This is a genomic window from Fodinicola feengrottensis (assembly GCF_039530045.1).
GTDB lineage: Bacteria > Actinomycetota > Actinomycetes > Mycobacteriales > HKI-0501 > Fodinicola > Fodinicola feengrottensis.
Window position 1 is genome coordinate 1 of record NZ_BAAANY010000021.1, and the last position, 54404, is coordinate 54404.

At 67.7% G+C, this 54404-nt stretch carries 62 protein-coding genes and 1 pseudogene (1 of these 63 running past the window's edge); 21 read left to right on the top strand and 42 right to left on the bottom strand.

Features of this window, described 5'->3' with window-relative positions; genetic code table 11:
* Both ABD301_RS27095 and ABD301_RS27100 read left to right on the top strand, forming a co-directional pair.
* A partial coding sequence (locus tag ABD301_RS27095) for an aromatic-ring hydroxylase C-terminal domain-containing protein (protein WP_486320496.1) occupies window positions 1-531 on the top strand: 531 nt, incomplete at its 5' end.
* A gap of 186 nt (window positions 532-717) precedes the next feature.
* Window positions 718-1470: a MerR family transcriptional regulator gene (locus ABD301_RS27100; protein ID WP_344313253.1), complete on the top strand. Its 753-nt coding sequence runs from the start codon at window positions 718-720 to the stop codon at window positions 1468-1470.
* A gap of 47 nt (window positions 1471-1517) precedes the next feature.
* On the opposite strand, the gene ABD301_RS27105 is transcribed toward ABD301_RS27100, so the two are convergent.
* Together ABD301_RS27105 and ABD301_RS27110 are read right to left on the bottom strand one after the other, a co-directional pair.
* Window positions 1518-2180 (bottom strand): alpha/beta fold hydrolase, encoded by a 663-nt coding sequence (locus ABD301_RS27105; RefSeq protein ID WP_279583001.1) that lies wholly within the window; start codon window positions 2178-2180, stop codon window positions 1518-1520.
* A 22-nt stretch (window positions 2181-2202) separates the two neighbouring features.
* A pseudogene (locus ABD301_RS27110) lies at window positions 2203-2319 on the bottom strand (alpha/beta fold hydrolase); the annotation flags it as partial.
* On the opposite strand from ABD301_RS27110, the gene ABD301_RS27115 reads away from it, so the two are divergent.
* The gene (locus ABD301_RS27115; RefSeq protein WP_279583002.1) at window positions 2308-2439 is read left to right on the top strand and encodes a hypothetical protein; all 132 of its coding nucleotides are present in this window, start codon (window positions 2308-2310) and stop codon (window positions 2437-2439) included. The pseudogene ABD301_RS27110 and the gene ABD301_RS27115 sit on opposite strands and share 12 nt — an antisense overlap.
* 452 nt (window positions 2440-2891) lie before the next feature.
* Here the strand turns inward: ABD301_RS27115 and ABD301_RS27120 are convergent, their stop codons facing one another.
* Together ABD301_RS27120 and ABD301_RS27125 are read right to left on the bottom strand one after the other, a co-directional pair.
* The gene (locus ABD301_RS27120) at window positions 2892-3140 is read right to left on the bottom strand and encodes a glutaredoxin family protein (protein ID WP_163573231.1); all 249 of its coding nucleotides are present in this window, start codon (window positions 3138-3140) and stop codon (window positions 2892-2894) included.
* A gap of 6 nt (window positions 3141-3146) precedes the next feature.
* On the bottom strand, window positions 3147-4700 hold the full coding sequence (locus tag ABD301_RS27125) for an AMP-binding protein (protein ID WP_344313254.1): 1554 nt from the start codon (window positions 4698-4700) through the stop codon (window positions 3147-3149).
* Between the two features lie 146 nt (window positions 4701-4846).
* Here ABD301_RS27125 and ABD301_RS27130 point away from each other — a divergent pair, with 146 nt between their 5' ends.
* The 3 genes from ABD301_RS27130 to ABD301_RS27140 all read left to right on the top strand — a co-directional run bounded on the left by ABD301_RS27130 (window position 4847) and on the right by ABD301_RS27140 (window position 7659).
* The gene (locus tag ABD301_RS27130; RefSeq protein WP_344313255.1) at window positions 4847-5473 is read left to right on the top strand and encodes a sigma-70 family RNA polymerase sigma factor; all 627 of its coding nucleotides are present in this window, start codon (window positions 4847-4849) and stop codon (window positions 5471-5473) included.
* 410 nt (window positions 5474-5883) lie between these two features.
* Window positions 5884-6684 carry a hypothetical protein gene (locus ABD301_RS27135; protein ID WP_344313256.1) on the top strand — a complete coding sequence of 267 codons (801 nt, stop codon included), beginning with the start codon at window positions 5884-5886 and terminating at the stop codon, window positions 6682-6684.
* Between the two features lie 21 nt (window positions 6685-6705).
* Window positions 6706-7659, top strand: coding sequence for an HAD family hydrolase (locus tag ABD301_RS27140; protein WP_344313257.1), 954 nt, complete (start codon window positions 6706-6708; stop codon window positions 7657-7659).
* Window positions 7660-7846: 187 nt separating this feature from the next.
* On the opposite strand, the gene ABD301_RS27145 is transcribed toward ABD301_RS27140, so the two are convergent.
* The 4 genes from ABD301_RS27145 to ABD301_RS27160 form a co-directional block, all read right to left on the bottom strand.
* Window positions 7847-9067, bottom strand: a complete 1221-nt coding sequence (locus ABD301_RS27145) for a lysophospholipid acyltransferase family protein (protein WP_344313258.1) — start codon at window positions 9065-9067, stop codon at window positions 7847-7849.
* The gene (locus ABD301_RS27150; RefSeq protein WP_344313259.1) at window positions 9060-10118 is read right to left on the bottom strand and encodes an NAD-dependent epimerase/dehydratase family protein; all 1059 of its coding nucleotides are present in this window, start codon (window positions 10116-10118) and stop codon (window positions 9060-9062) included. Before ABD301_RS27150 ends, ABD301_RS27145 begins: the two co-directional genes overlap by 8 nt.
* A 166-nt stretch (window positions 10119-10284) precedes the next feature.
* Window positions 10285-10383, bottom strand: a complete 99-nt coding sequence (locus tag ABD301_RS27155; RefSeq protein ID WP_012854759.1) for a 30S ribosomal protein bS22 — start codon at window positions 10381-10383, stop codon at window positions 10285-10287.
* Between the two features lie 156 nt (window positions 10384-10539).
* Entirely contained in the window at window positions 10540-10746 is a 207-nt protein-coding gene (locus ABD301_RS27160) for a helix-turn-helix domain-containing protein (protein ID WP_163573235.1), read from the bottom strand.
* 269 nt (window positions 10747-11015) lie between these two features.
* Between ABD301_RS27160 and ABD301_RS27165 the strand changes: the two genes are divergently transcribed.
* Window positions 11016-11336, top strand: coding sequence for a DUF6958 family protein (locus ABD301_RS27165; protein ID WP_344313260.1), 321 nt, complete (start codon window positions 11016-11018; stop codon window positions 11334-11336).
* A gap of 351 nt (window positions 11337-11687) precedes the next feature.
* Here ABD301_RS27165 and proC read toward each other — a convergent pair whose 3' ends face one another.
* Both proC and ABD301_RS27175 read right to left on the bottom strand, forming a co-directional pair.
* Complete coding sequence (gene proC, locus ABD301_RS27170; RefSeq protein ID WP_163573237.1) at window positions 11688-12497, bottom strand: pyrroline-5-carboxylate reductase; 810 nt, start codon at window positions 12495-12497, stop codon at window positions 11688-11690.
* Window positions 12494-13414 (bottom strand): proline dehydrogenase family protein, encoded by a 921-nt coding sequence (locus ABD301_RS27175; protein ID WP_344313262.1) that lies wholly within the window; start codon window positions 13412-13414, stop codon window positions 12494-12496. Before ABD301_RS27175 ends, proC begins: the two co-directional genes overlap by 4 nt.
* A 123-nt stretch (window positions 13415-13537) precedes the next feature.
* Between ABD301_RS27175 and ABD301_RS27180 the strand changes: the two genes are divergently transcribed.
* Entirely contained in the window at window positions 13538-14230 is a 693-nt protein-coding gene (locus tag ABD301_RS27180) for a helix-turn-helix transcriptional regulator (protein WP_163573238.1), read from the top strand.
* Window positions 14231-14315: 85 nt separating this feature from the next.
* On the opposite strand, the gene ABD301_RS27185 is transcribed toward ABD301_RS27180, so the two are convergent.
* Complete coding sequence (locus ABD301_RS27185; protein ID WP_163573239.1) at window positions 14316-15074, bottom strand: class I SAM-dependent methyltransferase; 759 nt, start codon at window positions 15072-15074, stop codon at window positions 14316-14318.
* Between the two features lie 74 nt (window positions 15075-15148).
* On the opposite strand from ABD301_RS27185, the gene ABD301_RS27190 reads away from it, so the two are divergent.
* Window positions 15149-15676, top strand: a complete 528-nt coding sequence (locus ABD301_RS27190) for a CGNR zinc finger domain-containing protein (RefSeq protein ID WP_344313263.1) — start codon at window positions 15149-15151, stop codon at window positions 15674-15676.
* Window positions 15677-15995: 319 nt separating this feature from the next.
* Here the strand turns inward: ABD301_RS27190 and ABD301_RS27195 are convergent, their stop codons facing one another.
* The 3 genes from ABD301_RS27195 to ABD301_RS27205 form a co-directional block, all read right to left on the bottom strand.
* A complete protein-coding gene (locus tag ABD301_RS27195) occupies window positions 15996-16823 on the bottom strand; it encodes a sugar phosphate isomerase/epimerase family protein (protein ID WP_344313339.1) in 828 nt (275 codons plus the stop codon).
* A gap of 178 nt (window positions 16824-17001) precedes the next feature.
* The gene (locus tag ABD301_RS27200) at window positions 17002-17934 is read right to left on the bottom strand and encodes a Ppx/GppA family phosphatase (RefSeq protein ID WP_344313264.1); all 933 of its coding nucleotides are present in this window, start codon (window positions 17932-17934) and stop codon (window positions 17002-17004) included.
* An 11-nt stretch (window positions 17935-17945) separates the two neighbouring features.
* Window positions 17946-20057: a M28 family peptidase gene (locus ABD301_RS27205; protein ID WP_344313265.1), complete on the bottom strand. Its 2112-nt coding sequence runs from the start codon at window positions 20055-20057 to the stop codon at window positions 17946-17948.
* Between the two features lie 139 nt (window positions 20058-20196).
* Between ABD301_RS27205 and ABD301_RS27210 the strand changes: the two genes are divergently transcribed.
* Both ABD301_RS27210 and ABD301_RS27215 read left to right on the top strand, forming a co-directional pair.
* The gene (locus tag ABD301_RS27210) at window positions 20197-21036 is read left to right on the top strand and encodes a DUF3109 family protein (protein ID WP_163573242.1); all 840 of its coding nucleotides are present in this window, start codon (window positions 20197-20199) and stop codon (window positions 21034-21036) included.
* Between the two features lie 15 nt (window positions 21037-21051).
* Entirely contained in the window at window positions 21052-21543 is a 492-nt protein-coding gene (locus ABD301_RS27215; RefSeq protein ID WP_344313266.1) for an HAD domain-containing protein, read from the top strand.
* A gap of 345 nt (window positions 21544-21888) precedes the next feature.
* Here ABD301_RS27215 and ABD301_RS27220 read toward each other — a convergent pair whose 3' ends face one another.
* Window positions 21889-22560, bottom strand: a complete 672-nt coding sequence (locus ABD301_RS27220; protein ID WP_486320497.1) for a response regulator — start codon at window positions 22558-22560, stop codon at window positions 21889-21891.
* Window positions 22561-22565: 5 nt separating this feature from the next.
* Window positions 22566-23843 carry a sensor histidine kinase gene (locus ABD301_RS27225; protein WP_279582998.1) on the bottom strand — a complete coding sequence of 426 codons (1278 nt, stop codon included), beginning with the start codon at window positions 23841-23843 and terminating at the stop codon, window positions 22566-22568.
* Window positions 23844-24038: 195 nt separating this feature from the next.
* On the opposite strand from ABD301_RS27225, the gene phoU reads away from it, so the two are divergent.
* From phoU to ABD301_RS27245, 4 genes are all read left to right on the top strand, one after another.
* On the top strand, window positions 24039-24695 hold the full coding sequence (gene phoU / locus ABD301_RS27230; RefSeq protein ID WP_344313268.1) for a phosphate signaling complex protein PhoU: 657 nt from the start codon (window positions 24039-24041) through the stop codon (window positions 24693-24695).
* Window positions 24696-24917: 222 nt separating this feature from the next.
* Window positions 24918-25112: a hypothetical protein gene (locus ABD301_RS27235; protein ID WP_344313269.1), complete on the top strand. Its 195-nt coding sequence runs from the start codon at window positions 24918-24920 to the stop codon at window positions 25110-25112.
* Window positions 25113-25309: 197 nt separating this feature from the next.
* Window positions 25310-25642 carry a hypothetical protein gene (locus tag ABD301_RS27240; RefSeq protein WP_344313270.1) on the top strand — a complete coding sequence of 111 codons (333 nt, stop codon included), beginning with the start codon at window positions 25310-25312 and terminating at the stop codon, window positions 25640-25642.
* Window positions 25643-25690: 48 nt separating this feature from the next.
* A complete protein-coding gene (locus tag ABD301_RS27245) occupies window positions 25691-25957 on the top strand; it encodes a hypothetical protein (protein ID WP_344313271.1) in 267 nt (88 codons plus the stop codon).
* A 1-nt stretch (window position 25958) separates the two neighbouring features.
* On the opposite strand, the gene ABD301_RS27250 is transcribed toward ABD301_RS27245, so the two are convergent.
* Entirely contained in the window at window positions 25959-26723 is a 765-nt protein-coding gene (locus ABD301_RS27250; RefSeq protein ID WP_344313340.1) for a phosphoglyceromutase, read from the bottom strand.
* Window positions 26724-27243: 520 nt separating this feature from the next.
* Between ABD301_RS27250 and ABD301_RS27255 the strand changes: the two genes are divergently transcribed.
* Window positions 27244-27921 carry a class F sortase gene (locus tag ABD301_RS27255; protein WP_344313272.1) on the top strand — a complete coding sequence of 226 codons (678 nt, stop codon included), beginning with the start codon at window positions 27244-27246 and terminating at the stop codon, window positions 27919-27921.
* Between the two features lie 33 nt (window positions 27922-27954).
* On the opposite strand, the gene ABD301_RS27260 is transcribed toward ABD301_RS27255, so the two are convergent.
* From ABD301_RS27260 to ABD301_RS27270, 3 genes are all read right to left on the bottom strand, one after another.
* On the bottom strand, window positions 27955-28455 hold the full coding sequence (locus ABD301_RS27260; protein ID WP_344313273.1) for a type III secretion system chaperone family protein: 501 nt from the start codon (window positions 28453-28455) through the stop codon (window positions 27955-27957).
* 24 nt (window positions 28456-28479) lie between these two features.
* Window positions 28480-29790, bottom strand: a complete 1311-nt coding sequence (mshA, locus tag ABD301_RS27265; protein ID WP_344313274.1) for a D-inositol-3-phosphate glycosyltransferase — start codon at window positions 29788-29790, stop codon at window positions 28480-28482.
* Window positions 29791-29905: 115 nt separating this feature from the next.
* Window positions 29906-30196, bottom strand: a complete 291-nt coding sequence (locus tag ABD301_RS27270; RefSeq protein WP_344313275.1) for a hypothetical protein — start codon at window positions 30194-30196, stop codon at window positions 29906-29908.
* A 601-nt stretch (window positions 30197-30797) separates the two neighbouring features.
* On the opposite strand from ABD301_RS27270, the gene ABD301_RS27275 reads away from it, so the two are divergent.
* Window positions 30798-31559 carry an SDR family oxidoreductase gene (locus ABD301_RS27275; RefSeq protein ID WP_163571502.1) on the top strand — a complete coding sequence of 254 codons (762 nt, stop codon included), beginning with the start codon at window positions 30798-30800 and terminating at the stop codon, window positions 31557-31559.
* A 2-nt stretch (window positions 31560-31561) separates the two neighbouring features.
* Window positions 31562-32371 carry a class I SAM-dependent methyltransferase gene (locus ABD301_RS27280; protein ID WP_344313276.1) on the top strand — a complete coding sequence of 270 codons (810 nt, stop codon included), beginning with the start codon at window positions 31562-31564 and terminating at the stop codon, window positions 32369-32371.
* Between the two features lie 144 nt (window positions 32372-32515).
* On the opposite strand, the gene ABD301_RS27285 is transcribed toward ABD301_RS27280, so the two are convergent.
* Window positions 32516-33559 (bottom strand): S66 family peptidase, encoded by a 1044-nt coding sequence (locus tag ABD301_RS27285; protein WP_163571518.1) that lies wholly within the window; start codon window positions 33557-33559, stop codon window positions 32516-32518.
* 20 nt (window positions 33560-33579) lie between these two features.
* Window positions 33580-34629, bottom strand: coding sequence for a UDP-N-acetylmuramate dehydrogenase (locus tag ABD301_RS27290; RefSeq protein ID WP_344313277.1), 1050 nt, complete (start codon window positions 34627-34629; stop codon window positions 33580-33582).
* 73 nt (window positions 34630-34702) lie between these two features.
* On the opposite strand from ABD301_RS27290, the gene ABD301_RS27295 reads away from it, so the two are divergent.
* On the top strand, window positions 34703-35455 hold the full coding sequence (locus ABD301_RS27295; protein ID WP_163571500.1) for a maleylpyruvate isomerase family mycothiol-dependent enzyme: 753 nt from the start codon (window positions 34703-34705) through the stop codon (window positions 35453-35455).
* 562 nt (window positions 35456-36017) lie between these two features.
* On the opposite strand, the gene ABD301_RS27300 is transcribed toward ABD301_RS27295, so the two are convergent.
* From ABD301_RS27300 to ABD301_RS27340, 9 genes are all read right to left on the bottom strand, one after another.
* Window positions 36018-36788, bottom strand: coding sequence for a hypothetical protein (locus tag ABD301_RS27300; protein ID WP_344313278.1), 771 nt, complete (start codon window positions 36786-36788; stop codon window positions 36018-36020).
* Between the two features lie 466 nt (window positions 36789-37254).
* On the bottom strand, window positions 37255-37869 hold the full coding sequence (locus ABD301_RS27305) for a superoxide dismutase (protein ID WP_344313279.1): 615 nt from the start codon (window positions 37867-37869) through the stop codon (window positions 37255-37257).
* Window positions 37870-38006: 137 nt separating this feature from the next.
* Complete coding sequence (locus ABD301_RS27310) at window positions 38007-38330, bottom strand: DUF2516 family protein (RefSeq protein ID WP_344313280.1); 324 nt, start codon at window positions 38328-38330, stop codon at window positions 38007-38009.
* 124 nt (window positions 38331-38454) lie between these two features.
* Window positions 38455-38961, bottom strand: coding sequence for a hypothetical protein (locus ABD301_RS27315; RefSeq protein ID WP_163571496.1), 507 nt, complete (start codon window positions 38959-38961; stop codon window positions 38455-38457).
* Window positions 38962-38987: 26 nt separating this feature from the next.
* The gene (locus tag ABD301_RS27320; RefSeq protein WP_163571494.1) at window positions 38988-39443 is read right to left on the bottom strand and encodes a helix-turn-helix domain-containing protein; all 456 of its coding nucleotides are present in this window, start codon (window positions 39441-39443) and stop codon (window positions 38988-38990) included.
* Window positions 39444-39546: 103 nt separating this feature from the next.
* Window positions 39547-40515, bottom strand: coding sequence for an asparaginase (locus tag ABD301_RS27325; RefSeq protein WP_344313282.1), 969 nt, complete (start codon window positions 40513-40515; stop codon window positions 39547-39549).
* A 37-nt stretch (window positions 40516-40552) separates the two neighbouring features.
* On the bottom strand, window positions 40553-41275 hold the full coding sequence (locus ABD301_RS27330; protein ID WP_344313283.1) for an alanyl-tRNA editing protein: 723 nt from the start codon (window positions 41273-41275) through the stop codon (window positions 40553-40555).
* 68 nt (window positions 41276-41343) lie between these two features.
* Window positions 41344-42411 carry a CAF17-like 4Fe-4S cluster assembly/insertion protein YgfZ gene (gene ygfZ / locus ABD301_RS27335; RefSeq protein ID WP_344313284.1) on the bottom strand — a complete coding sequence of 356 codons (1068 nt, stop codon included), beginning with the start codon at window positions 42409-42411 and terminating at the stop codon, window positions 41344-41346.
* A 20-nt stretch (window positions 42412-42431) separates the two neighbouring features.
* Entirely contained in the window at window positions 42432-42860 is a 429-nt protein-coding gene (locus ABD301_RS27340) for a Fur family transcriptional regulator (RefSeq protein WP_163571492.1), read from the bottom strand.
* A gap of 135 nt (window positions 42861-42995) precedes the next feature.
* Between ABD301_RS27340 and ABD301_RS27345 the strand changes: the two genes are divergently transcribed.
* Complete coding sequence (locus tag ABD301_RS27345; RefSeq protein WP_344313286.1) at window positions 42996-43868, top strand: aminotransferase class IV; 873 nt, start codon at window positions 42996-42998, stop codon at window positions 43866-43868.
* 312 nt (window positions 43869-44180) lie between these two features.
* Here ABD301_RS27345 and ABD301_RS27350 read toward each other — a convergent pair whose 3' ends face one another.
* The 3 genes from ABD301_RS27350 to ABD301_RS27360 all read right to left on the bottom strand — a co-directional run bounded on the left by ABD301_RS27350 (window position 44181) and on the right by ABD301_RS27360 (window position 46468).
* The gene (locus tag ABD301_RS27350) at window positions 44181-44867 is read right to left on the bottom strand and encodes an enoyl-CoA hydratase-related protein (protein WP_163571488.1); all 687 of its coding nucleotides are present in this window, start codon (window positions 44865-44867) and stop codon (window positions 44181-44183) included.
* Between the two features lie 63 nt (window positions 44868-44930).
* Window positions 44931-45470, bottom strand: a complete 540-nt coding sequence (locus ABD301_RS27355; RefSeq protein WP_344313341.1) for a heme-binding beta-barrel domain-containing protein — start codon at window positions 45468-45470, stop codon at window positions 44931-44933.
* Between the two features lie 149 nt (window positions 45471-45619).
* The gene (locus ABD301_RS27360; protein ID WP_344313288.1) at window positions 45620-46468 is read right to left on the bottom strand and encodes a LysR family transcriptional regulator; all 849 of its coding nucleotides are present in this window, start codon (window positions 46466-46468) and stop codon (window positions 45620-45622) included.
* A gap of 70 nt (window positions 46469-46538) precedes the next feature.
* Here ABD301_RS27360 and ABD301_RS27365 point away from each other — a divergent pair, with 70 nt between their 5' ends.
* Window positions 46539-47231, top strand: a complete 693-nt coding sequence (locus ABD301_RS27365; RefSeq protein ID WP_163571486.1) for an SDR family NAD(P)-dependent oxidoreductase — start codon at window positions 46539-46541, stop codon at window positions 47229-47231.
* Window positions 47232-47332: 101 nt separating this feature from the next.
* Here ABD301_RS27365 and ABD301_RS27370 read toward each other — a convergent pair whose 3' ends face one another.
* The 8 genes from ABD301_RS27370 to ABD301_RS27405 all read right to left on the bottom strand — a co-directional run.
* Window positions 47333-47653: a DUF1416 domain-containing protein gene (locus tag ABD301_RS27370; RefSeq protein ID WP_163571485.1), complete on the bottom strand. Its 321-nt coding sequence runs from the start codon at window positions 47651-47653 to the stop codon at window positions 47333-47335.
* Window positions 47650-48495 carry a sulfurtransferase gene (locus ABD301_RS27375; RefSeq protein WP_163571484.1) on the bottom strand — a complete coding sequence of 282 codons (846 nt, stop codon included), beginning with the start codon at window positions 48493-48495 and terminating at the stop codon, window positions 47650-47652. The genes ABD301_RS27370 and ABD301_RS27375 overlap by 4 nt, the downstream gene beginning before the upstream one ends.
* Window positions 48492-48962, bottom strand: a complete 471-nt coding sequence (locus ABD301_RS27380; RefSeq protein WP_163571483.1) for a DUF4395 domain-containing protein — start codon at window positions 48960-48962, stop codon at window positions 48492-48494. Before ABD301_RS27380 ends, ABD301_RS27375 begins: the two co-directional genes overlap by 4 nt.
* Before the next feature lie 288 nt (window positions 48963-49250).
* The gene (locus ABD301_RS27385) at window positions 49251-49718 is read right to left on the bottom strand and encodes a thioredoxin family protein (protein WP_344313290.1); all 468 of its coding nucleotides are present in this window, start codon (window positions 49716-49718) and stop codon (window positions 49251-49253) included.
* A gap of 68 nt (window positions 49719-49786) precedes the next feature.
* Entirely contained in the window at window positions 49787-51634 is a 1848-nt protein-coding gene (locus tag ABD301_RS27390; protein WP_344313291.1) for a hypothetical protein, read from the bottom strand.
* On the bottom strand, window positions 51631-52236 hold the full coding sequence (locus ABD301_RS27395; RefSeq protein ID WP_344313292.1) for a hypothetical protein: 606 nt from the start codon (window positions 52234-52236) through the stop codon (window positions 51631-51633). Before ABD301_RS27395 ends, ABD301_RS27390 begins: the two co-directional genes overlap by 4 nt.
* A gap of 82 nt (window positions 52237-52318) precedes the next feature.
* Complete coding sequence (locus ABD301_RS27400) at window positions 52319-53083, bottom strand: LmeA family phospholipid-binding protein (RefSeq protein ID WP_344313293.1); 765 nt, start codon at window positions 53081-53083, stop codon at window positions 52319-52321.
* Between the two features lie 11 nt (window positions 53084-53094).
* A protein-coding gene (locus tag ABD301_RS27405; protein ID WP_344313294.1) for a hypothetical protein crosses the window boundary here: on the bottom strand, window positions 53095-54404 show its 3' portion. It continues 160 nt past the right edge of the window; 1310 of the gene's 1470 nt are visible here — the last part of the coding sequence; its start codon lies off the right edge, out of view — the gene reads right to left on this strand; it ends in the stop codon at window positions 53095-53097.

Sequence of the window (54404 nt, forward strand, 5' to 3'; positions counted from 1 at the left end):
GACGAAGAGATGGATGGTCTCTCACCCCCATCCGATACAGCAGCGCCTCGTGGCGCACTCGCACTTATGGCACCCGGCGACCACACGTCGGCGTTACGAGACCTCTTCATCGACCTTATGGACCTCGGTGACGTGAACCAATATTTGCTGGAGCTGATTGGCGGGATCGGCATCCGGTACGAGGTGGGGCAGAGCGACGACGCCCTGCGGGCAGGGCGCTTCTTCTTCGACCTGGCGCTGACCGTCGACGGCGAGCGAGTGCAGTTCGCCGACCTGTGCCAGCGCGGCGAGGCCGTCCTCCTGGACCTGGCGGACTCCCCCGACGTACGCGCCGCTGCCGCCGACTGGGCGGACACCGTTAGCGTCGTACGCGCGCGTACCGATGAGCTGCCGGACCTCGCTGCTGTGCTCGTACGCCCCGACGGCTATGTCGCCTGGTCGCTGCCTGCTGGCGCCGCCTTCGACGCCGAGACCCTGACCGTGTCCCTCACCCGCTGGTTCGGCACCGCCCCGGTCCGGCAACCCGCCTGATCCGGCTCGGCCCGTACGGTCGCGATGCCTCATCGCGTGCGCCCGGCGCACGCGATGAGGTATCGCGGCCGTCGCTGTGTGTGACCTGGAGCATCGCGAATAAGACTTGCAGTTGACGTAACGTCAACCTCTAACGTTCTCGGTGGGCCGGAAAGGCCGGCCCTGGAGGACGGAATCGAGCGCGCGATGAGCTGGTCGATCGCCGAGGTGGCGCGGATGTCGAAGGTGACTTCCCGAACGCTGCGGCACTACCACGACATCGGGCTGCTGGCGCCCGCGCGAACGGGCGCCAACGGCTACCGCTACTACGAGCAGCCGCAACTGCTCCGGCTGCAGGAGATCCTGCTGCTGCGCGAGCTGGGCCTGGACCTTGACTCGATCGGCCAGATCGTGGCCGGTGAGCAGGACCAGCTCAGCGCGTTGCGTCGGCACTATGGCTGGTTGCAGAGCGAGCGTGAGCGGCTGGCCGAGGTGGCGCGCACGGTCGAGGACACCATCAGAAAACTGGAAGGAGGTGAAGAAATGACAGCCGAACAGCTCTGGAACGGGTTCGACCCGAACTCCGAGAAAGCCCGTGCGCTGGCGGCGGAGGCCGAGGAACGCTGGGGCCCCCAGGTGGCCACCGTGAACCGAAAGGTCGCCAAATGGTCAAAGGAGAAGTGGGCTCAGATCCAGCAGCAATATGGCGACGCCAGCCAGCGGATCGCCGAGCTGATGGACGCCGGCTTACCGGCCGACGATCCGCAGGTCATCGAGGCGGTCGACGGACATTTCCAGTGGTTGCTGAACTTCTGGACGCCGAACCGTCAGTCCTACGCGGGACTTGGCGACCTTTACGCCGACGATCCGCGGTTCGCGGAGCAACTGAACGCCGTACGACCCGGGTTCGCCGAATTCATGCGGCACGCCATGACGGCCTACGCGCTCGTACGACTGTAGGACTGAGGTCGCGGGGAGCTGCAGATCCCCCGACCTGACTTACCGAGTTAACCGTCCTTTTCCAGCAATCGACAGAGATCGGCGCACAGCGCGACCGGCTGTTGCTCGGCGATGAAGTGGCCGCACTGGTACGTGACGGTGCTCAGATTCGTCGCCCAGCTCGCCCAGATTTTGGCCGGGCCAAAGGGGAGCACCTGCTCTCCAGGGTCCTGCCAGCCGGCCAGCACCGGCATCCGCAGCCGGCGACCAGCACCTGCGTCTGCCTGGTCGTGCCCCGGATCGATGAACGCACCGGCCCGATAGTCGGCACAGATCGCCGCGATGGTCTCCGGTTTGCGGCAGGCGGCCAGATAGGCGGCCCGTACGTCGGCCGTCAGCTGACCCGGTGGGCTCTGCCAACTGTCCAGGAAATGCCCGAAAAACAGGTCCGGGTCGGCCGCGATCATCCGCTCCGGCAGGTCCGGCGGCTGCGCGAGGAACGGCAGGTGGGCGGCGAACACCGTGCCCACCCCGGACAGCGCCGGCCACAGGTCACCCTGCGGAATCACGTCCAGCACAGCGATCTGGCTGATCGCCGCCGGGAAGTCGAGCCCCAGCCGGAATGCGACCAAGGCACCCCGATCGTGGCCAACGACGGCGAACCTCTGATAGCCGAGCTCGTCCATCAGCCGTACGAACAAGGCCGCTGTCGATCGCCGTATCCGGCCCACTCGTCGAATCGCCGTAGCCGGGAAGGTCAGCGCAAACGACGGTGTGGCCGGTCGCCAGCGACGGTGCGACCCGCTGCCAGATCAGGTGCGTCTGCGGAAATCCGTGCAACAACAACACCGGTGGCCCATGGCCGCTCATCGCGACCTGAAAGTCGACACCGTCGACCTTCACGCGCCGATATTCGAACTCGCTGATCCGCATGACCTGACCATCGCAGCGAGGTACGGCAATTCCGCGGCCCTGCCCAGTGCGCTGTGACAATCGGATTCCGATTGTGCAGGTCTACCTAGGGTGCGGCGCGAAACTGTCGTACCGTCGTGAAATTTTGAGCCCCCGCCCTTCAGAAGGGTGGGGGGTGGGTGGCGGGTTTTCATTACGTAAGTTGACGCGCGCGCGAGATAAGCGCGCGTTCAACCCGGCCAGAACGCACTGGCAGCGAGCCGGGACGCTCTGGCGGCCAGCCTCCAACGGCTCGAACAGCTGGTCGCCGGCGCCGATGACGCGGAAATGCCCGATTGTGACTTTGTTGCCCATCTGCCGCCCCGGAGTGGGCAACAAAGTCACAATCGGACACCTCCATTGAATGTCCGATTGTCACAGCCAGAATCACTTTCGCAGCTCAAGGACCTGCCGTTGTTACAATCGGAATCCGATTGTCACGACGGCGCTAACCGACCGGCCGCGTAAGGGCCGGTCGATGCAGCAGCCAGTCAGGATTCGAGGTCGCGGATCAGCCGGGCTTCCTCGACTCGCCAGAAGCCGTGTTCGGCGCCGTCGAGCAGCACCACCGGCAGCCGGTCGCCGTACTCGATCCGCAGTTCGTCGTCGCCGTCGGCATCCACCGCCCGCCACCGTACCCCGGTCTTCTGATGCACCCGGACCATCGCCTCGTGCGCGTCCTCGCACAGGTGGCAACCGACCCGGGTGAGCAGCGTGACTTCGTGATCCTCAGCAGCCATAAGGACTCAATTATCCGCCGGCTCGCGGAGCCGCGCTTTGGCCACCTTCCCGGTCGCCGAATGCGGCAACGTGGAGACGAAGTCGACCGCGGTCGGGCATTTGAACCGGGCCAGCGACCGGGCACAGAACTGCTCGACCTCGTCGGCGGTCAGCGTCGCGCCCTCGGCCAGCACCACGTACGCCTTGACCGCCTGGCCCGTGTACGGATGGTCGACGCCGAGCACCGCGGCCTCCTCGATGGACGGGTGGCCAAGCAGCACGTCCTCGATCTCACGCGGATAGACGTTGAACCCGGAGACCAGGATCAGCTCCTTGATCCGGTCAACCAGGAAGAGGTCGCCGTCGTCGTCTCGGTAAGCCACGTCACCGGTCGACCACCAACCCTGCGAGTCCGGGCCGCCGGCGCCGTCCGGCCAGTATCCGGAGAACAGGTGCTGGCCGCGTACGACGATCTCCCCGGGCTCGTCGCCACCAGGCACCAGATCCTCGTCGTCGTCATCTTCGTCGTCTCCGACGTCGCGTCCGGCCGGATCGACCAACCGTAACTCGACTCCGGGCAGCTCACGGCCGATCGAGCCGGGCTTGGGCACCTCGCACATCAGCGTCGACGACAGCACCGGAGCGGTCTCGGTCAGCCCGTACCCCTCGAAGACGTGCTGCCCGGTCGCGTCCAACAAGCGGCGCTGAGCGGCCTGGTCGAGCGGCGCCGCACCGCTGACCGCGAGGCGTACGCCGGAAAAGCACTCGGCGAGCTCGGGAAGCAGCGACCACGCGAGGAACATCGGCGGCGCACCGATCACGTTGGTGATCCCCCGCTCCTGGATGGCCTTCAACGACCCCACCGGGTCGAACCGCTCCATAAGAACCGCTGAGCAGCCCGTACGAGCAACCATTCCCAGGCCCGGGTTCAGCCCGAAGATGTGGAACATCGGCACCACCAGCAACACCACGTCGTCGGTCTGCAGGACCGCCGGCTGGATGCTGGCGCACTGGTCCAGGTTTGCCAGCAGGGCCCGGTGCGAGAGCATCGCGCCCTTCGGCCGGCCGGACGTGCCGGAGGTATACATAAGGACCGCCAGATCCTCACCGCCACCAGCGGCCGGCACTGGCTTGCCGCGGCCGCTGTTGATCAGCTCGGCGAGCCCCTGACCAGCAGTGATCCGGTGCCGTAAGGCCGGTGGCGGCTCGTCGAGACCGGTCACCGTGTCGATCACCGAACCGGTCCCGATCAGCGCGCTCGCCGCCGAGTCGGTGAGGATCCAGGACAGCTCGCGGCCGGTGTACGACGGATTGACTGGCAACGCGGTCAATCCGGCTCGCAGGGCGCCGAAATACGCCACCGGGAAGTCCAGGCCATTGGGCAGCGCGATCGCCACTCGGTCCCCGGCCCGCAGGTCGAGCTCACCGGTGAAGGCCGCGGCCGCGGCGTCGACCGCCGCGTCCAGCTGGGCCCACGTGAGGCTCTGCTCGCCGAACGTCAGGGCGGCCTGGTCCGGGCTGCGATGCGCCACCTCCCGTACCAGGTCCGCGAGGTTCGACCCGGGCTCGTCGTCGTTCACGGAGCACCCTCCGACCAGCTGTGGATAACGGCGCACGGCTGTGACACCCAACACGTATTATCAGCCCTGAGTTTGCCGTCCGGCTGCCGGCTCGCGTCGATCAGCCAGCACCGGTCGTTTCCACCTCGCAGAGGAGGGTGCGCGGGATGACGTCTTTCCTCGGCACCCTCACCTCCGGTGCCGGTGGCACGCTCCCCGCGAAAAGCCCCGAAAGGGACGCCTGGGCACTTGTCGACCGCGTGCAGGCCGGCGACGCGGAGGCATTCGGCCTCATCTACGACCGGTATGTCGACGAGATCTACCGCTTCGTCGCGTACCGAGTGGCTGGCCGCGCGCTGGCCGAGGACCTGACCAGCGAGACGTTCGTACGAGCGCTGCGCCGCATCTCCAGCCTGCAGTGGCGCGGCCGCGATCCGGGCGCCTGGCTGATCACGATCGCCCGCAACCTGGTCGCCGACCACTACAAGTCCAGCCGGCACCGGCTGGAGATCAGCACCGGCGACGTGGCCAGTTGCCTGACCGCCGGTGCCGAGTCCACCCGCGCCGAGGACGGCCCGGAGCGAGCCGTGCTGGCCGCGCTGACCGCCGCCGAGCTCCAGGCCGCGATCGCCCGACTGTCCGCCGAGCAGCGCGAATGCGTCACCCTCCGGTTTCTGCACTGCCTGTCTGTCGACGAGACGGCGGCCGCGATGGGCAAGAACACCGGCGCCGTGAAGGCCCTGCAATACCGGGCCGTACGAGCCCTCGCCCGCCTGCTGCCCACCCCTGGCTAACGGCTGCACAATCGGATTCCGATTGTACGAGTGCAGCACGTACGCCCTCGGGCAGATTTGGCCCACCCAAACGGGCGCAGTCCTCGACGTTTCGCTGTTAGGACCACGACAACAGCGTCAAGTTCGCGGCGCTCGGTGTCGAGTGCGGCACAATGTCCCGCAGTCGACGTCGAGTGCGGGACATTGTGCTGCGGTCGATGAGCCGATACCTGTCCAGTGGCACGAAAAGTGTGGCACTCGGGGGAAAGAAAAACAGACACGTATGACAATTTCGCGCCCCACCCTACTTCCGCTGCTGTGACAGCCAGTCACAGAAAATATCTGAAAAGGAGACTGACCGTCACTATTCGGCGGGGTTCGCCGTTGATCACTGCGAGGGTGGGACGACGGACGGGGAAGGAACGACGGTGGTGTGGCGCTGGCGTCACGGGCCGGCCCGGGAGCGGCAGGTGGTGGAGGCTTTCGCGGTCTTTGCCGAGGATCCGTCGGGCGGCGGGTACGAGGAGCGGCTGCTTGGCGCGCTGCGACGCGCGACCGTGCCGGCGGGCGGTCCGGATCCGGAGTTTCGGCGGCAGCTGCGGAGCCAGCTGACGGCGTTGGCGGCGGCGCCGGTCCGCAGAAGGTATCCGCGGATCGCGATGATGGCCGTCGCGGTCGCGGTGGCGATGCTCGGGACGGCCGCCGTGACGATCGACCGCGACGGAGCTTCGGCGTTCGCCCTGCAACGGCAGGCGGAGGCCGCTGAGCTGGCCCTCGCGCCCCTCACCCCGCGCGCGGCTGCCCAACTGCACCTGAGCCTGGCCAGCAGCGGCCTGCGGGCGCTCCGGGCCAGTACGGCCCAAGGAGCAGTCGATGGCCAGGCGATCGCGGACGAGCTGGCCGGCGTCGACGACTCGACCCGTGCAGCCGCTCGCATCCTCGCGGCGGCCGCGCTGGCCCGCGGCGATCGGGCTCCGCTGGACATCATCGACGCGTTCACCGCCGGGCAGCTGGCCGCGCTCGCCGGCCTCGACCTCGCGCTGCCGGCCGGGCAGGCCGGCGCCGTCAGGCGATCTGAGTCACTGCTGCGCCGGATCGCCGCGCGGTCCCACCAGTTGCGGCACTCGGTGGCCTGCGCGTACGGGTACGCCGGCCCTTCCGGAAGTGACGATCTCGGTGCCCAGCCACCCAGCTGTGCCGCTGGCGGCCCGGTGGTCGCTGCCGACCGGTGACACCCTCGCTAGGGTGAGGTGGTGACGCCGATTCTGCGCCGACGGCGCCCGAACGCCGGGCAGTTCTCGCCGGCCGTCGCGGCGCCGGCCGCCGGCGACCGGAACGTCGACGAAGACGTACGCACCATGGTCGCCGGTGCGGCCAGTGCCGCGGCCGCCTCCCAGGCCGCCGCCACCAGTGCGGTGGTGCCGTCCGACCCCACCGCGGCCGCTTTCTTCGACTGCGACAACACCATGATGGTGGGCGCGTCGATCTTCCACTTCGCTCGCGGTCTCGCCGCCCGGAAGTTCTTCACCAGCCGCGACCTGGCCAAGATGGCCTGGTTCCAGCTGCACTTTCGAGTCCGCGGCCGAGAGAACCGGGACCAGATGCATGTGGCCCGCGAGCGCGCGCTCGCGTTCGTGGAGGGTCGCCGGGTCGCCGACATTGTGCGGTACGGCGAGGAGATCTACGACGAGCTGATGGCCGAGCGGATCTGGTCCGGCACCCGTGCCCTCGCCCAGCTGCACCTGGATGCCGGCCAACGGGTCTGGCTGGTGACCGCCACCCCGGTCGAGCTGGCCCAGATCATCGCCCGCCGGCTCGGCCTGACCGGCGCGCTGGGCACCGTCTCCGAGGTCGAGGACGGCGTCTACACCGGCCGGCTGCTCGGCGAGATGCTGCATGGCCCTGCCAAAGCCGAGGCGATCCGCGCGCTGGCCGAGCGAGAGGGCTTGGACCTCTCCCGCTGCACCGCGTACAGCGACTCCTTCAACGACATGCCGATGCTCACCGCGGTCGGCCGGGCGGTGGCCGTCAACCCCGATCACGACCTGCGCGACGAGGCCCGGTCGCGGGGCTGGAAGGTGCACGACTTCCGCACCGGCCGCAAGGCCGTCAAGGTCGGTGCTCCCGCGGTAGCCGGCGCCGGGCTGGTCACGGGTGCGGCGATCGCCGCGGTTGCCCTGCGACGGCGCCGCCACCGCTCCCGCTGACCATCCCTGCAGCCACCATCGGCAAGGTCACCTACTTGCCGCCTCACCTCCGCGGCGCGCGGTGCCCTCTCGCGTCCGACTGATTTTTTTTCTCGCGCGCGCGTCCTCAAACCCACCCCCCACCCGACACTGGGTGGGGGCTAGAAAACAGTGTGGGTACGACAGTTTCGCGCCGCACCCGTTCCTCTCAACCGAAGACGGTGCGGCGGGTGAGCAGTAGCCGGTAGAGGGTCTGCTGGATGGTTTCGCGGACCTGGTCGCCGAGGTTGAGCACCAGCATCGGGTCGTCGACCGGGTCCGGGAGGTCGCTGGTCGGGATCGGGGTGCCGAACTCGATGATCCACTTGCTCGGCAGCGGCACCAGCCCGAGCGGGCCGAGCCACGGGAACGTCGGGGTGATCGGGAAGTACGGCAGTCCGAGCAGTCGGGCCAGGATCTTCACGTCGGCGAGCTTCGGATAGATCTCCTCCGAGCCGACCACCGACACCGGGATGATCGGTACGCCGGAGTGCAACGCGGCGGTGACGAAGCCGCCGCGACCGAACCGCTGCAGCTTGTAGCGTTCGGAGAACGGCTTCCCGATGCCCTTGAATCCCTCCGGGAAAACGCCGACCAGCTCCCCGCCGGACAGCAGCCGCTCAGCGTCCTCGTTACAGGCCAGCGTGCCGCCGGCCTTGCGTACGACCGGGCCGACGACCGGCGTGGAAAACACCAGATCGGCGCCGAGCGTACGCAGATGGCGCTTCGCGGGATGCTTGTCCAGCAACGCGAGCATGATCATCGCCGCGTCCAACGGCATCATCGTGCCGGCGTGGTTGCCCACCAGCAGCGCGCCGCCTTTGGCTGGCACGTTGTGCAGGCCGTTAACGTCCACCCGGAACCAGCGTTCGAACAGCGGCCGGACCAGCGGCGCCATCACGTTCTCGGTGAGGTCCGGGTCGAAACCGAACTCGTCGACCTGGTAGTCGCCGGACAGCCGCCGCCGGACGAACGCCAGCGCCCCGGCCACGAACCGCTCGACGCCGTCGGCGGGAGCGTCCGACCCGGCAGCCGCGTCGGGCTCCTCGCGCGTCTGCGGCGGGCGGGTCGGCGCCGGTTCGCCGACCGGTTTCATCGGCTTGTGGACCGGCTCGATGCCGTTGTACGGCGCGGTGTCCGGCCCTACCGCACGCAGTTCCTCCACCGTCGGGATCACCTGGCGGCGCGGTAACCGGCTGCCCGTACGGGACGCCAGCCGATCGCCGGGGCCAGGCTTTCGCGCGGCGGCCTTCTCGGCCGGACCAGTGGCCGCGGAGGCCGAGGTCCGGCGCGTACCGTCGCCGCGAGCGGGCAGCGGGATGACCCGGCCACGGCGCTTGCCTGTTGACTCTTTCGGCCCGGCTTCGACGAAATCGTCGTCCTCAGACATTGCTGGTCCCCCTGCCGGTCCGCATGCTGCGCAGCCACGCCAGCGCTGTCCCCTCCAGCTCGGCGAGCGCGTCCGAGCCGATCAGCGCGGTCAGGTCGTGGCTGCGTACGAAATCGTCGAAGGCCTCCGGCGTGCTGAAATGCGGCCGAAAACCGAGCTCCCGAGTCGCTTTCGAGGTGTCCACCACCCGGCCGTACTGCAGGAACCGGACCTGGTCCGGCGACAGCTCGGCGGTGCCGAGCCGGCTGAGGCCGCTGCCCAGCACCGAGGCCGCCGACGACGGCAGCGGGACCGGCACCCGCCCGGCCCGGCGCAGCGCCTGAGAAAGCAGCAGCACGCCCGGGCCGGCGATGTTGTACGAGCCGTGATGCTGGCTTTTGGTGACCTTCTCCAGCGCCGACAGCACATCGGCGACGTGCGCGAACTGGATGCGCGGGTCGAAGCCCAGCACGGTCGGCGTGACCGGGCGACTCAGATAGCGCGTGAAAGTGTTCTCGATGCCCGGGCCGAGCATCTCGGCGAAGCGCAGCATGGCGACCGCCACGTCCGGGCGGCGACGGGCGAAACCGCGGACATACTGCTCCACATCGAGCGCGTCCCGGCCGGCACCGCTGGCCGGCGGCGACTTCGGCTCGGCGTCCTCGGTGAAGAACGCCGGATCACGCGGCGACGAGCCGTAGACCTCGGTCGTCGACTTCACCACGAACCGGCGCAGGCTAGCCGCCTTCTGGCAGGCCGCGAGCAGCTGCATCGCGCCGATGACGTTGATTTCCTTCATCGCCGCCCGGCCGCCGACGCCGTCGGAGTTGGCGAGCAGGTTCAGGTGCACGACGGTGTCGACGTTCGCCGAGGAGACCACCTTGGCGATCAGCGGGTTGCGGATGTCCGCCCGCACGAACTCCGTACGGCCGAGAGTGCCCAGCACGTCCCCACGTGGCGGGGCGGTGTCCACCCCGATAATCCGCTCGATGGAGTCGTCGGCCGCGAGCTTCGCGGCAAACCGGCTGCCCAGCGGTCTGCCGACCCCGGTGATGAGGACCACTCGGGGCATCCGGCCTCCTCAAGGACAGGTTGCCCCGATCCTACGAGCCCGGTCATTGCCCCGGGATAGACGGGGTATGTCGACGTTGTTGCGACCTGAAGTCACCGTACGACGACGGCCGGTACGCGAAACTCCGAACGCACCGGCCGTGGGACCAGACAGGGCCTAGCGAAAACTACTTCTTGTTGCGTCGCTGGACGCGGGTCTTCTTCAGCAGCTTGCGGTGCTTCTTCTTCGCCATCCGCTTGCGGCGCTTCTTGATTACCGAGCCCATGCGTAGCCTCTCGAAAACTCAACTGGGGTAAGCCAACATGACAACCGACCGAGGATACCAACCGGCCGGCGACGACCGGCGTGCGCGGTGCGTATCAGCGCACGGCACACCGGGCGGACCGGACCCCGTACCGGCCGCCCGTCCGTCGCCGATCTCTCAGGCGGTGTCCGTGAACGCCTCCTTCAAGTACTGGTGAACAGCGTTCTCCGGCACCCGGAAAGAGCGCCCGACGCGAACCGCGTTGAGCTCTCCGGAATGCACCAGACGGTAGACGGTCATCTTGGAGACGCGCATCAGCGACGCCACCTCGGCAACAGTGAGGAACCGGACTTCCGCCAACCCTTTTTCTCTCGAAACAGCCATGCGACACCGACTCTCCCGCACGCGTCGCGCGCCGGCTTCCCCTCCGGCGCGTCGGACACACACGTGCTAGAAGCACAGTAGCGTTACCAGTGTGACTCGCGCGATCCCTCTCCCCCGGCCGGAGGCGGACCGGCCATTACCACAGCACACTCCGCAGACCGGACACGACACGCGTTTGTGCAGATGAACATCGATATGCGCGGTGTGTGATCGCGCGGACACCGTATGCCTGCTATTAATGGCCGACGGCGGATTTTTGGGGGCAGACGATGGACCCGACAGACGTGGACGGCGCGGTCCAGTGCCTGCACCCCAACCCGGCCAAGTCGGCACCTCCGCTGGATCGCCGGCTGTACGACATCACCCGGGCAGCCATCTTCGACGCCGTGCCCACCACCGGCCGCGGCCTGCTCGCCGCCGCACTGAGCACCGAGGTCGCCCGGCGCACACCACCGGGCACGTACGTCACCACCTCGGTCGGCTGGTGCACGACGCTGGTCAAGCTGGACCTGCTGGCTCGCGGGCAGTTGCTGCGCGTGCCCACCGAGGGGATGCCCCGCCTTCTTCGCCGGCCACGCCCGCGCCGCTGACACTTCTCGCGGTTTGTACGAGCAAGGAATGCGACCGAGCGGCGCCCGGTGAGTTCGGCACCCCCCCATTGTCGGACTCATGCGCGTATTTTGCATCCAGTCTGACCTGGCCGGTCCGGTCGTGGCCGTGGCTCGGGCCGGCCTGATCGCCGGTCCACGGTGACCACGACCGTGGAGTCGGAGCGCGCGCTTACCTGTACGCGTTACTTACGTGACGTCTAAAACCCACGTACCCACCCCCCGCCCTTTGAAGGGAGGGGGCTCAAAATTTCACGGCGGTACGACAGTTTCGCGCCGCACCCTATGTAGACCTACACAATCGGATTGTGCGCCGGTTGACGCGAGCGGCGGTCAGTCGTAGAGCTTGCCGAGCTCCACCGATCGGTCCCGCGCGGCTTCGATGGCCTCCAGGAGGGCGGCCCGGACGCCGTGTTTCTCCAGTTCCTTGATCGCCATGATCGTGGTGCCGCCGGGCGACGTGACGCCCTCGCGGAGCTGCACCGGGTGCTCGCCGGAGTCGCGGAGCATGACCGCGGAGCCGAGCGCGGTCTGCACGATCAGGTCGGCGGCGATGGCCCGCGGCAGGCCGAGCAGGATGCCGGCGTCGATCATCGCCTCGACCAGGAAGAAGAAGTACGCCGGGCCGGAGCCGGACAGCGCGGTGACCGCGTCCAGCTGGTTCTCCGGCAGCCGCAGCACCTTGCCCACCGGAGAGAAGATCTTCTCGGCGGCGGCCAAGTGGTCGGCGTTCGCGTACGCACCGGCGGCGACCACGCTCATGGCCTGGTCGACCAGCGCCGGGGTGTTCGGCATCACCCGCACCACCGGCACACCCTCACCGAGCTGCCGCTCGACGTAGCCGGTCGGGATGCCGGCGGCGACCGTGACGATCAGGTGGTCACTGGTGACTGCCGGCGCCATTTTCACGAGCAGTTCGCCCATGTCCTGCGGCTTGACGGCGATCAGCAGAGTGTTGGCGAAAGCGGCCGCCTCGGCCAGGCTCAGGTCGCGGACGCCATATCGCTGGTAGAGAGATTCGGCCCGCTCCTGGAATTTCTCCACCACGACCACGTCATCGGGTCGTACGCCCGAGCGGAGCAGACCGGCAAGCAGCGACTCCCCGATCTTGCCAGCGCCAATAATCCCGAGCCGGTCGGTCACTTGCGGCCCACCAGGGCCCGGAGGAAGAGTGCGGTGTTGGCCGGGCGTTCGGCCAGCCGGCGCATCAGGTAGCCGTACCACTGAGTGCCATAAGGCACGTACACACGCACCGCATACCCAAGCTCGGCCAGCCGGCGCTGCTCGACCGGCCGCACGCCGTAAAGCATCTGAAACTCGAAGGTGTCGACCGGCCGGTCGTACCAGCGGACCCGGTCCTCCAGGATCGCCACCAGTCGCGGGTCGTGGGTCGCGAACATCGGGTAGCCGCCGCCGGCCAGCAGCACGTTGGCGCAGCGTACGTACGACCGGCTGACCTCCAGGTCGGACTGGTAAGCGACCGACTCGGGCTCGTCGTACGCCCCCTTGCAGAGCCTGATCCGGGAGCCGGCGACCGCGAGGTCACGGCAGTCGGCCTCGGTGCGGCGCAAGTAGGCCTGCAGGACAGCGCCCGTCTCCGGGAAGTCCTTGCGTACGCGCAAAAGCAGGTCCAGCGAGGCGTCGGTGGTGGTGTGGTCTTCCATGTCGATGGTGACCGTCGTGTCAGCCGCGTCGGCGGCCCGGCAGATCGCCAGCACATTGTCGGAGGCGAGCTTCTCGTCCAGCAGCATGCCCAGCGCCGACAACTTGACGCTGACCTCGGTCGGCGGGGTCAGCCCGGCGGCGCCGAGCGCGCCGAGCAGTTCGACATAGGCCTCGGTGGCGGCCCGGGCCTGGCCAGCGTCCTCGGTGTCCTCGCCGAGAAAGTCCAGCGTCACCGCGAGGCCGTCATGCACCAACGCCCGACTCGCGTCGATCGCGTCCTCAGTGGTCGTACCGGCGACAAACCGGCGAACCACCGACCGGCTGACCGGCGCCGCACTGACGAGCTGCTCCAACTGCGGGCTGCGGGCCGCAGCCAGAATCGCCGAACGCATCATGCCCTCGAGGGTAACCATCGGCGCCGGACCCCGCTGACCCGCATCCCACCTGGTCCGAAACGATTCGCTGGTCCGGGTCTACCTAGGTAGACTTTCAAAGTCTACCTAGGTAGCGTTTTGGGCGTGACCAGACGCGCGGACTCCTCACCTCAGACGCTGGCCGTGTTCGAGCTGCTCCAGGCCGAGCCCGCGCGGTGGTGGCACGGGTACGACATCGCCAAAGCCACCGGCCTGCGCTCCGGCACGCTCTATCCGCTGCTCGTACGACTCGCCGACCACGGCCTGCTGGAGGCGCACTGGGAGTCGGATCCGCCGACCGGCCGGCCGCGCCGACATCTCTACCGACTGACCACGCAAGGAATGGCCCGCACTGAGGAGGCTTGTACGCCCCTAGTGTCTGCCGGCCGGAACGCCCCGGACGCCTACCGTGGCCGCGTGAATATTGAGTGGATCGAGCCGTCGGCGGTGGCCGAGGTCGTACGAGCAGCGCGCGCCGACGGCTTCGAGGTATACGTCCTGTCGACGACTGGCGAGTCCGATCGCCAGGCGTTCTTCGATGCCGTACGAACCGGCTGCCCGCTCGACCCGCCGCTGGTCAGCGCCCGCAGTTGGGACGCGATGATCGACTCACTGTCCGGCGGGCTGTTGGTCGTCGACGCGGTCCGGATCGCGATCGTCTGGTCCGGATCGGCGGCCATCCGAGCGGACAACCCCACCGAGTTCGAGGTCGCCCTGTCCGTGCTCACCGCCGTGTGCGACCGCCTCGCCACCGCAGCACGGCACCGCAAATCTGTCCGCCTCTACGTCGACCACTAACCACCACGCTCGGAGAGTTAGTCCGCAACGCCCCGCCGCTTGCGTGAAGTGCAAGAAACGGGGCGTTGCGGACGAAAGAGCGGGCTCAGCGGACGGCGGCGAAGGTGGCGTCGCGGTGGCCGCGCCAAATCAGACCGGCCTCGGCGAATCCAGCCGATCGGAGCGCCTCCAGGTGCCAGGTCACGTCCGGGTTGAAGTCGGTGTGAGCGTGATTCCCACCAAAGAGTTCGTTCCGCTCGCGTACGAGGTCAGCGACGGCAGGCTCGTGGCCGAACCGCTCCCACCAACCCGGCCAGGTGTCCACTCCCTGGTCATAGCGCTCGTTCCGGCGCCCCTGGGCAAGCGACGCCAAAGCCGCGGTCAGCCCGGGAATCCCGGGGTCCTCCATATGGTCGGCGTTCATAAAGACTCCGCCCGTACGCAGCACCCCACGTACCTCCGCGTAGAGCTCCCGCAGCCGCTCGGAGTTGATCCAGTGCAGCGCGGTGGCGGTGAGGACAGCGTCGAATTCCTTGTACGGCAACGCATCCAGCCAGCCGGAGGTGCCCAGGTTCGCGGCCACCACGTGACCGCGATCGCCGAGGCTGCCGCGCGCGATCGTCAACAGGGAGCGGTCGGCGTCAAGCACCACGGTCTCCGCGTTCGGCCACCGGGCCAGCAGTCGGAGGCTGATCGAGCCGGTGCCGCCGGCCAGGTCGAGCACCCTGGGCGGCCGGTCCGGGGTGACCGCCTCGACCACGCCCAGCATCGCCGCGATCCGCTCCTCCCGGTCGGGCATGAACGCCTCCTGTTGGGAGTCCCAACTTGCCTGCCAGGCGGCGAAATCGAGGGTTTCAACGGTCATCCGAGCCTCCCAATGAGTAATGGTCATTATTGCGATCTGATCCTTACGTTAGGGGATGGCGGTAAGGTTCACAAGTGGACGCAGAGACTTACGCGCACCAAGGCATCAAGCTGGCGAACGCGCCGATGGCCAGCACCGAGGATCTGGTCGCGCTGCTGGCCGACAAGCCCTGGTGGCACGACAAGCTGCGCCGCCAGGACGTGTCCGAACTCGCCGCCGTACGCGCGGGCCTGCGCGAAGTCTTCGAAATCGCCGCCGGTGGCGACAACCTGGGCGCCGTCGACGCGCTGAACGCACTGCTGGAGGCGCATCCGATCCGGCCGCGGATCTCCGGCCACGACTCCGGCCTCTGGCACCTGCACGTGACCGGCCATGGCGCCGGCATCGGCGCTGAGTACGGCGCTGGGGCGGTCTGGGGGCTCGCCGTCGCGTTCACCAAATGGGGCGCAACCAGGTTCGGGCTGTGCAGCGGCAACGGCTGCGACAACGTCTACCTGGACACTTCCACGAACGCGTCCCGCCGGTTCTGCTCAGACCGCTGCGCCACCCGCGCCCACGTGGCCGCCCACCGCGCCCGCAAGCGCGCCCAGGCCGCCAACTGATCGCCCGATTGTCACGCCGCTGCGAATCCGCGCAGCTCAGGCCCCTGCCGTTGTGACAATCGGATTCCGATTGTGCAGCCGCCCATAGCGGTGCGGCGCGAAACTGTCGTACCCCTCCGGCAGATTTGCCCCCACCCAGTGACGGGTGGGGGGCGGGTTCGAGGACCAATGTTCAACTAAAAATCAAGGTCCACCTCTCAACCCACCCCCGCCCGTTCAAAGGGAGGGGGAAAGAAAAACAGACACCTACGACAATTTCGCGCCGCACCTACCTTCTAGGCGGCTGGTTTTTCGTCACGTCAATCCGGTAAGGACGAAATCAGGCGCCGGTGCGGGCTGGGGCGGCCAGGTGCAGGCGGGCGAAGGCGAGTGCCTCGGCCAGGTCGGCCTCGCGGCGTTCCCGGCTGCCGGCCGAGCGGGTGCTGACCTCGACGATCACCGCGCCGGTGAACGACTGGCCGGCGAGCTGCTCCAGCAGCGGGCCGCAGGGTTGGTTGCCGCGGCCGGGCAGCATGTGTTCGTCGCGGCCGAGGCCGGTGCCGTCGCCGAGGTGGATGTGCACCAGGCCCTCGCCCATCCGCTCGGCCAGCTCCAGCGGGTCGGTACGGGACACCGCGGTGTGCGAGCTGTCCAGGCAGAAGTGCTTGACGTCCAACGTGGTTGGGTCCCAGGTCGGCGCGTACGGGGAGAACTCCCGGCCACGCGCCCGCAGCGGATACATATTCTCCACCGCCAGCATCACGTCCGTGCCGGCCTGCAGCTTCTGCACGCCCTCCTCGAAGCCGTTGATGTAGTCGCGCTGCCAGCGAAACGGCGGATGCAGCACCACGGTCGGCGCACCTAGCCGCTCGGCCGCGTCGATCGACCGGCGCAACCGCTCCCACGGATCGGTGCTCCAGACCCGCTGGGTGATGAACAGGCAAGGCGCGTGAATCGCCAGCACAGGCACGTCGTAGTGGTCCGCGAGAGTGCCCAGCGCGTCCGCGTCCTGGCTGACTGGATCGGTCAGCACCATGATCTCGACGCCGTCGTAGCCCAGCGAGGACGCGATCTCGAAGGTCGCCGCGGTCGACTCCGGATACACCGAGACGCTCGACAGCCCTACCGCCGCGCCCGGCACCCGAACACCGTGCTCTTCGAGGTCCATAACACTCATTCCCGGCACACTCACGACATCCAGCCTACGACCCAAGGCTCGCACGGATGTTTTACGTCCCGGGTCACTCCACCCAAAGACTCCCTAAGAATCGCCCTACTAGCCGGTAGATCCGCCAACCACCAGGCGGATGGCGCACCGCCCCACCAAACCGGACTTCCCGAGGCGGCTAACTTCCGTCCAACCAGTCGAGGCGGCGCAGGATGACACCTTCGCGCAGGGCCCAGGGGCAGATGTCGAGGCGGTCGGCTTTGAAGGCGTTCATCGCCGCCTCGGCGACCACCGCGCCGGCCAGCAGCTGGTGCGCCCGGGCGGCGCTGACGCCGTCCAGTTCGGCGAGGTCGGCGGACGACATCCGGGAAATGAAGGCGACCACCTGCCGCAACCCGACGGCGGTCAACGACCGCGGCGCGTACGGGCCGTCGACGCTGGGAGCCGCGCCGGACAGCCGGGCAAGCGACCGGAAGGCCTTGGACGACGCGACCACCCGGTCGGCTGGTTCGATCTCGGCCAGCGCCTTCAAGGCGGGCTTGAGCTCCTCATCCACGTACGCCCGCAGCGCGGCCACCTGTGCTTTGCTCGGCGGGTCTCCGCGCAGCCGCTCCCGGGTCAGCCGGCCGGCGCCCAGTGGCAGCGACAGCGCCGCGTCCGGCTCCTCGTCGATGCCGGTGGCCACCTCCAGCGACCCGCCGCCGATGTCCAGGCTGAGCAGCCGCCCGGCCGACCAGCCGAACCACCGCCGGGCCGCGAGGAACGTGAGTCGCGCCTCGGTCGGGCCGTCCAGCACCTTCAGGTCGACACCGGTTGCCCGCAGCGCTCGCGCGAGCACCTTCTCGCCGTTGCGGGCATCTCGTACGGCCGAGGTGGCGAATGCCATCAGGTCGTCGCAGTGCAGCCGGGCCGAAGCCTTGACGGCGGAGGTCAGCGCCTCGGTGAGCGCCGCTTCCCCCGCCGCTGACAGGCCGCCGTCGTCATCGATGTGCTCGGCCAACCGCAGGACGGACTTCTCCGAGTAGGCCGGTGTCGGCCGGGCACCCCGGTGCGCGTCGACGACCAGCAGATGGACCGTGTTCGATCCAACGTCGAGGACTCCCAGGCGCATACTCACAGACGTTACGTCACCGGGTCCAGCACCGCTGCCGCTCTGCGCAAACTGGCATAAAGCGACAATTCATACGCTTTGGCCTGGGTGGTGTCGTGGTATTCGAACAGCGCGTCGTTGATTCCGGGCAGTTTTTGGGTGCCATAGCCAGCATTGATGCCCGGCGCGTAGAGCTGGTTCCGGAACCAGGGCCGTTTTGGCAGCCCCTGCGCGGCAAGCAGTTGGTGTTCGGAGGCGACCAGCGCCCGGGTCAGTACGGCGAACCGGGCCGGCGGCGCGCCCGCGGCCAGCTGCCGATCGATCGCCGCCTGAATACCACCAGCGGCCGACTGCCAGCTTTTCGCGGCCGCGATATCCCTGGACAACCCCAGCACATCCGTGCCGTAGACCTGGGTTTCCCGCTGCTGGAAGGCTGTCAGGTACGTGACGACCTCAGCCGCGTACGAGCCGTAGTCCAACTCCGGCACGTCCGCGCCGGCCATCCGCATGGTGACGACCCCGACCTCCTGCGCCATCGCCGCGTGGTATTTCCAGCCTGGGTCGATGAAATGGTCCTCCATGTAGAAGTTGTCGCAGGAGCAGTGGTAGTTGCCGGAGTCCGTGCTGGCGCCAATGTTTACCGACGGAACACCGAAACGGTCGAAGAACGCCGTATAGTCCGATCCGCTGCCGAGCCGGCCGACCGGCGGGACTTTTCCACCATTGTCGGCGGACCAGTCGCCGTAGATCGTCCTTCCGGTGCCCGGCCAGGCGATTTCCTTGGTCGTGTCGTAAACGACGTCATCCAGTGACGGCACACCGGACGCGTCGAAGTGGCGACCAGCGGCGCCGTCCATATTGATGTACGCCACCGCGTTCGCCAGTTTGCCGCCGGTTTCCTCGGCATATTCGGTGGAACCGAACAGGCCGTACTCCTCGCCATCCCAGGTGGCCAACGTGATGCTCCGGGCCGGTCGCCAACCGGTTTTTAGCAGCTGGCCGAGGCCTCGCCCTATCTGCAGCACGGTTTCCGCGCCAGACAGATTGTCGTCCGAGCCGTACGTCCACGCGTCCCGGTGCGCGCCCACATAGACGACCTGGTCAGGGAAAGTACGGCCAGGTATGGTCGCCGTCACGTCCCAGATCGGGGAGATCTTGTAGTCGATGTCCAGGTTCAGGTCGACGGCCGTGCCGCCAGGCCCGTAGTGATAAGTGAACGGCAGACCGCCTTGCCATGCTTGGGGAACCGCAGGGCCGGTCAGGTTTTTCAGCAGTGGGGTGGCGGCAGCGTACGAGATCGGCGTGGTGGGGATCTTGGCGATGTTCGAGTCGGCCGGGTTGATCCGAGGCGCGTTCTTCGTGGCCGGATAGCCGGGCGTCAGCGGATCCCCGCCATAGAGCCACAACTGCTGCACCGAGCCACGCTGAATGCCGTCCGGTGCCCGCCACGGGCCGTCCGGATAGACCGCACCGTTGGAATTCCCGTCGTCCTTGGGATCGGAATAGAGCACCACCCCGATCGCGCCGTGCTCGGCCGCGAGATTCGTCTTCACGCCACGGAAAACCTGACCGTACCTGACCAGCGCGATCTTGCCTTTCACGCTGATGCCGGCCTTTTCCAGTGCCTGGTAGTCCGCGACCGTGCCGTAGTTGACGTAGACGACCGGAGCTTTCACATGCCCGGCCGGCGACAGCGCGTTGTAGCCGACCACCTCGTCGGCGCAGTCGGTCTCCACGGACCGGCAGTTTTCCTTGGTGGGCAGCACTTGCCGGGTCGGCGCGGTCATCGTGACGCTGATCTTCCGGGGCACCGAAAGATAGGGATAGTAGGTCTTGATCTGTGGTTGCAGGCCGTACGAACGGAGTTTCGCCACCACGTACTGCACTCGCCGCCAGTCGCCGGTGCTGCCGACCAGGCCGGTTTTGGCGGCCAGATAGCTGTCGAGGTCGCGGGCGACCGCGACGGACGGGATTGCCTTGTATGCCGTCTCGGTGGTCCGTTCGGCGGCCGAATGCGCGGCGGTGAAACCGCGGATCACCGCCGCGTCGGCCGCTTCGGCCGCCGCGACCGGCGGCAGTCCCGCCGCCACCAGCCCGACGGCGGCCGCCGCCAGCATCACGAACCGGGCATGCCGGATAGCCATACCATCTCCCCTGAAAGACCGGAAGTCACCATAAAACACCACACCTGTCGGGACGGTAGCCCTGTGCCGGCGGCCCTGTAAACACCTCTGGTGCGGCGCGCCTGTTCTGGACATTCGCGACCGCGCGTAGTCTTTCCCGGTGGCCAAGTCGCACCATCAGCCCTCCAGCACCGTCGTCGACCTCCCCGACCCGCGTCCGCGCGATCGCGAGGTCTCGCTCGACTTCGATCGCGAGTGGATCGAGTTCATCGATCCAGCCAACGCCGAACATGTCGTACGCGCCGACCTGACCTGGCTGCTGTCTCGCTGGTCATGCGTCTTCGGCGCCGGCTGTCACGGGATCGTGGAGGGCAGGGCGGACACCGGCTGCTGCTCGCACGGCGCGTTTTTCACTGACAAGGACGACGAAAAACGCGTCAAGTCGTACGTGAAGAAGCTGACGCCCAAAACGTGGCAGCACTACGTCCGCGGGTTCGAGAACTGGACCGAGATGGACACCATCGACGACGAGAAGCCCGACGAGCTGTCGCGGCGGACCGCGCGGGTCGACGGCGCGTGCATCTTCCACAACCGGGAGGGTTTCCCAGGCGGCTCTGGCTGCGCGTTGCACGCGTTGGCGTTGACCGACGGTCAGCATCCGCTGGAGACCAAACCGGACGTGTGCTGGCAACTGCCGGTCCGGCGGCTGGAGGAATGGACCACCCGGCAGGACGACACCCAGATGCTGCTCACCACCCTGACCGAATACGACCGGCGCGGCTGGGGTCCCGGCGGGCACGACCTGCACTGGTGGTGCACGTCGTCGCCGGAGGCACATGGCGCCAGCGACCCGGTCTATGTCTCGTACGGGCCGGAGCTGACCGCCCTGATCGGCAAGAAGGCATACCGAAAACTCGCCGACCTGTGCGCCAAACGAGATAAGCAGGGAATACTCGCCGAACACCCGGCCACCACGGCCGCCCGCGCCAGCACTTCCTGAACACCGCTGCCGATCGTGCGGCCCTTGCTTTTTCTCGATGTCGACGGACCGCTGATCCCCTTCGGCGCCGCAGACTACCCGACGTACCCGCCCACGGACCCGAATCCGCTGCTGTCGAGAATCAATCCCGACATCGGGGCGCGACTGGCCGCACTGCCGTGCGACCTGGTCTGGGCGACCACGTGGATGGCCGATGCAAACGAATGCGTCGCGCCACGACTCGGCCTTCCGGGACTGCCCGTGGTGGCCTGGCCCGAGCCTTCGGCCATTGATGACCAAGACGAACGGCACGGGCTGCACTGGAAAACACGCGCTCTCGTGAGCTGGGCCGCGGGCCGCTCATTCGCCTGGGTGGACGACGAAATCACGGACATAGATCGAGCCTGGGTGTCAACTCGCCACCCCAGTCGCGCCCTCCTCCATCGCGTTAACCCTCGACAGGGCCTCAAGCCCGCCGATTTCGTCGCCCTCCGCGAATGGATGGAGGCACTTCCTGAGCACTGTTGACGCAATGGGATTCCGATTGTGCAACCTGGCCGACTTGAATCTCGGTACGACGCCACGGGCTTTGCCCACCTATCACGTCAGCCACAGGCAGGGTTTGGCAATGGCACCAAGACGTGGCGGTCGCCGAACACCGCTGAAAAGGCGTCGCCGACACGCCGTAGCGGCGCGAAATTGTCGTAGGTGTCTGTTTTTCTTTCCCCCTCCCTTTGAACGGGCGGGGGGTGGGTTGAGAGGTAGTCCTTAATTTTTAGTTGAACATTGGTCCTCGAACCCGCCCCCCACCCGTCACTGGGTGGGGGCGATTTTTGGGGGTGGGTACGACAGTTTCGCGCCGCACCGGGCGGTTTACGGCTCGAATTTGTAGCCGAGGCCGCGGACGGTGACCAGGAACTTGGGGTTGCCGGGTTCGGGCTCGATTTTGGCGCGCAGGCGCTTGACGTGTACGTCGAGGGTCTTGGTGTCGCCGACGTAGTCGGCGCCCCAGATGCGGTCGATCAGCTGGCCACGGGTCAGGACCCGGCCGGCGTTGCGGAGCAGCATCTCAAGCAGCTCGAATTCCTTGAGAGGCAACGAAACCGAGTCGCCGTCGACGGAGACTGTGTGTCTGTCCACGTCCATTCGTACCGGCCCGGCCTCCAGCGCGGCGGGTTTGAGCTCCTCCGGCTCCGACCGGCGGCGCAGCACTGCCCTTATGCGGGCGACGAGCTCGCGCGGTGAGTACGGTTTGGTGACGTAGTCGTCGGCGCCGATCTCCAGGCCGACCACCTTGTCGATCTCGGAGTCGCGGGCGGTCACCATGATGATCGGCACGCTCGACTTGGACCGGATCTGCCGGCACACCTCGGTGCCCGACAGGCCCGGCAGCATCAGGTCGAGCAGCACGAAATCGGCGCCGCTGTGATCGAACTCGGTCAGCGCGTCGGGCCCGGTGGCCGCCACCGCGACCTCGAAACCCTCCTTGCGGAGCATGTACGACAGGGCGTCGGAGAAGGATTCCTCGTCCTCTACCACCAGCACTCGGGTCACGCGCGTCCTTTCGATGCGAGTTTGCCCGTCCCTTTGGCCGCTTTGGCTGGTGTGCCAGCCGCGGCGTCAGGGTCGGGGTCCGGGCCGAGGTCGGAACCGTCGGCGACGGCGGGGTCGTCGGCGGCCGATCTGGCCGCACTGGGCAGGCGAAGCGTGAACGTGGAGCCGGAGCCCTCGACGCTCCACACGTCCACGCTGCCACCGTGGTTGGTGGCGATGTGTTTCACGATCGCGAGACCGAGGCCGGTGCCGCCGGTGGCCCGCGAGCGGGCCGGATCGGCCCGGTAGAAACGTTCGAAGATCCGGTCCAGGTCGGTCTCGCCGATCCCGATGCCCTGGTCGCTGACGCTGATCTCGACGAGGCCGTCCCGCTGCCGGGTGCCGATCGCGACCCGGGTGTGGTCCGGGCTGTAGTTGATCGCGTTGTCGACCAGGTTGGTGACGGCGGTGACGAGCTGCGCCTCGTTGCCGCGTACGACCAGACCGCTCTCGCCGCCGGAGACGACGACGATGTCCTGCGACTCGGCGCCCATCCGGGTCCGGTCGAGCACCTCGGAGACGACCTGGTCGACGTAGACCGGTTTCGGTTCCGGCAGCGGGTCGGCGCCCTGCAACCGGGACAGGTCGATGATCTCCTGGATGAGGGTGCCGAGGCGGGACGCCTCCCGGGTCATCCGGGCGGCGAACCGGGCCACCGCCTCCGGGTCGTCGGTGGCGTCCAGGACCGCCTCAGCCAGCAGTTGCAGCGCGCCGACCGGCGTCTTGAGCTCGTGGCTGACATTGGCGACGAAGTCGCGGCGCACCTTCTGCACCCGGTGCGCCTCGGTGATGTCCTCGATCTGCAGCACCACGTGGTCGCCGAAACCGACCTGCGCGACCCGTACCCGTACGGCCAGCGGCTCGGCGGCCCGGCCGCGCGGCAGGTCCAGCTCGGTGTCCCGGCGTACGTCGCCGCCGTCGGAGGCCCGCCGCACCTGCCGGGCGAGGGTCCGCAGCGCGCCGTGGGTGACCCGGTTGTCGCGTACGACGCCCATCCGGCGGGCCGCCTGGTTGGACAGCACCACCTGGTCCGCGGCGTCCAGCACGACGACCCCGACCTGCATGAGCTGCAGGCTGCGGCGGGCGAGGTCAGCCTGCGCCACCGCGGCACTGGTAGGGCGAGGGCCGGCCGGAGAGTCCGTGCGGCGGCGTTGGAGCAGCACGAAGAGCAACGCGGTCAGCGCGCCGACGACAATGCCCCCGGCGCCAGCGACCAGGATCAACGCGGCGTCCACATCCGCCAATCGTACGGGCCCGCAAGGCCGGCGGCAGGCATCGTGACCAGCGTTGCGATCAGCCCGAGGACTGTTCACCGAACGGTTCGCTGGCGTTTACCGATTCGCGCGGGATGTTTACGGCCGCGATTGGTCCGCACGATTACAGTTGGCACAACCGTACGTTCACAGTGATGAATCGGACAGCTGACAAAAATGCGCGATACCTTCCACGACGAGCTCGACCGGATCGGCAGTGTCCTGGTCGAGATGACCAAGCTCGTCAGCTGCGCGATGTCGCGCGCGACCACCGCACTGTTGGAAGCCGACCTGACGCTGGCTGAGGAGGTCATCTCCTCCGATGCCGAGATCGACCGGCTCTACCGGGAGACCGAGGACCGCGCATTTGAGCTGCTGGCCCGCCAGCAGCCGGTCGCGGTGGATCTGCGGCTGATCGTCACCGGGCTGCGGATGGTGGCCGACCTGGAGCGGATGGGCGATCTCGCGCTGCACGTCGCCAAGATCGCCCGGATGCGTTATCCCGTCTCAGCAGTGCCACCGGAGCTGCACGACGTCATCCGGGACATGGGCGAGATCGCGCAGCGGGTGGTCGACAAGGCCGGCGCGGTCATTGAGGGGAACGACGTCGAGCTGGCCACCGAGCTTGAGCAGGACGACGACCGGATGGACGAGCTGCACCGGCGGCTGTTCACCATCCTGCTGTCCGGCTGGGATCACGGCATCGAGTCTGCCATCGACATCACCCTGCTCGGCCGGTTCTACGAGCGGTTCGCCGACCACGCGGTGTCGGTGGCCCGCCGGGTTATCTACCTGGTGACCGGGGAGATGCCGGAGCCGGCCTCCAGCCGCTGAAAACCGCCCAAGGGGTGCCATCGTCGGCCTAAGTCGCGGCGGCCATCAGGGCCGGCGCGGTCGTCGGCGGGAGCGCGCCGCTGGCGGCGGCCAATAGGGACATCTGTGAGACACGGCGGGCCGTTCCGGTTGCCTCCAGTTCTCAGAGTCACACTTAGGCGACGATTCGCGCGTACGGGCGTAGCTTTTCGGTACGAGCGCTAGCTAGACGGGGAGGACGCGATGAGCGGAAAACACCGCATCGAGGACCGGGTCGAGCCGGCCGGCCAGCGACTGACGGACTACGACGGGCGCTACGGCGAGGCTGAGCCGGCCGGCGAGCCGGACCAGGACGAGGCGTACGCACCGGAGACCCGCCAGGAGATCAGGGTGATGGCGTCGCACTACAAGGCGCAGGGGACCTCTGGCTGGGTCTGACCCTCCGTAACCACGCTTTACGTCCGCATGGCCTCCATGCGTGCTCTGGACGCACGCATGGAGGCCGTACGAACGTCTGGGACCCGGTGGAGCTGACTGGGCGTGATGGCCGCCGGTTCGTAACGATTCGGTCATCACCAGGGCTTGTTTCGGCAGTACGCGGGTAATCTCCGAACACCACGGGACTCGGAGCTGCCATGGAGATCCTGCCCTTTGCCTGGTGGGTGATCGCCGCCTTCATGCTGCTGGTCGCGACCGTCGGGATCCTCGGGCTGGTCGCGATGACGGTCAGCTATGCCCGCCGCAAGCTGGAGTGGTATCGGCTGACCAGCATCGACGTGGCGACCCCGGAGCGGTTGCACATGCACGGGCGGTACGGCCCTGCACGGCCGGCCGGCGACGTGGATCCGCAGCACCGCGGCGAACTGCCGCAAGGCCCCGGAGCGGACATGCTGATCGACGGTTTCGGCCAGCCGCACGGCTTCCCGGTCCGCCGCCGGCGCCGCTCCCGTACCCGCAGGATGCCTTAGGTGTGACCTCGACGAGGTTCACTCGTCTACGAGCCGAGGAGGCTCGATATGACCGCGACATTCATCGCTATCGGACTGGTGGTGCTGGCCGCGATCGGCGCACTGGTGATCTGGCGCAGAGCGGTCACCCGCCGAGCTGCGGCGCGGGACGCGATCCGCGCCGAGCAGCGGACGACGACGTACGACGGCCGCTACGGCGACGCGGCCCCGGCCGGCCAGTCGCCGACCGCGGAGGGTGGCGTGACCGAGGCCGCGCAGGCCGCCGAGATCGCCCGGTCGCAGGCCAGCGCCACCATCGGCGGCATGAGCATGTGACCTACTTGCGGCCCTGGTTCTTGACCGCCTCGATCGACTCCTTGGCGGCCTGCGGGTCGAGGTAGCGGCCACCGGCGGTGATCGGCTTCAGGTCGCCGTCGAGGTCGTACGCGAGCGGGATGCCGGTGGGGATGTTGAGTCCGGCGATGTCGTCGTCGGAGATCCCGTCGAGATGCTTGACGAGCGCGCGCAGCGAGTTGCCGTGCGCGGCGACCAGCACGGTCTTGCCAGCGCGTAGGTCCGGCACGACCGCGTCGTACCAGTACGGCAGCGCGCGGCCGAGCACGTCCTTGAGGCACTCGGTCGCCGGCCGGGCCTCCGGCGGCAGCGCCGCATAGCGCGGGTCGCCGAACTGGGAGAACGCGTCGTCGGTCGCCAGCGGCGGCGGCGGTGTGTCGTACGAGCGGCGCCAGAGCATGAACTGCTCCTCGCCGAACTCCGCCAGCGTCTGCTTCTTGTCCTTGCCCTGCAGAGCGCCATAATGCCGCTCGTTGAGCCGCCAGGAGCGGCGTACGTCCACCCAGAACCGGTCACAGCCGTGCAGCGCGATCTCCGAGGTCCGGATGGCCCGGCGCAGCACGGACGTGTGCACCACATCCGGCCGCAGCCCGGCCTCGGCGAGCAGCTCACCGCCGCGCCGCGCCTCCGCCCGGCCCTTCTCGGTGAGGTCGACATCGACCCACCCGGTGAACAGGTTCTTGGCGTTCCATTCGCTCTCGCCGTGGCGGAGCAACACGAGGGTTCCGGTCACGTACCCATCCTGCAACAACCCCGCCCCACACGCTCCGGCCGGCCCGTCCCAAGATCACCCTGTGGACAACTGACGAAATATCCCTTTTGTCAATAGATGCCGTGCTACAAATTGCCCCCTCCCTTTGAACGGGCGGGGGGTGGGTCGAGAGGCGGACCTTAATTTTTAGTTGAACATCGGTCCTCAAACCCACCCCCCACCCGTCACTGGGTGGGGGCGATTTTTCGGGTCGGGTACGACAGTTTCGCGCCGCACGTGGGTTTGCCGGGGGCTCGGTCGTTGAGTGCGGCACAATGTCCCGCACTCGATGTCGAGTGCGGGACATTGTCCCGCATTCGATGAACCAGCACGGCTGCCCAGTGGCACGAGAAGTGTGGCGTTCGGCGAGCGGCACCGAAATCGCGTCGCCCACAAAACCGACAAAAGCACCAAACCGAAATGAGCCGCCCCCGAACTCGAGTCTTCGCGTACGCACCGACAAAAGCGGCGAGGAGCCAGGGCGGGAGCGGCCGGCGGTGGTCACTACGCTGGCGGGATGCCCGGCAGACATTCAGGCGATCGGCCGCCCCGCAAGCGTTCCTCGCTCGGCAGCGTGGTGGTGATCGTGCTGGCGTCGGCCGGCGCGCTGCTGCTGATGGTGGGGCTGTCCAGTTGGTTCGGCGCGAAACAGACCACCGCGACGCCGCCGCCCCGGCCGGTGCCGGCCAGCGCGAGCGCGCCGGCGACGCCCGGCCCGACCACCTCGGCGCTCGCGAAGTCCACACCGCTGCGGCTGGACGTGCCGGCCATCGACGTGCACACCAGGCTGATGACGCTCGGCCTCAACACCGACCACACCGTGCAGGTGCCGCCGCTGAGCAGGGACGCGCCAGCAGGGTGGTACAAGAACTCCCCCACTCCTGGGCAGATCGGGCCGGCCATCATCCTCGGTCACGTCGACACGGCGAAGTACGGCCCAGCCGTTTTTTACAAGCTCGGCAAGCTAAAACCGGGTGATGAGATCAAAGTGACCCGGGCTGACTCGTCGGTGGCGGTGTTCAAGGTCGACGAGGTGGCCCTCTATTCCAAGCAGCAGTTCCCGACCAAGAAGGTGTACGGCGACATCGACCATCCGGGGCTGCGGCTGATCACCTGCGGCGGCACTTTTGACTTCTCCGCCCGAAGTTACGAAGACAACACCGTTATTTTCGCGTCTCTGGTGGGATCGAGCTAGAGGGCTTTGGACGACGAAGTCGTCTTAAGCCCTCTAAGGTCGCGCCCAGGAGGCGAAAGCGCGGAGATTGGCCAGCGATTCGCCGCGGCTTTCCCGCCATGCCCATTCCCGCTTGATCGCGGACCGGAATCCGATCGCCAGCATTTCGTCGAAATTCTCGTCCGCATAGCGCAGAACGCTGCCCAGTAACCGGTCCAGTTCATCCGGATCGGCCGCCTGCAAGGAAACCCGGCCGGTCAAATAGACATCACCGTTGCCGTCGATGGAAAACGCGACACCGTACATTCTGGCATTTCGCTGCAGCAAGTACGCCCAGAGTTGCTCGCGGTTCTCGTCCGGGTGCCGCATCACGAAGGCCTCGACCCGCAGCGCGTGCTCGCCTGGTACAAGATTGCACAGCGTCTTCTGCTTGTGCTCACCTGGCAGGGTCACCACGATCCCGCCGGACGGCAGCCGCTCGTACTCGATCTCCCGCTCGTCCATGATGGCCGCGAGCGACTCGGTGACCTCGGCGGCGGTCGGGCTGTCAGGCATGCCACCTAGTCCACCACACGGCCCTCAGGCGTGCGCGAGGTCGGCCGCGACCTCCAGGCCGGATGCGGCCCGGTAGCTGGCCAGCAGCCCGCGTACGGTCCGGTCCCAACCGAACTGGCGGGCGTGCGTGACAGCGCCGATGCCGTACCCGACCCGCCGCGGCCGGTCCGCGACCAGCCCAGCCAGCGCGGTCGCCCACTGGCGCGGGTCGTGACCGTCCACAAGCAGCCCGGAGATGCCGTCCTGTACGGCGGTGACCAGCCCACCGACGGCCGCCGCGACCACCGGCGTGCCGCAGGCCTGCGCTTCCAGCGCCACCAGGCCGAACGACTCGTTGTGGCTGGGCACCGCGACCAGATCCGCGGCGCGGTAGAGCCCGGCCAACTCGACCGGTGGCCGCGGGTCGACGAACCGGACCAGGTCACCCACGTCCAACTCGGCGGCCAGCCGGGCCAGTCCGTCCGGGGAGTCCAGGCCGCTGCCGGACGGCCCGCCGCAGATCAGCGCCACCAGCGTCGTACGCAGCGAAGGGTCGCCGGCAACCATCTCGGCTACCGCGCGTACCAGCACGTCTGGGGCCTTCAGCGGCTGGATCCGGCCGACGAAGGCGATCGCCACCTGCTCGGGCTCCAGCCCGTACGCGACCCGGTCGGCCTCCCGCCGCCGCGCCGACACCGGCACGAACACCGAGGTGTCCACGCCCGGCAGCACGACATCGACCTTCGCCGGGTCGGCCGCATATCCCTCGACCAGGCTCCGGGCCTCGTCCGCGGTGTTCGCCACCAGCCTGTTGGCGGCCGAAACCACCTGCTCCTCGCCCAGCAGCCGGGCCTTGGGCTCGGGCCGGTCGCCGTCGGCGAGCGCCGCGTTCTTCACCTTGGCGAGGGTGTGGGCGGTGTGTACGAGCGGGACTCCCCACCGCTCGGCAGCCAGCCAGCCGACCTGGCCGGACAGCCAGTAATGCGAGTGAACCAGCTGGTAGTGATGCGGATCACGGGCCGCTTCCGCGCTCAAAACGCCGTGTGTGAAGGCGCAGAGCTGGGCCGGCAGATCGTCCTTGCCGAGGCCCTCGTATGGACCGGCCAAGACGTGGTGCACCCGTACGCCCGGCGCCATCGTCACGATTGGCGGCAGGTCCGACGACGTGGCCCGCGTGAAGATCTCCACCTCGACACCAGCGTCGCCGAGTCGCTTGGACGTTTCCACCACATAAGTATTCAAACCGCCCGCGTCGCCGGTGCCCGGCTGGTCGAGCGGCGAGGTGTGCACCGCGATCGCCGCGATCCGATGCAGCTTCGCGGGCCGGCGGAACGTACGACGAAAGGTGGCGGCCACGACATAAGTCAACACAACGAGACGGCGATCTGTTTCCGCCACCTCGCCGTACGCCCCGATGGCCCATCAGCGGCGTAGGACGCGCCTCCGATGGGCCATCTAGGGCGCCATGGCTTCAGTTCGAGTCGTACGTGTAGGTGCCGTTGTAGTTGTTGTACGCGTCGGCCTGGTAGCCATCGGCGCTACTCTCGTGCACGTCCGACACGGTGCCGTCGGAGTTGACGTTCTCGCTCGCGCTGTCGCCCGCACCGTCGGTCGCGGTCACGTGCTGCGCGCCGTCGGCGTCGATGCTGTCGTGGGCGTCGACCCCGTCCGCGCCGTACTCGTAAACGTCCGCGCTGCCGTCGGAGTGCTCATATACGTCGTACTGGTTGCCGGAGCTGTCGTATTCGACGTGCTCGCTCATCTTCGCTGCTCCCTTGCAGAGATTCGGTGGGGGACAATTCCCCGTGTTCGACATTTACAGTAAACCGGCGCCGGATTCTTTTCGCGTCCCGGTTTCGTGCCACTGACGGATCATTCGCCAACTACCGAAAGGTGAGGAAAACATTACCTTTCGACGGTCATTCCAGACCCTTTCTTGGCACGTACTACCGATTCCCGTTAGACGCCTTCCGGTGCGCGGCTCACAATAACGGTGTCCCGCCAGGAACCGCGACGATCTGACACCTTTTCGACCACTCCCGAAAAGGCAGCAGCCGCAAAGACCCAGGGCATTCTTTACTCATCCATTCGTACGCCAAATCCGTACGTGAATGACTGGCGAATCGCTGACGAAAGCAGGCGGCAAATTCTCCGAACGACCAGTTATCGACAAAGAAAACATTAGACAGTCGCGAGCTGCCACGCTTTCCCGCCGGACCCGACGGCCGGGATGGCAGCGGTCACGATCCGTACCGCCGTGACCACGGTCGAGCTGGCCAGGCCATCGGCGCCTGGGTGGCCCTGGCGGCAGCGGGTGCCGGAAACGAAGTTAGATAGGTACGGGACGGATCGTGAGGAGACAGATGCCAGGCATTGCGGTTGTGACGGGTGCGAGTAGTGGGATCGGGGCGGCCACCGCGCGGCAGTTGGCCGAGGCCGGGTTCCCTGTGGTGCTGGGCGCGCGGCGGCTCGATCGGTTGGCGAAGCTGGCCGCCGAGACCGGCGGGACGGCTGTCAGCCTGGACGTGACCGACCAGGCGAGCGTCGACGCGTTCGCCACCGCTGTACGGGAGACCGCGAGCAAGCTCGGCCAGGGCGTGAACGTGCTGGTCAACAACGCTGGCGGCGCGCGTGGCGCGGATCCGGTCGACAAGGCCGACGTGGCGGACTGGCAGTGGATGTACGAGGTCAACGTGATTGGCGTCGTACGCGTCACCAAGGCGCTGGTGCCGGACCTGGAGGCCTCCGGGCAGGGACACATCGTGGTCGTTTCGTCGACCGCCGGGCACATCGTCTATGAGGGTGGCGGCGGCTACACGGCGGCCAAGCACGGAACCACGGCGGTCGCCGAGACGTTGCGGCTGGAGCTGTCCGGGCGACCGATCCGGGTGTCCGAGATCGCGCCGGGGATGGTGCGTACGGATGAGTTCGCGGTCAACCGGTTCGACGGGGACGCCGAGGCGGCGGCGAAGGTGTATGAGGGGGTGGCGAATCCGCTCACCGCCGAGGATGTCGCTGACTGCATCGCCTGGACCGTCACCCGGCCCGCGCACGTCGACATCGACCTGCTGGTCGTACGGCCGTTGGCGCAGGCGGCCCAGCACAAGGTGCACCGGGTCAGGTAGCCGTGCCCCGCAAGGCGCCGCGACTCGCGGCCGGCAGAGCGCGCGCACTCGGCGTCGCCACTCGCGGCACCACCGCGCCCAACCGGCTGCGTCGGGTCGACCGATGGCTGGTAGCGAACCACGCCCAGTTGTTGCGAGCCGCGGCCGATCCGCTGGTGGTGGACCTCGGCTACGGCGCCGCGCCGGTCACCACCGTCGAACTGGCGGCGCGGTTGCGGCTCGTACGACCCGATGTCCGGGTCGTCGGGTTGGAGATCGACCCCGAGCGGGTAGCCGCCGCGGCTCCGGCGGCTGACCCGCCAGCACTGGAATTTCGGCGCGGTGGCTTCGAATGTGCCGGGCTGCGGCCGGTCGTCATCCGCGCGATGAACGTCCTTCGGCAGTATCCCGAGGAAGCGTCCGCGCCCGCGTGGGAGCAGTTACTGGCCCGGCTCGCGGCCGGTGGGTTACTGGTCGAGGGCACCTGTGACGAGCTCGGCCGAGTCGGATGTTGGGTGGCGCTGGACGCCGCCGGCCCGGTCACGCTCACCCTGGCGGCTCGACTGTCCACATTGGATAGACCGGCTACTTTGGCCGAGCGGCTGCCCAAAGCGCTGATCCACCGGAACGTACCAGGCGAACGGATCCACGCGCTGCTGGCCACCTTCGACGCGGCCTGGCAGTCCGCCGCGGCGCTCGCCTCGTACGGTCCGCGGCAACGCTGGGCGGCCGCCGCGGCCCGGCTCGCCGCCGACGGCTGGCCGGTCGTCGACCGCCCGGACCGCTGGCGCCAAGGCGAACTCACCGTCAGATGGGAAGCAGTTTCGCCCTAGGAGGCCACGTTTCTCAACCTCGGATCGCGCCAGCTCGCGGCACACCGTCGAGACCCATCTCAAGCGGTGTACGCCAAGCTCGGCATCGACGGACGGCATCAAATCGCCGGCTTTCCCCGCGAGAGCAAGACTTCAGGTCAATGATCAGTATTCGACAAAAATCCGGCGCTCGACGGCGTCGACGGTGATCATGGCTCCATTGGGGATGGTGAGCTGCGGGTCGGTGTGGCCGATGTCGAGACCGGTGACGACTGGTACGTCTGGTGCGTACTCACCGAGGGCGCGTAACACCGCGTCCACCTGACCGGAAATGTATTCGGTTTTTGCTTCTGGGCTGTTCTGCTGGTCGAAAGACCATGCCTTGGGGCGGCCAACCAGGACAGCGGCGAACTGTTCCAGCAAACCCCGTTCGCCGGCCTGCATCAGCAGCCGATAGACCTCGGTGGCGCTGGGCATTTCCTCTGACGTCTCAAAATAGAAGACGCAGCCGGCATATGCGTCACTGTCCTTGATATAGCGGCCAGCGGCCAGGTTCCAGCCGAGAATCTCCAGGTTTCCGCCCCACGAAATGCCGCTGACCCGGCGGCTCGGGCCATGCCAAGTCCAGCCGTCCGATGGCATCATCGGCGGCTCTTTCTCCAAGTTCTCCGGCACATCCCACGAGTGATCGATGTCGTTGTAGTCCTTGGACGCGCGCAACTCATACGGCCCGGCCTCAAAAATCGCGGCCCGAAACGACTCCTCGGTCAGCGGATGCATCGCTCCACCGCGACCGAGAGAGGTCATCACCGTCGTGCCGTGGAACGAGGTGATGCCGAGATTCCACAGGTAGTTCAACAGGTTCGTGTTGTCGCTCAGACCAAAGAACGGCTTCGGGTGTGCCCGCAACAGATCCGGATCCAGATGCCGGAGCACCTTGATCTGGTCGCTGCCACCGATGGACGCGATCACCGCGGTCACACGCTCGTCGGAGAAAGCCGCGTGAACGTCGGCCGCACGCTCCTGCGGGGTCGCACCCATCTTTCTGGTGGTGGGGTATTCGATCGCGGTAAGACCGAAGTTGTCGGCGAGCCTGCGCAGGCCAAGGTCGAACGGCAGCGGAAGAATTCCCGGCAGGCCGCTCGCCGGCGAGATGACGGCGAGCGAGTCGCCGGGCTTGGCCTTGGGCGGATTGACGAACGAACGCATGGCGGCCACGCTAGCAGCCTTTAAAGTGAGTCGCCCACGATTACCGGCTCGTTGACAAGTGTCACGCCGAAGGTGTCACGTACGCCGTCCCGTACTTCCCTGGCCAGCGCCAAAAGCGCCGTCGTGGTGCCGGTGCCGCGATTAGTGAGCGCGAGAGTGTGCTTGGTGGACAGGGAAACTCCGTCCCGGCCGTGGCCACGAGCGAAGCCGGCCCGCTCGATCAGCCACGCCGCCGAGGTTTTCACCAGCCCGTCCGCCGCGAACCGCGGCGGCACCACATCCGGGCCGTGCAGCGCGGCGCAGCGGCGGACGACCTCGTCGTAGTCCGCTGGCTCCAGGACCGGGTTGGTGAAGAAGGAACCGACGCTCCAGGTGTCGTGGTCGGCGGCGTCCAGCACCATGCCCTTGCCGGCTCGCAGGGCCAGGACTGCGTCACGTACGTCCGCCAGCGGTGCACTGCCGCCGGGGTCCACGGCGAGCCGACGGGTCAGCTCACCGAACCGCAGCGGCTCGGACTCCTTGGCTCGGCGCAGCTGGAAAGTCACGTCCAGCACCAACCAGCGGTCGTGCCCCTTGAAGACGCTGTGCCGGTAGGTGAATCCGCACTCGGCCGGCGTAAGCACCTTCTGGACGCCGGCCAGCCGGTCGTACGCGCGCACCGCGGTGATGGTGTCCGCGACCTCCTGGCCGTACGCACCGACGTTCTGGACCGGGGTCGCGCCGACCGAGCCCGGGATGCCGGCGAGGCACTCGATGCCGGCGAGGCCTTCCCGTACCGACCAGGCGACCAGGTCGTCCCAGGTCTCGCCGGCCTGCACGGTGACCGTCACCGAGTCATCGCTCTCGCTCACCTGCCGGCCGGCCGAGCGCAGCAGCACCACGGTGCCGTCGAGGCCACGGTCCGGCAGGACGACGTTGCTGCCACCGGCCAGCACCAGCACGGGCTCCGCCGCGGCCGCCACCGCGTCGATCGCCTCGGCCGCGGTGGTGACCTCGACCAGGGTGCTGGCGGGTCCGCCGAGGCGGAGCGTGGTGAGTCCGTCGAGCGGAGCTTGGGAAGCAGTTCGCACGCCTGAAAACCATAGGCCACCGCCAGCGCGGTAACGTGCCGGCATCGGGCGCGACCACTCCAGGAGGATGACAATGACCGACCTCACCGCCGACCAGCGGTTCTGGCTGGAGGCGCTGCGGGCCGAAGGTGCGGCCCTGGGCGCGGCGGTCGGAGTGGAGAACCTGGCCGCGCCAGTGCGGTCCTGCCCTGGCTGGAACCTCGAGCGTCTGGTCGGGCATCTGGGCGTGGTCTACCAGTTCCAGCGCACGCATTTCGTCCGCGGCACCGCCAGTCGACCGGACAACGAGCGACAGACCGCGCCGACCGGCCCGGCGGTGCTGGACTACTTCGCCGAGCAGCTCGCCCAAACCATTACCGCGCTGGAAAATCTCGACCCCGAGGCACCGGCGTGGAACTGGGGCGGCGGCCCCAAAGTGGCGGCTTTCTGGTTCCGTCGGATGGCCCTTGAGACCGCGATCCACCGCTGGGACGCGCAAGCCGCGATCGGCATCCCGATCCCGCTGGACCCGCGCCTGTCCGTCGACGGCATCGCCGAGGTGCTGGACACCCAACTGCCCAGCGGCCGCCGGAAGGGCCCCGATGACGCGGAGGGCGTCGTACGCCTGAACGCCACCGACACGGGCGACCGCTGGGTCCTGAGGCTGCGCGGCACCACCCTGGCCGTCCTGGACACCAACACCGTCCTGGACCCCGGCCCGGGCGCCCAAGCGGCCGCCAAGGGCACCGCCAGCGACCTGCTGCTCGCCCTCTGGGGCCGCATTCCCCTCGACGTACTGGAGATCACCGGCGAAAGCCACCTCCTGGAGGCATTGCGCACCGGCTGAGTTTCTGGCCGCAGTTCCTGCGGCGGCGCATCCGGTTCGCGTCGCCGGGGCGCCCAAAGAGCGGGCACCCCACCGCAGTGTTTCTGGCCGCAGTTCCTGCGGCGGCGCATCCGGTTCGCGTCGCCGGGGCGCCCAAAGAGCGGGCACCCCACCGCCACGAACCTGGGCGACCTCCGGTCGCCGCGCGAACCTGGGCGGCCTACGTGCGCCGCGCGGGCGAGGTGTGGATGGAAACCTGTGTGGCTGGTTTAGCCGCGACAAGCCGTAACGGCGCGAAATTGTCGTAGGTGTCTGTTTTTCTTTCCCCCTCCCTTTGAACGGGCGGGGGGTGGGTCGAGAGGTGGACCTTAATTTTTAGTTGAACATCGGTCCTCAAACCCGCCCCCCACCCGTCACTGGGTGGGGGTGATTTTTGGGGGTGGGTACGACAATTTTGAGCCGGGCGGGGGATATAACGGGCACCGGGACGCGGGGTGTCGGCGGAGTTCCCGGGACGCTAAGAAGCCCGGCGCCCGTCTGGAGGACGGGATGGCCGGGCTTCTTGAGAAGAACTAGCGAATAACTACAGCCCGGCGATGCCGGTGCCGAGGATGCCCACGGCGTTTCCGGTCACATTCACCGGAGCGTTGACGCCGGTGATGACCTGGTTGCCGCCACCGATGCTGTGCGCACCGTTGGTGACACCGCCGGCGTGCACGGCGCCGGTGGAGGACGGGGCCGCGCCGCCGCCGGCGATGCCGTGGCCGAGGATGCCGACAGCGTTGCCGCTGACGTTCACCGGAGCGTTGACGCCAGTGATGACCTGGTTGCCGCCGAGGATGCTGCCGACGCCGGAGGTCGCGCCGCCGACGGACGGGCCGGTGCCGGCGGTCATCGGAGCGGCGGAGTGCTTCTTGCCGCCCGCGACGGCGTTGCCGACCGCGTTGCCACTGACGTTGACCGGGGAGTTGACGCCAGTGATGACCTGGTTGCCGCCACCGGCGCTGTGCGCGCCGCTGGTGGCGCCGCCGGCGCTCACGCCGCCGGTCGAGTGTGCGCCGCTGCCACTGCCGCCACCGGAGTGGCAGAGGGCGAGCGCGTGGCCGAGCGCACCGACCGCGTTGCACGCCACGTTGACCGGGGCGTTGACGTTGGTGATGACCTGGTTGCCGCCGAGGATGCTGCCGACACCGGAGGTCACGCCGCCGACGCCGCCCTTGAGGACCACATGATGGGCCGTCGCCGCGTCAGTGGCCGGAGCGGTGTGGCTGGCGTAGGCGCCGGTGGCGCCCAGTGCCAGCAGGCCGCCGGCCAGAACCGCGGTCTGGACCGATCTGCGTACCCAAACGTTCATTGTGCTCCGATCTAGCTGGATGGACAGGACCGTGGACAGCGGTGGCCACTGGGTGGTGCCTGGCGTTCGTACGTGCCGCCGCTCAGGCCCGCACCATCCGCCGGTTACGCACGAAGCCCCACATCGCGCGTGCCCGACGGCTGGTGAACCTACGGATGGAGCCCCCGACGGGACACGTTCGTCACCATTCCCGGCTCATACCGATCAGCCCCTACCCGCAGTGCGTACCTTTTGACGTTGTGTAACGCCGGGACAAAAGTTAACACCACTACATAACCGCCCACAAGTGGTAATCGTAGCGAATGTGTCTAATCGGTCGTACGCCCCTATGTTCACACCAGCAACAGCGCAGATCAGGCCACCCCCGAAGGCTGTCCGGACAAGCACGAAGGCTCCGGACAGCACGAAGCCGGCCGACGGAAGGGATCAGTCGACCGGCCGGGAAGCGTACGGCGAGCTAGCCGAGCTAGCCGAGCTTGACGCCCTGCGCGGCGCTGAAGCGGTCGGTCACGTCCGGCCAGTTGATGATGTTCCACCAGGCCTTGACGTAGTCCGGCTTGACGTTGCGATATTGCAGGTAGAACGCGTGCTCCCACATGTCCAGCAGCAGCAGCGGGTAGATGCCGACCGGCAGGTTGCCCTGGTGGTCATAGAGCTGACAGATGATCAGCTTCTGACCGAGCGTGTCCCAGGCCAGGATCGCCCAGCCGGAGCCCTGGATGCTGGTCGCGCTGGCGCTGAAGTGGATACGGAACGCGTCAAACGACCCGAAGGCGTCGTCGATCGCCGCGCCCAGCTCACCATCGGGCTTGTCGCCGCCGTTCGGCGACATGTTCGGCCAGAACACCGAGTGGTTGACGTGCCCGGCCAGGTTGAAGGCCAGGTTCTTCTGCAGCAGGTTGACCGTTGTGGTGATGGCGCCCGACTCCCGAGCGTCGACCATCTGCTCCAGCGCGTCGTTGGCGCCCTTCACGTACGCCTGATGGTGCTTGCTGTGGTGCAACTCCATGATCTCGCCGCTGATGTGCGGCTCCAATGCGCTGTAGTCGTACGGCAGGTCGGGCAGCTGGTAGTCCGCCACTGGAGAGCTCCTCGCCTCGAAAACTATAGAGACTTGCTTCTGCAAACTCTATGCAAGTACGAGTGAGCGGCAACTCCCGGGCACCACAAAGGCCACCTCAGGCGGACCTGAGATGGCCTTGCGGACTTAGCAAGCGGTTACCAGGAGGACGAGCCGCCTTCGCTGACCTCGCGCAGCGCTGGCCGTACGTCCACCAAATAGACCAGCGAGGCGATGATCGCGATCAGCCCGAGAATGCTGACCGTCGGCAGCCCGAGCACCACGGTCACCAGGATGGCGGCGAGGTTGATGCCGACCCAGGACGGCTTGGTCAGCTTGCCGGCCGCTGTGTACGCCTCGGCGCGCTGCGCGATCGAGTGCACCAGCGCGAAGCCCTCGGTGAGCAGAACCACCGCGAACAACGCCCACCCAACGACCAGCTGCACCGGGTCGACGATGTTGATCGCCGCGAGGCTTGACACCGGACTACCCCCACACTTTCGGTGCTAGTGACATGGATCAAGCCTACGCACCGGATCCACGGTTGTCGTACGGCCCACGAAAGCGGCCCCGGACACCTGCCCGGGGCCGTCATTTTCGGTCCTACTAGCCGATCTTCTCGGCGCCGTCCTCGACGGCCTTGCCGGCCGCGGCGGCGGTCTTGCGGGCCGAGGTCACGGTGCCCTTGGCGCTGGTACGGGCGCGCTCGGCACCCTTGCGCACGGTGGTGGCGGTGGCCTTGGCGGACCGCGCGGTGGCGTCGACCCGGTTCACCAGCTCCTGGGTGGCCTTCTGGTTGCGGATCGAGTCGACCGTCTTGCGGCCCCGGCTGACCAGGTCCTCGTACGTCTTGGTGGCCTTGGTCTGGGCGTCCTCGAACTGCTTGGTCAGCTGCTCGCGCTGCTTGGCGAGCTGGCCGCGAACCTCTTCGGGCTTGACGCTGTTGCGGGTGCGCTCGGCCAGCTCCTGCGAACGCTTCTGCAGATCGGTGGCCAGCTGCGGGAGTTTGCGCAGCTCTGCGACGGCGAGGTCGCCGACGCCGGCGACCGCGTAGAACGGTCCGGTCAGCAGGTCGGTGGTGGAACGGGTCTCGGTCTTGGTCTCGATGGCCATGACGAATTACCTCCTTGCGGCGGCGACTATTTTTCGCCACTCGCGTCGGTTGTGCTCTCGGACTCTTGGGAGATCTGTCTTTCCACCTCGGCAACGATTTTCGCCGCCGGGGATTCGGCCGGAGTTTCTCCGTTAACCGCGCCGTTGGCGCGACAGAAAGACTCGTAGACCTCGATCAGTATTTGTTTTTGCCGGTCCGTCAGGACCGGGTCCGCGGTGATCGCCTCCGCCACACCCTGATCTTCTCGACCGTCCAGCAGGCCGGCCCGCAAATACATGATCGGTGTCGAGATCCGCAGGGCGGACGCGATCTGTTGGAGCACTTCCGCGCTCGGTTTTCGAAGCCCGCGCTCGATCTGGCTGAGATACGGGTTGCTCACGCCCGCCTGGGCGGCCAACTGACGGAGCGAGATCTGCGCGCGTACCCGCTGTTCGCGGATAAATTCACCTAGCTCACTCAGTGGACCGGTCAATCCGGGCATGTCTCCAAGGTAGCGGCGGGTGCTAGCAATTGCAAGCGCTCAGCTAGCAGATGGACGGTGAGACGAGTCACGATAAACTCACCACAGGTGGTCGACTTGTGACTCAAGTCTCTGACCAGTGCGAACGAATGGCCCCCAACGGCCTTCCGCCGCCCAGGACAGCCGATTCGGCGAGGTCGTCGAGTGTACGGCCTGCTAACCCCAGCCGCCGCAGACCCGCCACCAGCAGGGGCGTACGAGCGCGTTGCGAGCCGTCGGCGATCTTCACCGCGACCGCGCCGACGGCCGGCATCGCGGCCACCAGGACGCCTTCCGCGCCGTCTTTCACCAGCAGGCCGTGCATCCCGGACATCAGCCGGGTCACGTCCCGGTTGGTGCCGCCAATCAACCACGGATGGTCGCGCATCACATCGGCGACGGTCCGCTCAGGCGTACCGACATCAGCGTGTACGAGCCGCTGGAATGCGGTCGCGAGGCCGCGCAACGGCACCGGCCACAGCGGCGCGCCACAGCCGTCCACCGCGGGCTCGGTCAGTTGGTGGCCGGTCAGCTTCGCCAGAGTTTCGCGGATCTGCCGCTGCACTGGGCTGGCCGGCTCCAAATACGCCTCAGCCGGCCAGCCGACCGCGGCGGACGCGCAGAGCATGCCGGCGTGCTTGCCCGAGCAGTTCATCGCGGCCCGCCGCTCACCGCCACCGGAGGCCAGCAGCTCCCGCTGCGCGGCCTCGCCCAGCGGCAGAGACGGCGGGCACCGCAGGTCATCCTCGCCAAAGCCGCTGGTCGCGAGCAGCTCCAGGATCCGCTGGATGTGCTGCGGCTCGCCGCTGTGGCTGGCGGTCACCATCGCCAACTGCTCGCCGGTCACCGCGAGGCCAGTCCGCAACATGCCGGTCGCCTGCAGCGGTTTGTTGGCCGAGCGGGGAAAAATCGGCACGTCCACGGTGCCGGCGGACGCGAGCTCCTGCCCGTACGCGTCGAGCACCACGACCGCGCCGCGATGCGCGCTCTCCACCCGGCCGGAGCGCTCCATCGTGACCAACACCGGGCCGTCGAACACGTCGGAACTGGGCACGACCGCTCGTTCTCCCCGCTCTATGAGAAATGTCTGCTCAGTCGACGATTTTTAGCCGCAGCCGGCGAAAACCCCGGCCCTTGCTCTCCACTTTGGCCACCTGCAGGCGACCGATCGCCTTGGTCGAGGCCACGTGCGTACCACCGTCGGCCTGGGTGTCCAGCCCGACGATGTCCACGATCCGCACCTCGGTGAGTCCGGCCGGCACCAGATTGGTGGCCGTCCGAATGATGTCCGGGATCGCGAAGGCATCGTCGCGGGGCAGCACCTTCACGTCAATCGACCGGTCAGCGGCCACCTCGGCGTTGATCGAGGCCTCCACGGTTTCCTTGAAACCAGGCGGAATCTCCGGCAGGTTGAAATCCATCCTGGCGGTGCCCGGCTCCATGTTCCCGCCGGTCACCAGCGAGCCGAAGTCGCGAAAGACCACCCCGCACAGGACGTGCAGGCCGGAGTGCGTACGCATCAGCATGCTGCGGCGCTCGTCCTCCAGGGCTCCGCGCACGGCCGTACCCACCGGCGGCAGCGGGTCGCCCTCGACTGGCAGCAAGTAGAGCTCGTCGCCCTTGCGGGTGCCGGCGATCCGGGTCTGGACCCCGCCCCACAGCAGTGTGCCGTGGTCCGGCGGCTGGCCGCCGCCACCGGGATAGAAGGCCGAGCGGTCCAACACGATCCCGGTTTCCGCATCGGACTGCAGGACGGTCGCGTCCCACTCCCGCAGGCTCGCGTCCTCGAGGTCAAGCCGGTGCGTGTGACTCATCCCTGGGACCCTACTTCCCGCTCTCGGGCCCCCTCCCGTACGGATCCACGCTCACCCTCCGTGGTGGGTCAGGGGCGGGAGGGGAGGCGGGTGACGCGTGGGCGCTCGCGGACATCGGCGGGGTTCTCGGCCGGGATGCTGTCCGGGTCGATGGCGGCCGCGCGGTCGCCGATGGTCAGCTGGGCGTCGACCGGGACATTGCGCCGTACCAGCGCGAGCGCGATCTGGCCGAGCTCGACGTGCCGCACGGCGGTGCCGACGAAGCCGACCTGGCGCTCGCCGAGCGTCACCGGATCGCCGGTGACCGGCAGGTCCTCGTCCATGCCGTCCAGGTGCAGCATCACCATTCGGCGCGGCGGCTTGCCGAGGTTGTGCACCCGCGCGACCGTTTCCTGGCCGCGGTAACAGCCCTTGTCCAAGTGCACGGCGGACGGCACCCAGCCGGGCTCCTGGACGATCGTCTTGTGGTCGGTTTCGCGGCCGAGCCGAGGCAGCCGATCCGCGACCCGGAGGGCTTCGTACGCCCAGATGCCCGCCGGCGGGACATCGAGTCTTCGCACTGTTTGAAGCAAATCCGCATGCGGCACGAGCAGGTCCGCGGCCAGCCCAGGACCGGCGACGCGGCGAACCCAGCCGCCGCCTGGCAGCGCGGCTGCCTGATCTTCAAGAACCACCCCGATATTCGCGAGAGCAGTGTCGAGTTGCGGGCCGACCAGCGTCAGCAGCGCCCAGTTTTCGGTGACATCGGTGGGATCCACCCGCAGCATGAAGCGCATCGAGTCCAAATAGGACACCAGAGCGGCGGCCGTACCAGGCTCCACGTCCAGCCAGGTCGTCGCACCGTCGTCCAGCACGCCCAGGTGGTGCTCGACGTGCCCGTGCGGCGACAACACCAACGCCTCGGTGCCCTGCCAGGGCGCGAGCCGCTCCAGGTGCTGGCTGGTCAGGCTGTGCAGCCAGGTCAGCCGGTCGACACCGGGCACCGCGATGACGCCCCGGTGCGAGCGGTCGACCACACCGACCTTCTCCAGGAGCGCGCGCTGCTCCTTGTACGGGTCGCCGTAATGGGCCGCCACACCAGCGTCAACGCCGTCAGCGGCAACGGCTCCGGGCAGGGTCAGCAAGGCTGAAGTCACGGTCCAACCGTACTCCGGAATCAGGGCCGACCGGCACAGTCCGCGCACTGCCCGAACAAAGCGAGATGTTCCACATCCAGCTCGAAACCGCGCTCCTCGCGGAGCTTGCGGACCAGCCCGTCGACGGTGCTGGCCGGCAGCTCGGTGACCGTCTCACAGTCCCGGCAGACCAGGTGCAGATGCTGATGCGTACCAGCCGCGTGGTACGTCGGCGCGCCATGCGTCAGGTGCGTGTGGGTGACCAGCCGGAGCTCGGACAGCAGCTCCAGAGTCCGGTAGATCGTGGTGATGTTGACGCCCGCCGCTTTGCCCGCCACCTCGGCGTGGATCTGCTCGGGGGTGGCGTGGACCAGCTCCCTGACGGCGTCCAGGACCAGCTGGCGCTGGGCGGTCATCCGGAGGCCACGCTCGCGCAGGGCGCCTACCAGTGCGGTGTCCGCTTTGGCCATGACTCCATCGTACGCACCCATCCTGGACGCGTTTATCAAGGAGGCCAGGAGTAGCTGGATTTATACAGCCTTTAGACCTGCAAAAACAGCTAGTCCTGGTCTCCTTGATAACAGTCGGCTCAGTAGGCTCGCTGTATGCCGGATCCCTTGCTGCTGACAGTCGATGACGGACATGTACGAGTCGCTGACCGGAGCGCGCCGCTTCTGAGAGCCGACGACCTGGGCGTCCTTCGCGGCGATGGGATCTTCGAGACGATGCACGTGGTCGACGGCGTCGTGTTTGGGATAGCGGCACATCTGGACCGGATGGCGCGCTCGGCGACGCTGATGGAGCTGACGCCACCGGCCCGGGACATGCTGGAGCGACTGGTGGCGGCGGCCGCCGAAGCGTCCCATCAGGCGTGGCCAGCGGGTTGCGAAGGCGCGCTGCGGATATCGGTGACACGCGGGGTGGAGCCGGGCGGACCGCTGACGGTTTTCGCGACCGTCGACCCGATCGGGGCCAAGTCGCTGCGACTGCGGCGCGAAGGCGTGCGCGTACTGACCGCCACCACCGGCTTCGCGACCGACACCAAAGCGGGCGCGCCGTGGCTGCTCGGCGGCGTGAAATCGCTGTCGTACGCGGTGAACATGGCGTCCCTGCGGTGGGCGGAGGCCAACGACGCGGACGACGTGTTGTGGACCTCGTCTGACGGTTATGCGCTGGAAGCGCCGACCTCGTCGCTGGTGTGGCTGGCCGGCGGCATACTTTTCAGCACTCCCAACGAAACTGGGATTCTCGCTGGCACCTCCGCAGGGCAGTTGCTGGCAGCCGCCGAAGACTTCGGATTCCAGGCCAAGAGAGCGCTGATCACGCCGAAAGAACTGCTGGACACCGAGGGCGCCTGGTTGTGTTCGAGCGTACGCGGTGTCGCGGGTATTCGGACCCTGGACGGAAACGCGCTGCCCTTCGACCCGGCACTCACCGCACGGCTCGGCACCGCGCTCGGATTTGCGCTCCGCGCATGAGTGGAAAAAACTCCCTTGCCGGCCGGCCCGAGGCGACGTAGCGTTTGCCGTACACGAAGGAAGGAGGTGGTCGGAACTTGTATAAGTATCGGACTCGTGAGGTGGCTGTCCGCTAGCCGCCGTCCGAAGCAGGATCGGATGACCGACCGCTGATGATGGCGGCCGGCACTATCGGACAGTCACCGGACCCTCGGGCTGCCAACCGTTGTCCAGGTTGGCTCGCCAGCTGACGTTTTCGCGTCGCGGCGAAACGGCCCGAGGGTTTCTACTTTTCTCAGAGTTTCCGTCGATTTCGTGAAAATCGCTGGGTGTCTACGACCCGCCGAGCGCGGAGAAGTCGACGTTCTTCTCCCGCAGCACGGCCAAGGTCTGCGCGTACATCTGCGATTTGATCGCCCCGAGCGTCGCCCCGGCCTTGGCCGCCAGCGGCCGAGCCAGCTCCAGCGCAGCTTCCACCACCTTGTCTTCGTCGGCCACCTGGTCGACGATGCCGGCGGACAACGCGTCAGTGCCGCCGTACCGCCGGGCGGTGGTCATCGCCGTGTGCGCGACCTGCTTGGTGAGCCGGCTCTGGATCAGCGCGGACATCCCCGGCGTGAACGGGATCTGAATGTCGACCTCGGGCAGACAGAAGAAGCCGCGGTCGGCCCGCATCACCCGGAAGTCGTGCGCCAGCGCGATCATCGCGCCGGCCGCGAACGTGTGCCCCTGGAGAGCAGCCACCGTCGGCACCGGGAAAGCCAGCATCCGCGCGAAAAGCCCGTGCACCCGGCCGAGATGGTCCGCGATCTCTTCGAAATGCGCCGCGATCCACTCCAGATCCAGGCCGTTGGAGTAGAACTTCCCGGTCGCCGCGGTGACCAGCGCTCGCGGCCCGTCGCCCTTCTCGACCTCGTCCAGCGCCGCTTCGACGGACGCCAACCAGTCCGGGTGGAACCGGTTCTCGCCGTCCCCGAGGTTGAGGACGAACACGTCCCCGTCACGCTCCAACTGCGGCATGGCCACTCCCTCTCACCGGTCGAGGCTGGCTATGTTACCAGTCGGTAATCGGCCCATCGGGAGTTAGAGGCGGACCAGGCGGCCGGACATGTACGGGCGAAGGGGCTGGTCGCTGGCGGCCTGGTCGACGGCGTAGAGGAGATCGCGCTCGACGATGCCGTAGAGGCGGTGTTCGCCGACCACATCCCGCGCGGTGGAGCTGCGCAGGACCGCGTCGGACGACATCTCGTACCGAGTGCCCTCGACCGTGCCGACCAGCAGCTCGCTGAAGCCGTCCTGGTCAGTGAGCACGACCTCGAAGTCGTCCTTGCCCAGCGGCCGCCACCAGCCCGACTCGCGGCTGTACGGGCGCAGGGGCACGCCGTCCGGGTCGATGATCCAGGTCCGCGACTCGTACGCGAGCACCGCCCGGCCGTCGTGACTGAACCGGACCTCCTGCGCGAAGTCGAAGTCGTCGACGCCGGCGTAGCCGCCCTTGCCGGTGCCCCGCCAGTGCCCGATCAGCGGCAGCAGCCCGAGCAGGTCGCCATGCAGGTCCGGGCCGGAGCGCAGGTCGTGGGTCTCTTCGTACGGGTAGCCCGGGTTGGGCTCGGCGGTGGTCAGCGTTCCCCCCGATAGAGCTTCTGCGCCACGAACAGCGCGAACCAGCCGACCGCGAGGCACGCGGCGACCAGCAGCAGCACGAATATGGTCTCCAACACGCCGCCAACCCTACCGGCCGGCCAACCAGACCCTCAGGACGTCCACGCCCCTTAAATCAGTGGGATCATGTTGTCGGCGTGTTTGGTGGCATGTTTGGTCGCATGGCCGACGAAAGCCGCCACCGCCGGCGAGTGACTGCCCTCCGGCCAGCCGATCATCACCCGGGTCGGCTCGGCATCTTCGACCGGGACGCACACGAGTTCCTCGCGCAGGTGCCGGCGTACGGTCTCGGGAAGCACCGCGATAATCAATCCCAGCACCACAAGTTGCATCAACTGCCCGACATCGCGGATGTTCGGCCGGTCCGCCGGCCAACAGGGCAGCGGCTCGTCGCGCACGTCCCGCATGCGTACGGACGCGCGCCTGGCCAGCCGATGCCCTTGCGGCACCAGCAAAACCTGGCTCTCGACCAGGAATTCGACGGTGTCCAGCCCGGCCAGATCGGTGTGCTCGTGGACAAAAGCAACGTCCGCGCGGCCCTGCCGAATCATGGGCGTCTGCTCCCCCACGCCACCCACCACGATGTCGACGGGCAGTCCGGCCGGATCCGCCGCGAAGGCGGACAGGATCGCTGGCAACAGACCGTGGTCGATGCCCGGCTTCATGGCCACCACGAAATTCTCGGAGCGCTTCCCGGCCCGTTGGGTACGACTCGCGGCCGCGTCGGCGGCTGCCAGCACCCTCTGCGCCTCATGCAGCAATACCTCACCGGCTTCGGTCAGCGCGACCCGCTGGCTGGTACGAGTGAACAGCCGCACGCCGAGTTTTCGTTCCAGCCGCTGGATCGCGCGGGACAACGGCGGCTGCGCGATGCCCAGCCGGCCGGCCGCCCGGCCGAAATGCAGCTCCTGCGCGACGGCCACGAAATAGCCCAGCTCCCGGGTCTCCAACCGCTCCATACCCGTACGGTATCGCTCATGACCGGATCGGTGTTAGCGCCGGACCGGTCGGCAGCGGCAGGCTCGACACATGATCGCACTCGTCACTGGAGCAAGCCGGGGCATTGGCCGCGAGGTCGCCGCCCAGCTCACCGCCCTCGGCCACACCGTCATCGCGGCGACCCGGGCCGGCGGGCCTGCTGGCGTACGGCTGGATGTGACTGACCAGGCCAGCATCGACGCTGCCGCGGTGGCCGTAGAGCAGCGCCACGGCCAGCTGGACGTGCTCGTCAACAATGCCGGCATTTCCGACGGCCCTGGCCATCCACCGCACACCGCCGACCTGAAATCCGTACGGGAGATCTTCGAGACCAACCTTTTCGGCGTCATCGCAGTCACCAACGCGATGCTCCCCCTGCTCCGCAAATCCGCGCATGGCCGGATCGTCAACGTTTCCAGCGGCACCGGTTCGCTCGGTTGGATGACCGACCCCGACCATTACTTCGCGAAAATGCAGGCCGGATCCGCTTACCCAGTCTCAAAAACGGCATTGAACGCACTCACTGTGCAATACGCGAAAGATCTGCGGGTCGATGGAATTCTGGTCAACGCGGCCGCACCGGGCGCCTGTGACACCGATTTCGCCAAGCCCTTCAAGGAAATGGGTCGGGTCATCGCCCGTACCGCGGCCGACGGCGCGGCCGTCATCGTCAAACTGTCCACTTTGGATGATGACGGTCCGACCGGTGGCTTCTTCGACGACAACGGCCCCGTCCCTTGGTAGACACTGCCCTTGGGAAACACTGCCCTGGTAACACTTGGTAGATAACGAAAAGGCCCTCCTACCCGCAGCTGTGCGGGCAAGAGGGCCTTTTTCAGGGAAAACTAGCTGGCGACCGCCAGCGGCGTCTCATTCACGCCGATGGCGGCGGTGACGGTGGCCTCGCCGTTGCCACTGCGGGACAGCGCCCGCACGACCCACTGGCCCGGCCGGGCAAAGAACCGGAACTCGCCGGCCGGCGATGCCTGGACCTCAGCGGTGAACTCACCACTGGCGTCCAGCAGCCGTACGTACGCCTGCGGCACTGGAGTGCCGCCGGCGGTCACGACGCCCTGGATGACGGTTTCCTTGTCCACGTCGATGCCGGCCAGCGACTGTCCCTGGACGGGAGCGCCGCAGCCGTCGCCGGTCAACGGGGCGCTCATGCCTTCGACCCGTCGCCGAGCTCGATCGGCACGCCGACCAGCGAACCGTATTCGGTCCAGGAACCGTCGTAGTTCTTCACCGACTCGTCGCCGAGCAGCTCGTGCAGCACGAACCAGGTGTGGCTGGAGCGCTCACCGATCCGGCAGTACGCGATGGTTTCCTTGCTGTCGTCCAAACCGGCTTCCTTGTAAAGCTCGGCCAGCTCGGTGTCCTTGCGGAAGGTGCCGTCCTCGTTGGCCGCCTTGCTCCACGGAACGTTGATCGCACCGGGAATGTGGCCGCCGCGCTGAGCGACTTCCTGCGGCAGGTGCGCCGGCGCCAGCAGCTTGCCGGAGAACTCGTCGGGCGACCGCACGTCGACCAGGTTCTTCGTGCCGATCGCGTCGACCACCTCGTCGCGGAAGGCGCGAATCGCGGTGTTCGGCTCATTCGCCGAGTAGGTGGTGGCCTTGCGGTCAGCCGGGTCGGTGGACAGCGGACGGCCGTCCAGCTCCCACTTCTTGCGGCCGCCATCGAGCAGCTTCACCGCGTCGTGCCCGTACAGCTTGAAATACCAGTACGCGTACGCGGCGAACCAGTTGTTGTTGCCACCGTACAAAATCACGGTGTCCTCATTGGACACTCCGCGCTCGGACAGGAGCTTCTCGAACTGCTCCTTGTTCACGAAGTCGCGGCGGACCTGGTCCTGCAGGTCCTTCTTCCAGTCCAGCTTGATCGCACCGGCGATGTGGCCGCCGTCGAACGCGGTGGTGTCCTCGTCAACCTCGACGAGCACGACTCCGTCGCTGTCGGCGTTCTTCTCCACCCATTCGGCGGAGACGAGTACGTCGTCACGACTCATGCTGTCACTCCCTTGTCAGATGTGGACCGTTTCACGAAACGCTGGATGAGAAGGTAAACCTGGCAGCCGAGGCAGTAGCCGAAGGCCGCGTTGAGAAATGCCGCGATGAAAGCGAAAGCGGTGGCGATCAGCCCGACAACCCAGCCGCCGGACAGATAGCCGACCGCCCCGACGACCGCGAAGGCAAACCCGACGCCCTGCGCGAACCGCGGCGGTGCCTCCGCTTCAAGCTCGGACGGCGGACCCCACCTGCGGTTGACCGGAGCCCTCAAAAAGGTGCGATAAAGGAAGCCGTAAGGCGCGTATTTGAGGCCAACAAAGGCCCCGACCGCGAAAATTACCGCTTGTACGGCCAACAGCCAGCCGCTGCTGGTCAGCAGCACGACGGCCAGCACGACCGTGGTGATCCAGGCGGCGAACCGTGGACCACGTGGGTCAATTCCTGGGGACTGAACGGGTTCGGACATGCCTGACGCTCCTGACAAACAAAGGGATGAGGTGCGTGAAAGGCGCTACGAGACGCAAAAACTGAAGGCAGGCCGCGATAACGGGACGCGCGGGCTTACTTCGGGCGCAGCGCCGTCAGCAGCCCGGACACAGGCAGGTGGACACGCGGCAGTTGTCGACCGCACGCCGCCGCGTCAGCACCGGGAAAAGTGCTGAGCACGTCAGGTTGGGATTGACCGCCGCGTCCATAGTGCTGCCGAGCGTACCAGCAAACCCGGGTGATGTGGACCTGTCCGAACGCAGCGTAATCACCGCTGCGCAGCGGCTGGCGACCCGCCGGTGGCGGCACTGATCGCAGCCATGACCTGGTCTTTCCGCGGCACCCCGACGGCCCGGCCAAGCTCCTGGCCGGCCGGTCCGAGCAACACCGTGGTGGGCGTGCTGAGCACGTTGAAGGCCCGCACCAACTCCAGGTGGTCGGCCACGTCGACATCCACGTGCCGGACCCGCGGCTCGTCCGCGGAAATGTGGGCGAGCAGCGTACGAGTGCTGCGACACGGCGCGCAAAAAGTGGACGACACCTGCAAAAGAGTGAGATCGACATCGGCGACGGGCTCGGCGCCAGCCCGGGCCAACAAGTCGCGAGCGATCGCCGGCTCCGGCACCGGTGCCTGCGTTCGTACGCGCACCTGCCCCTGCCGCCGCCGCCAGAGCGCACCGCCAATGACCCCGACGACGAGGACGACGCCGAGGGTGATCGCTCCAGCCAGGCTCATAGCACTCTCCAACACGCGGTTGGCGCCGATCCTTCCCGCCACCTCCGGCCCGGAGTCCTCAGCTGTGACTAAGGTCTCGCGTCCGGCGGCCGCTGCGACGATACCCGCGCGGGCACCACGGCGGGAGCCCCCGGCTCACCAGGGGCCGGTCGGCGGACCACTCCCAGCGGCACCTGGGCCAGCTCGGCGGCGGAGAGTACGCGCTGGTCAAAGCCGTTTTCGGCGGCGCCCTGCAAGCGCGAACGGTGACTGAGCGCGGCCGCTGGACGGGCCCCGATCCCGGGCAGCCCACCGCGCACGGTCCGGCTCGGGAAGGGCTCGGCGGTGGTCCGCGGCGGCACCTCGACGGTGTCCACTGGTTGGGACGACATCGGGTGCGACACCGTGTGCTGGCCGCCGTGGTGGGCAAGCGGGCGGTCCGTACGCGCCGGCTCGGGTGTCCCCGGCCGAACCGCCGGCTCCGGTTGGGCGTACCGCTCGACCTTCTCGATCAGCACGGTGATCATCTGGTCGCGCTGTTCGATCGCCTTGTCCCGCTTGCCAATCGCCTCGGCCAGCCGGTTGATCACCGCGTCCCGCTCGTCCAGCCGAGCGAACAGCCGCTCGATCAGCCGATCCCGCTCGACCAGCATGCCGATCATCTGGTCACGGTGCTCAATCGCCTCATCGCGGTTGCCAATCGCGTCGACCAGCTTGTTGATGACGGTGTCCCGCTCGCCCAGTCGGTCCACCAACCGATCCCGCTGGGCGAAACTGGCGATCAGGTGCGCGCCGGTGACCTCTTCCTGGCCTTGGTCGTAGTCGCGCAGGTCCAACTCGCCGTCCGCGAAATCGACATCTATCACGGTGTCGTGCTCGGGATTTTCCACCGTCACCTGGGTTCGCGCGGCATCGGCTGTTTTTTCCAGCCGCGGTTCCGATTCCACGGTCGCCGGCTCGGCTTCGGCTGGCTCTGTCGTTTCGACTGGCTCGGCTTCGGCCGGCTCGACCATTTCAACGGACTCGGCTTTTTCCGCCGGCTTGGCCGCTTTTACGAGATCGACGGCGACGACCGGCTCCGCCGGCCCGGCGGTGGGCTCCAGTGCCTCGACAGTTTCGACCGGAGGCTGGCTTTGGGCGACCACTTCGGCAGGAACAATATTCTCGGGAACACTGTTTTCGGGAACACTGTTTTCGGGAACACTGGGAACCGGGTTTTTCGGGATTTCGTCGGCGTCTGGGGCCGAATGCCGCCCGCGCCGGCGCGGCGGGGCCACCACCGGCTCAGCCTCGACTCGTACGTCCACGACCTCCGGCTCGGGGGCCGCCGGCCGCACGTCCGCGACTTCGGCTGCCGCCGGCCGCACGTCCGCGAAATCGCTTTCGGCGGGACGTACGAAATCAGCTTCGGCAGGACGTACGTCCGCCGTCTCAGGGTCGACGGAGCCAACGTCCGTCAGCCGCGGTTCGGCAGACATGGCGCCGAAAGTCGGCAAGTCCACATCGGACTCGGCGAGACGGTCCGGCACTGCAGGCGCGTCCACCGGCCGCTGTGGGCGGGCGAACTCGGTGACGCCTTCGGCCGACACCAACGAGCACGCCAGCCGATAAAGGTCGGAATCGGGATGGTCGGCGATTTTCCGCCACCCCTGAACCGGGTTGCTCATCGCTGAGACCAAGCCAAAATAGTCCGCGTGGCCGACCCGGCCGCCGACCATTTCGGTGAAGAACTGTGACATTCCGTCGAAAGTCAGCGTCGCTGGCAACGTACGAGCGATCGCTTTCAAATCCGCGCTGGAGGCACCCAGCCGGCCGGCGACCCTGCGCCACATGGCCGGGCCGGGGCGGGCGTGCAGGGCCCGCCGCGGACCGATCAGATAGGTCTGTCGGAGCACGTTCTGGGTGTCCTGATTGACATGCCGGGTGGGGACGGTCATCCGGCCGGCTCCAGAAACCCGCAGCGGGACGAGACAATCATCGGCACGGCGGCGGACAGCACGTGCCCGAGTTCCTCGGCGTTGAGCGGCGCGTCCGGCGGCAGCTCCTTCTCGTACCGCAGGACTTCCTCCCACAACGAGGATCCGGTGAACGCACCGCACCAGAACGAATAGACGTCCGGCACGACTTCGAGCAACACGTTGCCGTCTCGGCCGATCCGGAAGACCTCCGGGCGCTCGGCCGAATTTCCCATCCCCTGGGCGCTGGGATGCAGATTGTAGTTGCGCAGTAACTCAAGTGCGGTCCGGCTGCCGGGCTCGAATTCGGCCAGCAACCCGTCCGCGAGCATTCTTTCCACCACGGTTCCAGCGGCCGGCCCGACCAACGCCTCGCAGAGCTCGATCAGCCGGCGGCGGGTGAACTGCAGCCGGGCGTGCGCCTGCACGTCGACGTGCGCGGTCGACCACACCTGGTAGGCATCTCGCGGAAGTCCCGCCGACTGACTACCGACAGTGACTTCGTAGTAGTGGGGCTCCGTACCGCCGTCCGGTCCGAACCGGGGGCCGTTGTCGAACCCGACCGGCACGATGATCGTCGCCACCAGCTGCACTCTCCAAGCTGAACTCCGCGCTGCAATGGGTCACGGTAACAGTGGCGGTGCCGAATCGGGAGATGTCCTGACGTTAGCCAGCCGTAAGGTGCACCTGGCGAGCGCCGGCATCAATGACCAGATTCTGCCCGACCAGCTTGACCGAACTCAGGCGCAGACCGTACGGCAGCTGCGGAGACTTCACGAAACGGGCCAGCTGGCCGGTCAGCGCGTTGCCCGCCGCGGCGGGCAACGGCACGCCGCCGATGGTCAGTTTGGACAGGCTGATGGTCAGCTGGCCGTTGGTCACCCCGACGGTGGCGAGGCCACTGACCACTCCGCCCAGGCCCGCGATCTCGGCCGGCGCGCTGATCCGGATGTTGGCGCCCTCGGCGCTCAGCTTGACCCCGCGCGGGGCCAGCGGCGCGGCGATCCGGGACAGCGGCAGCACCGCGGTGGCATCCACCCGGTCCGCGATGGCGGCCGAGAGCCGCTGGTTGACCACGTCGTTGAGCGGCCAGGTGATGTCCGTCGCGGTCACCGTCAGCGAACTCAGCTGCAGCCCGGACAGCGGCACATCCACGATGTGCGCGTCCAGGCCGGTGTAGTGCCCGCCGATGACCTGGTTGAGAAACGGGAAGCCCTCCAACTGCACGGACTGGACGGTCCCGCCATCTTTGGCCAGCGTGCTCGCCAACTGGGTCTTCAGCCGGTCCTGTGCGTACGAGGCGGAAGCCCGATCAGCCACCACCAACAGGACCACCAGTATCAGCAGGATCACCAGCAGCGCGATCACCCACCGCCGCCCGCGGCGACGCTTGCGTGGGCGTACGACATCGACGTCGAACAGTTCACTCAAAGCACCCTCGCTCAAAGAACCACCGCTCCATAAGTCCACGCGCCCAGGATGGTCATCGCCAGCGCCAGGCACGGCCCGAGCAACGGCCGGATGGTCGAGCCGGCGAGCTGTTCACCGGCGGCCAACCGGCCGGCCACCGCGTACGCCTGGCCGAGGTCCAGCAACATGGTGACCAGTCCGACGCCAAGCCCGAGCAGCCCGGCGTACAACGGGCCGATGGCGACCAGCTTCGCCACCAGCACACCCGCGCCAGCGGCGCCGACCGCGCCGATCGCCAGCCCGACCAGGCCGCGCGGCACGCCCGGGGCGATCGCCGGCCGCGGCAGCGCCGCGTCGGTGGCGTGGCTGAGCAGCGCCGCCGCCCCGGCCATCGCGAGGAAGCCGGCCAGCACGCCGGCGCCCTGGTTGCGGACGAGCGCGATCGACGCGCCATAGCCGACCATCGTCACCGTCAGCACCATCGCGGCGCCGAAAGCCCCGGTCACCTGCGCGCGCTTTCGGCCGCGGCCGAGCTGCACCAGGATCATCGCGATCCAGGCGATCGCGACCACGCCGACCACCGCCGACAGGTCCGGCCCAGTGCCGGTGCCGGGCATCACGTGGTAGCCGAGGGCGCCCAACGGACCGCCCTGAATCAGCATGAAACCGTCCGCGACCAGGGCCGCGGTCAGCGACACCCCGGCCACTCCCCACCGGTTCGCCGAGTGCCCGCCAAACACCCACACGGCCGCCACCAGCAGCTGCGCGAGCACCACGACTCCCGTGTACGCCGTCGGGCTGAGCAGGCCGCCACCGGCTCCCAACGCCCCGGCCAGCAACGCGGCCACCACGCCAAGGACGGCCGAAACCGCCCGCGGCGGCAGGCCGGACGGCTGCTCACGCGGCGGCGGGGTGACGTCTAACGGCTCCACCTGGTGGTCGTCGTCGTCCAGCAACGAGGCCGGCGGGGTGGTCGAGTGGTAGGCCGGATATTCGTACGGGCTCTGGGCAGCGGCCGGCTGAGCCGGCTCGGATGGCGGCTGAGTGGCCCCGTAGGCGGGCTGGCCATACCCACCCGGGGTCTCGCCCTGGGGGTGGTCCTGATCGTTCGGCTGTTGTTCGTACGGCTGCGGTGGGTACGGCTGCGGTGGGTAGGCAGTGTCGCCGGGCGATCCGTAGCCGTACGCGTTCGGGTCGTACGCGGCCGCGCCTTCGTCGGCGGGCGCGTACTCGGCAACGTCGTACTCGGCAACGTCGTACGAACCAGCAGGCGTGTCGTACGGACCGGCGGAGGCAGCGTCGTATCCGCTGTCTGCCGGCGGGCCCCAGCCGGGAGCGCCGG

Bases quoted from the DNA above. Each gene is read 5' to 3' on its own strand.
- ABD301_RS27100 (WP_344313253.1), top strand. From the start codon at position 718: ATGAGCTGGTCGATCGCCGAGGTGGCGCGGATGTCGAAGGTGACTTCC.
- ABD301_RS27115 (WP_279583002.1), top strand. From the start codon at position 2,308: ATGGCCGCTCATCGCGACCTGAAAGTCGACACCGTCGACCTTCACGCG.
- ABD301_RS27120 (WP_163573231.1), bottom strand. From the start codon at position 3,140: ATGGCTGCTGAGGATCACGAAGTCACGCTGCTCACCCGGGTCGGTTGC.
- ABD301_RS27130 (WP_344313255.1), top strand. From the start codon at position 4,847: ATGACGTCTTTCCTCGGCACCCTCACCTCCGGTGCCGGTGGCACGCTC.
- ABD301_RS27145 (WP_344313258.1), bottom strand. From the start codon at position 9,067: ATGTCTGAGGACGACGATTTCGTCGAAGCCGGGCCGAAAGAGTCAACA.
- ABD301_RS27150 (WP_344313259.1), bottom strand. From the start codon at position 10,118: ATGCCCCGAGTGGTCCTCATCACCGGGGTCGGCAGACCGCTGGGCAGC.
- ABD301_RS27155 (WP_012854759.1), bottom strand. From the start codon at position 10,383: ATGGGCTCGGTAATCAAGAAGCGCCGCAAGCGGATGGCGAAGAAGAAG.
- ABD301_RS27160 (WP_163573235.1), bottom strand. From the start codon at position 10,746: ATGGCTGTTTCGAGAGAAAAAGGGTTGGCGGAAGTCCGGTTCCTCACT.
- ABD301_RS27165 (WP_344313260.1), top strand. From the start codon at position 11,016: ATGGACCCGACAGACGTGGACGGCGCGGTCCAGTGCCTGCACCCCAAC.
- ABD301_RS27175 (WP_344313262.1), bottom strand. From the start codon at position 13,414: ATGATGCGTTCGGCGATTCTGGCTGCGGCCCGCAGCCCGCAGTTGGAG.
- ABD301_RS27185 (WP_163573239.1), bottom strand. From the start codon at position 15,074: ATGACCGTTGAAACCCTCGATTTCGCCGCCTGGCAGGCAAGTTGGGAC.
- ABD301_RS27195 (WP_344313339.1), bottom strand. From the start codon at position 16,823: ATGGACCTCGAAGAGCACGGTGTTCGGGTGCCGGGCGCGGCGGTAGGG.
- ABD301_RS27200 (WP_344313264.1), bottom strand. From the start codon at position 17,934: ATGCGCCTGGGAGTCCTCGACGTTGGATCGAACACGGTCCATCTGCTG.
- ABD301_RS27205 (WP_344313265.1), bottom strand. From the start codon at position 20,057: ATGGCTATCCGGCATGCCCGGTTCGTGATGCTGGCGGCGGCCGCCGTC.
- phoU (WP_344313268.1), top strand. From the start codon at position 24,039: ATGCGCGATACCTTCCACGACGAGCTCGACCGGATCGGCAGTGTCCTG.
- ABD301_RS27235 (WP_344313269.1), top strand. From the start codon at position 24,918: ATGAGCGGAAAACACCGCATCGAGGACCGGGTCGAGCCGGCCGGCCAG.
- ABD301_RS27240 (WP_344313270.1), top strand. From the start codon at position 25,310: ATGGAGATCCTGCCCTTTGCCTGGTGGGTGATCGCCGCCTTCATGCTG.
- ABD301_RS27245 (WP_344313271.1), top strand. From the start codon at position 25,691: ATGACCGCGACATTCATCGCTATCGGACTGGTGGTGCTGGCCGCGATC.
- ABD301_RS27255 (WP_344313272.1), top strand. From the start codon at position 27,244: ATGCCCGGCAGACATTCAGGCGATCGGCCGCCCCGCAAGCGTTCCTCG.
- ABD301_RS27260 (WP_344313273.1), bottom strand. From the start codon at position 28,455: ATGCCTGACAGCCCGACCGCCGCCGAGGTCACCGAGTCGCTCGCGGCC.
- ABD301_RS27270 (WP_344313275.1), bottom strand. From the start codon at position 30,196: ATGAGCGAGCACGTCGAATACGACAGCTCCGGCAACCAGTACGACGTA.
- ABD301_RS27275 (WP_163571502.1), top strand. From the start codon at position 30,798: ATGCCAGGCATTGCGGTTGTGACGGGTGCGAGTAGTGGGATCGGGGCG.
- ABD301_RS27285 (WP_163571518.1), bottom strand. From the start codon at position 33,559: ATGCGTTCGTTCGTCAATCCGCCCAAGGCCAAGCCCGGCGACTCGCTC.
- ABD301_RS27295 (WP_163571500.1), top strand. From the start codon at position 34,703: ATGACCGACCTCACCGCCGACCAGCGGTTCTGGCTGGAGGCGCTGCGG.
- ABD301_RS27300 (WP_344313278.1), bottom strand. From the start codon at position 36,788: ATGAACGTTTGGGTACGCAGATCGGTCCAGACCGCGGTTCTGGCCGGC.
- ABD301_RS27315 (WP_163571496.1), bottom strand. From the start codon at position 38,961: ATGGCCATCGAGACCAAGACCGAGACCCGTTCCACCACCGACCTGCTG.
- ABD301_RS27320 (WP_163571494.1), bottom strand. From the start codon at position 39,443: ATGCCCGGATTGACCGGTCCACTGAGTGAGCTAGGTGAATTTATCCGC.
- ABD301_RS27330 (WP_344313283.1), bottom strand. From the start codon at position 41,275: ATGAGTCACACGCACCGGCTTGACCTCGAGGACGCGAGCCTGCGGGAG.
- ABD301_RS27340 (WP_163571492.1), bottom strand. From the start codon at position 42,860: ATGGCCAAAGCGGACACCGCACTGGTAGGCGCCCTGCGCGAGCGTGGC.
- ABD301_RS27345 (WP_344313286.1), top strand. From the start codon at position 42,996: ATGCCGGATCCCTTGCTGCTGACAGTCGATGACGGACATGTACGAGTC.
- ABD301_RS27350 (WP_163571488.1), bottom strand. From the start codon at position 44,867: ATGCCGCAGTTGGAGCGTGACGGGGACGTGTTCGTCCTCAACCTCGGG.
- ABD301_RS27360 (WP_344313288.1), bottom strand. From the start codon at position 46,468: ATGGAGCGGTTGGAGACCCGGGAGCTGGGCTATTTCGTGGCCGTCGCG.
- ABD301_RS27365 (WP_163571486.1), top strand. From the start codon at position 46,539: ATGATCGCACTCGTCACTGGAGCAAGCCGGGGCATTGGCCGCGAGGTC.
- ABD301_RS27370 (WP_163571485.1), bottom strand. From the start codon at position 47,653: ATGAGCGCCCCGTTGACCGGCGACGGCTGCGGCGCTCCCGTCCAGGGA.
- ABD301_RS27375 (WP_163571484.1), bottom strand. From the start codon at position 48,495: ATGAGTCGTGACGACGTACTCGTCTCCGCCGAATGGGTGGAGAAGAAC.
- ABD301_RS27380 (WP_163571483.1), bottom strand. From the start codon at position 48,962: ATGTCCGAACCCGTTCAGTCCCCAGGAATTGACCCACGTGGTCCACGG.
- ABD301_RS27385 (WP_344313290.1), bottom strand. From the start codon at position 49,718: ATGAGCCTGGCTGGAGCGATCACCCTCGGCGTCGTCCTCGTCGTCGGG.
- ABD301_RS27390 (WP_344313291.1), bottom strand. From the start codon at position 51,634: ATGACCGTCCCCACCCGGCATGTCAATCAGGACACCCAGAACGTGCTC.